The following is a 57,671-nucleotide window of genomic DNA, read 5'->3' as shown; positions in this document are numbered from 1 at the left end:
AAATAAATTCGTGATCCATTCTTTGGGTAGAGCATCTAAACGGATGTCCCAATTAACTAAAATACCGTCATCTACATGAGCAACTTGTGCATCAAGTGCAACTTGTGGCCCTTGTGAAATGACCCAATTCATTGAGCCAAAAACACGGCGGACACGTTCGGAAAGTAAATTATCATTTTCTAAATCAAGTGCCGCTGTAAATACCACGGGAGCAATCTGTGCACTACCATGATAACGGGATAGGTCACGTAGAACGTTAACACCCGAATAATGTGAATGCTCTAATAACTCAAGCATTTGATTTGCTATTTGTTTGCAGAATGCAGCTAAGGTTGTTATTCCTTTCATATCGACATCAAGGATGACTAAATTAGCAAAATCACCAATAGTGCCTTTGACATTTTTTAAAACCGGCTCGCGCCAAAAAGTAGGAATATTTAATCGGAAGCTGTGATCTTTGGTTGTATGACCAAGCGTATAGGCAAATAGACCTAATATCAGATTGGTCACAGTAATGCGTTGTTCTCTAGCAAGTTGTTGTAATGCTTTTCGTTCTTCCGGCGATAACCACGTACTTAAACGATCACTTTTTGCTGTTTTGAATTCTTGATGAATGAAAGGTAGAGACGGAGCAGGGCTAATATGAGGCAGACGTTGTTTCCACCATAAGCGGTCTCGTTGGTTTAATTTTTTTAGGTCAGGATCTGTCCGTATTTTTTGATACCAGTCAAAAAAATTAGGCGGACGGGAGAATGATATTTCTGGGTCTTCATAAAACAAAGAAAGATCTTCCATTAAATTCAAGAAGCTGGACGGATCTATAGCAATCATATCCGTATCTACATGAAAACGAAAAATATTATTTTTAAGAACACTTATAGAAAATCTTGCAGTCTGGCCCTGACTTAGATCAAGTTTTTGATGGGTCCATTGCTCCCGTTTTTGCATGAGCATTTGCTCAATTTGATGATCGCTAAGCTTTGAAAAATCATCGACTTCTAATATCTGTTGAGCCTTCTCAGCCATGATGTTTGCGATGCCATCGGCACTCAAACTTAATCTCAAAATAGGGTGTTCTTTATAAAGTCGTTGAAGTGCTAAATGTAATTTTTGTAGATCAATAAATTGACCGTCAAATTCTGCATAGAGGTGGGCAGCAACCCCACCTAAAGTTGCGTTGCCAGAGCGACCAAACCAGCAGGCCACTTGCATCGAAGTTAATTCACACATTGAACGATAACTCGGTTGACAAATTAATCTTGTTTCAGCATCATACAAACAAATGAAAATGATTACCAGTTGCATTTGTTAATCATTTCCAATTTTGCTGTGAATATATAGCTTGTCCGTCTTAAGAGTTTTCTTTTGTCGGTATTCAAATTAAATATTTATGCCGATATGTAAGAAAATTTACAAAGAATCAATAGCTTGATAACCATTAAATTAAATTGAATATTTAGAATGTCATGAAAAAACAGTTGATTGAGTTTGTTCGCTGGACTCCAGAGAGAGAGCAACACTATCGAAATAAAGGTTATTGGATTGACCAACCTTTGACGCGCATTTTAACGGTAGGGGTTCAATCGTATCCGCATTCGCCGGCAATTATTTGTGGTGAACGTCAGTTGAGTTATATCGAGCTGGACCGGCTATCAACAAATTTAGCTTCTCGACTAGCTGAAAAAGGCTTGGGTAAGGGTGATACTGCTTTAGTACAACTTCCCAATGTTGCGGAGTTTTATATTGTCTTTTTTGCCTTGCTTAAGGCTGGTGTGGTTGTGCTCAATGCGCTATATAGCCATCGCCAATATGAACTAAATGCCTTTATTAAACAGATTCAACCTAAGCTTTTAATTGGTTCGCGTCAGCATGAAGTCTTTAGCAATAATCAATTTATTGACTCACTTCATGAAGTAGATTTAAGTCCTGAAATTATTTTGATGCTCAATCATCAAGCTACCGATTTCGGACTATTAGACTGGATTGAAACACCAGCAAAGACCTTAGTCGATTTTTCATCTACACCTGCTGATGAAGTTGCTTTCTTTCAGTTGTCAGGTGGAAGTACGGGAACACCAAAACTTATTCCACGCACGCATAATGACTATGACTATAGTGTGCGAGCCAGTGCCGAGATTTGCGGTTTAAACTCGAATACTCGGTTATTGTGTGCTCTGCCAGCTCCGCATAACTTTATGTTGAGTTCACCCGGTGCATTAGGCGTTTTACATGCAGGTGGATGTGTTGTGATGGCACCAAATCCTGAACCGCTCAATTGTTTTTCTATTATTCAAAGACATCAAGTCAATATGGCATCTTTAGTGCCGAGTGCTGTCATTATGTGGCTAGAAAAAGCCGCGCAATATAAAGATCAAATTCAGTCTTTAAAGTTGCTTCAAGTAGGTGGAGCAAGTTTCCCTGAATCTTTAGCCCGTCAAGTTCCTGAAGTTCTCAATTGTAAATTACAACAAGTATTTGGAATGGCTGAAGGCTTGGTCAATTACACCAGACTAGATGACTCCGATGAGCAAATATTTACGACACAAGGGCGTCCTATCAGTCCTGATGATGAAATCAAAATTGTAGATGAGCAGTATAGAGAAGTTCCGGCAGGTGAAATAGGAATGCTTGCGACTCGGGGGCCTTATACCTTTTGTGGTTATTACCAAAGCCCTGAACATAATTCACAGGTCTTTGACAAGGACAACTATTACTATTCGGGCGATCTCGTGCAGCGTACTTCGGATGGTAATTTACGTGTAGTAGGAAGAATTAAAGACCAGATTAACCGTGGTGGTGAAAAGATTGCTTCGGAAGAAATCGAAAAACTTATTCTTTTACATCCGGAAGTTATGCACGCAGCTTTGGTCGCAATTATCGATGAACAATTTGGTGAAAAGAGTTGTGCCTTTATTGTTTCTCGGAATCCTGAACTTAAAGCTGTTGTGCTCAGACGCCATCTCATGGAGTTGGGTATTGCACAATACAAACTTCCAGACCAGATCAAATTAATCGAAAGTTTGCCACTGACCGCAGTCGGTAAGGTGGACAAAAAGCAACTTCGCAGCATTTTAAATACATCTACAACATCTTAATAAATATTGAGCAGCATATGGCTATTGCAAAAATTTCCACTTATCTCATGCCCAAACGAGAGAGTTATCCAAAGAACAAAACAGACTGGCAGTTAGATCCTTCTCGAGCAGTTTTGTTAATTCATGATATGCAACGCTACTTTTTAAATTTTTACGATGCTGAAAGTGAATTAATTAAAACGGTTGTTAATCATTTAGTTCAACTAAGAAATTGGGCACATCAGAACAATGTTCCGGTTGTCTATACCGCACAGCCTTATGAACAACCAGCGACAGATCGCGCATTACTGAATGCGATGTGGGGACCAGGTTTGCCAGCCTCAACAATTGATCAGCAAAAAATTATTGATCAGCTTTCTCCTACTGAACATGACATTGTCTTAACGAAATGGCGTTATAGCGCGTTTAAACGTTCGGATTTGCTTGAAAGAATGCAAAACTGGAATCGTGATCAGCTCATTATTGGCGGTGTCTATGCCCATATCGGTTGTATGGTTACGGCAATAGAAGCCTTTATGAGTGACATACAACCCTTTCTTGTTGGAGATGCAGTTGCCGATTTTTCAGAAGAAGAACATCACTTAGCTTTGAAATATGTGTCTTCACGTTGCGGTCAAGTTGTGAATACCGAATCTGTAGTGGGGCAGGTGGCAACAGGCATTACACGACCTTGGCTAGAGCAAAAGGTCCAGCAGCTTATTGATGAAGAAGAATTAGACCCCGAAGAAAATCTGATTCTTTATGGATTGGACTCATTACGAATTATGCAGTTTTCTTCGGAACTTAAAGCACAGGGAATCAATATTAGTTTTGAAGAATTAGGACGCACACCCACCTTATCAAATTGGTGGTCATTGGTTGATGCACGGCAAAGGATTGCAGGGTAAAGGGTTGCCATCATAAGGCATACGACAAATCCTGGTCGCTAAATTTATACATAAAATTTATATCTTTGATAGCGACTCCTTAGACGACTTGTAATCGTCATATTAACGGAGCAAAAAATGATTTTATCGCCTGCTGATCAAGAGAGAATTGAGACATTCTGGAATTACTGTTTAAAACATCAATATTTCAATATTGGATATCCTGAATCTGCAGATTTTGATTATTCCGCTTTATTCCGTTTTTTCAAATTCTCTATTAATAATTGTGGTGATTGGAAAGACTATAGTAATTACGCATTGAATTCTTTTGATTTTGAAAAAGATGTGATGGCGTATTTTGCTGAAATTTTTCAAATTCCCTTTGAAGAAAGCTGGGGATACGTAACCAATGGTGGCACAGAAGGTAATATGTTCGGCTGCTATCTGGCGCGTGAGCTATTTCCAGATTCCACATTATATTACTCAAAAGATACGCATTATTCGGTTGGAAAAATCGCCAAATTATTGCAGATGAAATCTTGCGTGGTTGAATCATTGGATAATGGTGAAATCGACTATGATGATTTAATCCATAAAATAAAAACCAATAAAGAAAGTCACCCCATTATTTTTGCAAATATTGGCACGACCATGACTGGCGCAATTGATGATATTGAAATGATTCAAGAGCGCTTAACGCAAATCGGAATTATGCGCCGAGATTATTATATTCATGCCGATGCTGCCTTAAGTGGCATGATTTTACCTTTTGTTGATCATCCTCAAGCGTTTTCCTTTGCTCATGGTATCGACTCGATTTGTGTGTCTGGTCATAAAATGATTGGTTCACCAATTCCGTGTGGCATTGTTGTGGCCAAGCGACAAAATGTAGAGCGTATATCGGTAGATGTTGACTATATCTCTACACGTGATCAAACCATTAGTGGTTCACGCAATGGTCATACCGTCTTGCTGATGTGGGTGGCAATACGTAGCCAAACCAATTTACAAAGACGACAGAGAATTCAACATTGTCTAAAAATGGCCCAGTACGCGGTTGATCGTTTTCAGGCAGTGGGAATTCCTGCTTGGCGGAATCCGAATTCAATCACTGTGGTATTTCCATGTCCTTCTGAGCACATCTGGAAAAAGCATTATCTGGCAACTTCCGGAAATATGGCTCATTTAATTACTACGGCACATCACCGAGATACACGTCAGATTGATAGCTTAATTGACGATGTTATTTTTGATTTACAAGGTGCCTCTAAACGTACAGTTGGTTTTTAGTCATATCAACCAAGATGATTTAGACAAATCCATATTAATTTTTACAGTCTAGAAAATGATCTAAAAATATTTTGATAGGGTGGTTAGGAAGTTTTTGATGCAATTAAAGTTTTTAAAAAAATACTTTTTATATGATTTTCTTATTCATGCTTTTTTAAAGCCGAAAATGGCAATTCTTGCTGGTCAATTGAAGCGAGATTTTATTTTAAGTACCGCTTTTTCTATGAATATAAAGAGAGATAAGCATGTCTGATTTAAAGTTATCTCATCTGATGACAGACTCTTCCTTGGCACCTGCACTCAAGCCAGCATTTCCTAAATTATTTGCAGGAACGCTTGCTGCCGTATTTTCAGGTTTAGCTATTTTAACTGCCCTGTGGGGCATGATTCAGTTGATTGGTTATTTATCTTCTTATTGGGTGATCTTTTCAGCGTTTTTTTGGATAGTTGGGGCGGCATTGGCAGCACTGGCCTCATGGTTAGTGCATGACGCAGAGGCTGGATTTTCGGCACGATTACGTCGTCAAATTGCTCATCATTTAATTCGGTTACCGACCACAACCTTATCAAAACAGGGTGACCAAAACTTAAAACGACTCGTTTCAGACGATATCGCGACTTTACATCACATGGTGGCGCATTTACCGTCGGAAATTGCGATTTTTGCTGTAATCCCTTTAGTTTCTATTGTTTTATTAGTTGTGTTGGTTGGCCCGATGGCACTTTGGGTATTATTACCTGGGGCAATTGCTTCACTCTATTATTTAATTATTGTTCCCCATGTATCAAAACGGGATGGCGCTGCGCGTATGCAGGTCATGTTAGATATTATTGGTTCTGCTGATGATTATGCGCGCGGCATTCGTGATAATCGAATATATGGGCAACAATCAGGTGCTTTAACAGCCTATACTCAATCAGCACAAAATTTCACTCAAAATATGGTGTCTTGGGTGAGTAAAGTCGCAACACTCGCTGCTGTTGCCACTGCATTACTACAAGCTGTTGCAACCTTTGCCATAGCCTATCTCGTAGCTTATCAATACGACAGCATGACCTTGGCTGCAACACTTTTCTTTAGTTTGGCCATCGTGACACCTTCGCTACGTTTAGGGCATGGTCTTGATTATGTCGCTGCTGGGCGAGCTGCAGCTACTCGTTTATCTGCATTCTTAAAAGAACCGGTACTCTCATCGGGTAATCTACAACAGATTGAGCAAGATGTAACACTTGAAATAGTTAATGCAAGCTTTGCAATCGAAAATCAAAAAGTATTGGATCGATTAAGTTATGCATTTCCAAAAAATTCAATTACTGCAATTACAGGGCCAAGTGGAGTTGGCAAAACAACCTTACTGCGAGCACTTGCTGGGTTCGCTGTATTGCAAGAAGGTGTCGTTCAATTAGCAAAAACAGATATTTTGCAATTACATGAAAAACTAAGACATGAAAAGGTTTTGTTTATTCCACAAGGTGGAGATGTATTACCGACCACAGTAAGAGAAAACTTGTCCTTATCTGCCGTTAATGCAAATGATGAACAACTTGAGCAGGCATTACTCAAGGCACAACTAAAAGTAGATTTAAATGCAGATGCAACTTTACTTTCAGGCGGTGAAAAACAGCGCATAGGAATAGCGCGTGCTTTTTTATCCTCAGCTCCTATTATTTTATTAGATGAGCCAACGAGCGCACTAGACCAGACCAATGCGACAAAAATAATATTGGAATTAAGCCGCTTAGCTAAAAACCAGAATAAAACCATCGTCATGGTCACTCATGATCTTGCCTTAGCTGCGCATGCCGACAACAGGTTAGTGCTTAAAGGCCCAACTGACTCAGGGAAATCTTTATGAATACTCCTGCTAAATTAAATAAAGATCAGATTTTTTCGATGCTTCCTCGTGCGGCCAAACAAAAATTAATTATTGTTGGTATCGGATGGATCATTGTTGCAGCAATTGAAGCAATTGCATATACCGTATTGGCATTTGCTATTGTCAATCAATGGTCTCCAAGTTGGGTTCTCATCAGTGCAATTGCAGCAATATTAGTGACAGTTGTGGTCACTCGTGCTGGCTTCCTTACTGGTGTGCGTTTAGCAGGGGACCTATTTGCTGAGTTAGGCAAATCTTTAGCTCGTGCCAAGCTCTCTTGGTTTACCAATGAACAGCGTGCTCAGATTAAAACGATTGCTGGACAGGGAATTCCTGGGTTTATGAGTATCCCTGCTCATCAATTGCAAACCTTTTTACATGCGCCTTTTATGCCTTTGTTTCTAACAATAGGAATAGGCCTGCTTGCTGGAGCAGGCGTAGCATTTGTCGCTTTAGGCTTACTTTTACTCTCTTTATTTGCTCAATTCTTAGCACAACGTGCACTCATGCATATTGATAAAAAGCGTAATACTGCCGATTTAGCCGCTTCACAAGCAACGCTGGAATTGGTTGATCATGTTGAGTTATTACGCACGGCAGCTGGTCCTGAACGTGCGGTCCAAAGGCTAGAACATCGTTGGGAAGAGCAAGAAGAGACATTAGTACGGATTAATCGTGCTGCTGCATTTGCAAGTTTTATTGCAACCTTGGCAAGTGTTTTACCCATTGCAGGGATGGCAACATATCTGGTGATCGCTGGAGTCAATCATGCTGCTTTGGTATTGGCATTACTCGTCTTAATTGGACGTGCAGCAGCGCCGTTAGGTGAACTTGCTACCGCAGGGTTGCATATCAATGATTTGTTTGCTGCACTGCGCAATTTTAATCAGATCACCCATCCACCTGAGTTGCCTGAGCCATTACACCCTCAAATTCCTACTGGCCATCATATTTCGGTACAAGACGTTAGCTATGCGCCAGCAATTGAAAATATATCTCTCGACATCGCATGGGGGAGCAGAGTATGGGTTACCGGACCAAGCGGTAGTGGTAAGAGTACTTTACTTGAATTGCTTACACGGTTTGATGATCCACAAAGAGGAAAAATTACTCTGGGTGGCATAGCTCTTGATCAAATGAAATATGAAGTTTTGGTCTCGAATATCGCTTATGTCACGCAAGAACCTATTTTGTTCACAGGAACACTCGCTGAAAATATCCGTTTAGGTAAACCTGATGCAACTGATGATGAAATAGAAAAGGCTGCAAGAGATTCCGCATTAGGAGCAATGATTGACCGTAGTTCAGAAGGAATTAATCAATCGGTTGGTAAACAAGGCAGCGCATTGTCCGGTGGTGAACGTCAGCGAGTCGCAATTGCGCGAGCATTACTCAAAAATGCGCCAATTTTAATACTTGATGAAGCAACCTCTGCCTTGGATGAAGAGACTGAGCAAGAAATCGTTACAACGATACGTACTCTTTCTTCTACGGTTATTTTTGTGACACATCGTGATTCCGCCATTTGGCAACCGACTCAAACTATCAATTTAGCTTCAACTTCTGTTTAAAAAATAACGCAGAAACCTGATTTAGGCATTTTTTATGAAAGAAAAATGCTTAATATTTGGAGAATTCTTAAGTGAATAAACATCAATATAATATGTTCTGTTTACCGCCTGCGGGGAGTAGCGCGAGTATTTATCATCCATGGAAAAAGCAGATCTCTGACAATATTCGTATTATTCCTATTGAATATTCGGGTCATGGTATAAAAATAAATGAACCATTGATTGATGATCCTGATCTATTGGCTATGCAAATTGCCACTGAAATACAAGTTTACTCAGACACACCGTTCATTTTATTTGGACATAGTGTGGGAGGTGGCTTGATTTGGAAAGTACTCAATTATTTGAATGAAAAAACAATGATTGATCAGTTGAGATTAATCGTTATAAGTAGCCGACCTGAGCATCACTATATTCAACATATGCGGTACAAGCATGAGCTAACTGATAAAAAAATTATTGATGAATTGAAGCGATACAATAATTTTCCTGATGAAATTTTAAATAATCAGGATGCACTCACATTCTTTCTCAAAATCATTCGTAATGATTTCTATCTTAGTGATCAATTACTTAGCGAGAAGATTCATAAGACTGAGGTCCCGATTGTTGCATTTTATGGCAAACAAGACCCTGATATTCCTAACAAAAGAATGATGGATGCATGGCAACAACACACAGAAAAGTGGTTAGGTAGTATTGAGTTTGAAGGGGACCATTTCTACTTTCTCAATCCCGAGACCCGAATAAAGATGCTTGAAAACATTGCTGCCATCGTTGAAACATTGACTGTGAATATTGAATAAAGTGCAGACTATGAATAGGGAGAAGCAGGTAAATAGAGGGGCTAATTCATGTCTGGATGAAATAAATATTCAATATGAAAAGCTAACAGCTTTCGGGCTAGATATATATAAAGTCCAGCTCAGTGAAATCAAAGAAATATCTCAGCTTGATCATATCTATCAGGAGCTGAATATATTTCTTCCACCGAATATAAAAAGCTCACGCTTCATTCGTAAATTAGAGTTCTTGACGGGGCGCTTAGCAGCCAAATATGCATTACAAAGCCTCAATTTACAAGATTCTATTGTTCATCAAGGTAAACATGGGGAACCCCTATGGCCCGAAGGAGTGATAGGTGGGATTAGCCATGTTGGATCAAAAAAATCATGTCATGCCATCGCATATGCTAGAAATAACACGGTTAAAGAAAAAATATTTGGAATCGATATAGAGTCTCAAAAACATTATATTTTTTTTCAAAAGAAAGATGAATTTTATAATGTTTTCCTCAATAAAAACGAGCAAGCAGAAATCGAAAAGCTACAAAAAGATCAAGCATATTTATATTTGATAATATTCTCCGCTAAAGAAAGTATCATTAAAGCATTTTGTTTGAAATATAAGCAAATTGTTGATTTTAAAAATATAAGCTTTAAACAGCTAGATGGCGAGTTTCTTTATTTTTACCTTAGGCAAGAAACTTTAATCGAGATAAATCTAGAGATTAAAGTTCAATTTTTTTATACAAATAACGAGATAATTACAATTTCTTGCATTGAAAACTAAATTTATTATTGATAATAATAATCATTTGCATTAATGTGTGTTTCAGTATTTTTATACTCCTATATTTAAAAAGAAGTACTACAGAATTTGCTTGAAAAAAATCAATGTGAGAGGTGATATACAGATGATGCAGACTCAAATATCAGTAGAGCAAAATTTAGATCATATCGGTCAAAAGAAATTTTCATGTTTCTCAACGAAAAATTATTATCTTGAAGTCAACGAATTCGTTAAAACGATAAATACACCCGCAGCAAATACCGCACTATTTAATGACGAGATTGCAAAATGTTTTGAAGAAATTAAAAAGCAAGGCCATCAAAATCCAGTTTTAATTGGTGCTATACCTTTTGATATTACAAAGAAAAGTAGCTTAAATTTTTATGGCGATCATAAAAAAATAACACAAGCATCTTCTACGATTAACTCATTAAAAAATCGTAATAACATTGAGATAATTAATAAATCATTACTCATTCAACGCCAAAAATTTGAAGGTACAGTACAGTTAGCATTAGATGCTTTTGAGAAAAAGAAGGTAGAAAAAGTTGTTCTTTCTCAGGCTGTTGAATATGAGTTTAACCGTCATCAAGAGCCTGAAAATTTATTGGCTGCTTTATTAAAACAAAATCCAAATGCTTATAATTTTGTGATTCCAGTAGAACATAATAATTATATTCTAGGTGCAAGCCCAGAACTGCTTTTATCAAAACAAGGTCGTACTGTAACCAGTAATCCTTTGGCCGGTTCTAGACCAAAATCACAAATTTCTGAAAAAAATTTCGTCAGCCAACAAGAATTAAATCATTCTGAGAAAGACCAACATGAACATCGAATTGTGGTTGAGAATATTATTAGAAATTTAGCTACTCATTGTGTAGAGCTTAAGGTTTCTGAATTTCCAGATATTTTAGAAACATCAACAATGTTGCATTTATCATCAGAATTCCAAGGGGTGCTTAAAAAACAGGCACCGAATGCATTAAACCTTGCATTAGAATTACATCCAACACCAGCGGTTTGTGGCTCACCAACCAATGTTGCTAAGCAGTTTATTTTAGATCATGAAGGTTATGACCGACATTATTATACGGGGTTAGTAGGTTGGATGGATGCCGAGGGTAATGGTGAGTGGGTAGTAACGATTCGCTGTGGTCTACTCAGTGAAAATAAAATGCGCTTATATGCTGGTGCGGGGATTGTGGAAGGATCAGATGCTGAAGCTGAATGGTTAGAAACAGAAGCTAAGATGCAAACCATGCTGAATATTCTAAATACAAAAATTGCTGTGTAATTATTAAACCTTGGCAGATTTTATTTTTATAGTCAAAACAATAACTAAATATTCTACTGAGATATATTAAAAATTTAATAAAAAAGCCTGCATAAAGCAGGCTCTTTTATTTAAGAGGATTATTCTAAGAATTTAACAGTTACGCCAGAACGTACTTTATTACCTAAATCGTTAGCGTCCCAGTTCGTTAAACGGATACAACCGTGAGAAGCTGTTTTAGAAATTAAAGACGGGTTTGGTGTTCCGTGAATACCAAAAGATTTTTTACTTAAACCAATCCAGATATTACCTACAGGCGCATTTGGGCCAGGTGGTAAAGAAAGGGGTTTCAAGTTTTTACCTTGAATAAAGTTTGATGGTGAGTAGCTATACCAAGGATTACGAGCCACACCAACTACCTTGTAAGTACCGGTCGGAGAAGGCGTATCAGTACTGCCAATTGTTGCAGGAAATGACGCAATCATTTGGTTACGGCTGTTGAAGAGGTACAGTTGTTTTGCACCTTTATGCGCAATAATCAAATGAATGTCTTCTGGTAAATCATTGCGTACGTTTGGAACAATGATTTTTTCACCCGCTTTTTTGAATGTTGCTGTTGGATTGATTGTTTTTAAGAAAGCTTCATCGATATGAAACTTTTCGCCCAACATTTCGCTAACACGAGTGTAATACAAACCTTTCATTTTAGCCTGTAAAGCATAATCAGAAGGAATTGATTGTGCATATGGGCCTTTTAAATCAGCATCAGTAATGGTGTATTCAATAAATGAAGGTTTTGTTTGCTTAGCAACTAATGCATCCCAAGTTTCTTTAGTCAGTTCACCAGTAGGTGATAAACCATTCATTTGCTGGAATGAAGAGATTGCTTTTAACGTGTTTTTGCCACTCATACCGTCAATTGCACCTGGCGACGCATGTGCATTATTTAGCATGACGTGAGCACGAGCATAGACTGGAAACTGGCCCTTACCAATATTTTCATACCATTCAGCCGAATTTAAGCTATCTAATGTCCAAGAAACTGTTGGAGCTGAAGTCTTAGCAGTTGTTGAGGTTGTTTTAGCTACGGCTACTGGTGCTGAAGCGGCAATACCTGAATCGGCATTTTGGTCTTCAGTTTTTTGCAAATCTTGTAATGTTGTTGACGCTCGATTTAAGTCACTTTGTTCTTGAGCAGTAATTTGTGTCGAAGCTTGAGCTTTTACAGTTGAAGCTGCATCTACTGCTAAAGGATCAATCGGATCTTCTACAGGAGCTGATACCTTTTTAGGATTCAGGGGTTGCTCAGTTGTTGAAGCAGCAAAAGCAACATTAGCAATAATACAACTTAAACTCATAGCGAGTAATGAGCGAACAAACATGTAATTCAACCTTAAGAATTTTCATATAAGCAATAGGGGCATGATCTAATCTAAAATTGCATAAAATTACCAATAACTCATCTCTATGAGCCCAAGATTGGTAATTTAGTGGTTAAAAGAATATCAATAGACCCGATGTAACATGTTGCAAGTATTGCAGAAAACCTTGCTGCTTGCAGTAGACTTTTGTGTAAATATGCATTTTTTAGTAGATTGACGAGTTTTTTGTGTGAAATTGAAATTATAAAAATCTCTATGTTTTTGATATGATGCTGCCACATAAAGAATATAGAGATTGGTAATGACGACTTTGAAAAATGATCGTTTCCTACGAGCTTTGTTACGCGAACCTGTAGATACCACCCCGGTATGGATGATGCGTCAAGCAGGACGTTATTTGCCTGAATATCGTGAAACACGTTCAAAAGCAGGCGACTTTCTATCTCTATGTAAAAATACAGAATTTGCTTGTGAAGTAACTTTACAGCCTTTACGCCGTTACGATTTAGACGCAGCAATTTTATTTTCAGATATTTTAACAATTCCTGATGCATTAGGCTTAGGGCTTTATTTTGAAACGGGTGAAGGCCCTAAGTTTCAAAAAACTGTTCGTACTGAACAAGATGTCGCGAATTTACCCAAGCTAAATGCAAAGTCAGACCTTGATTATGTGATGAATGCAGTAAGCACAATTCGCTCTGCTTTAGGTGGCCAAGTTCCACTGATTGGTTTTTCTGGTAGTCCTTGGACATTAGCAACGTATATGGTTGAAGGTGGTTCAAGTAAAGAGTTCCGTTTTACCAAGCAGATGATGTACGCGCAACCAGAAGTTTTGCATGCTTTACTTGATCATTTAGCAGATTCAGTTATTGATTATTTAAATGCTCAAATTGATGCAGGTGCTCAGGCTATCCAGATATTTGATAGCTGGGGTGGGGCATTAGCACATCGTGAATATGTCGAATTCTCTTTAAACTACATGAATAAAATCATTGCTGGTTTGCAACGTGAGAAATATGGTCGCCGTATTCCTGTTATTGTTTTCACTAAAGGTGGCGGTCAATGGTTAGAGCCAATGATTACGACTGGTGCAGATGCATTAGGTTTAGATTGGACTACTCCACTTAATACAGCCCGTAATATTGTGTCGGGACGTGTAGCGCTACAAGGTAATCTTGACCCTGCTGTTTTATATGGCTCGGCTGCTTCAATTGAAAAAGCTGTAAAAGCAATGTTAGACGATGCTTATGCAAACGGTGAAAAAACAGGTTACGTTGCTAACTTAGGCCACGGTATTACCCAGTGGGTAGACCCTGCGCAACCAAAAATCTTTGTAGATACAGTACATGAGTATAGTGCTAAATATCTAGGATAGTTTTTTGTGCGTCATCTCACTTTACCAATTCATTTTATCGGCAAGGCTGTTTCGGCAGCCTTGTTTGGTATTCTACTTTTAATTGCTTTTGCTTTAACAGCGCCGATGGGAAGCCATGAATATATGGGTTTTTATCGTTATGATTATTTACTCATCTATGCAGTGCTGATTCAGATCTGTCTTTTATATTTAAAACTTGAATCATGGGCAGAAGCCAAAGTTATTGCTTTATTTCATATCATGGCGATGGTCATGGAAATATTTTTAACGCATCCTGCGATCGCATCATGGCAATATCCTCAGCCTGCGGTATTTAAAATTTTAACTGTGCCTTTATTTGCAGGCTTTATGTATTCGGCTGTAGGTAGTTTTTTTGCGCGATCACTCCGATTATTTAAGGTTTCTTTTGAAAAACTTCCAAGTTTTGGAACGATGCTTTTACTCGCATTTTTCTCATATATAAACTTTATGAGTAAATTTTTTGTACCTGATATTCGCTATATTTTATTTGCGATCAGTATTTTTATTTTTTGGAAGACCAAGCTTTATTTTCAGCTCAACGAGCATAAATTTAAAATCCCGATGTTGCCTGTATTATTTACCCTCGCTTTTCTAATCTGGATTGCTGAAAATATTAGTACTTTTTATAAAATCTGGCTCTATCCAAGTCAGGTAGATGCTTGGCACATGGTAGGTTGGGGTAAACTGGGGTCATGGTATTTATTATTACTTTTAAGTTTGGTTCTCGTGCTTAAAATATTAGGTCATCGAGATAATCAAGGTAACTGGAATCTAAGGTAAATTTTTTCGTTAGCACTTTTCATCATATTATTTATTTTTTAATTGCTAAATCACAGCCTTCTCGCTATCTTTAATATCGTGTAATAAGAATTACACATAACAATACATAAGAAACAATCAATAATGATTTTGGAGATATACATCTATGTTAAAAAAATTAGCTTTAGCTGCTTTGTTAGCAGCTGGTTCAAGTGTTGCTATGGCTGATAACGATGTAGGTTGTGGTGTGGGTACGCAAGTATGGGCTGGCCAAAAAGGAGTGGTGCCTAAAATTCTTGCTGCAACAACAAATGGTATTTTTACTAACCAATTACTAGGGATTACTTTTGGTACTTTAGGCTGCCGTCAAGGCGGAACAGTAACTGCGCAAGTGGTTACATTCACAAATGAAAATGCTGAAGCTTTAGCACGTGATATGGCAGTAGGCCAAGGTGAAAGCCTGAACGTACTTGCTGAGTTAATGCAAATCAAACCTCAAGACAAAGATCGTTTCTTTAAAGTTTCAAAAGCAAACTTTGGTGAAATCTATTCTGCAAATAATCAAAATACGCTTCAAGTTTTAGCATCATTACAAACAGTAATGGCTAAAGATGACGTTTTAAAAGCTTACGTATAAGTTTGAAACTGAAAACCCTGTCGTATGGCAGGGTTTTTCTTATATTTAATGATAAAAATTGATGAGCTTAATGAAGTCAGTTGTTTTAGTTTTTGCCTCTTTGGCAGTGAATATTGCTTATTCAGCAGATATAAATCCATCTATTCAAAAATATTGGTCAATTGCAGAACAACAAAATCTAGATCAAGACATTACATGGCAAAGGCTGATGTATGCCAATAAAAATCAGAAAAGTGAGGTTACTTATTCTGGCTATTTCTTATCAGAAAATGGAAAAAATAACTTAAAAGAAGAACTGAAAGCTGACATTTCAGCATTATTTATGCCTGCTCAAGATAATCAGTCGATTCGTTGTAAGTTTCCGGCACGTAGTCAATGGCTCATGCAAAAAGTCGGCATTCAAGAAAATGAATTGCCTCAAGTAAATTGTTCAGAATTTGAAAATTGGATTGGGCAGATTAAGCCTCATAAAGCGACCTTAATTTATGCGACCGATTTTATGGGCAATCCTAGCTCAATGTTTGGTCATACGTTATTGCGTTTGGACCCAAAAGATCAACAGCAGTTAAACCTTGTCTCTTACGCCGTAAACTATGCAGCAACTGTGGCAGGCAACGACAACTGGTCATATGCATGGAAAGGTTTAACGGGGCAGTATCCAGGCGAATATTCATTGATGCCTTATTATCGTAAGGTAAAAGAGTATGGTGATTTTGAAAGCCGCGATTTGTGGGAATATGAGTTAAATCTATCACCTGAAGAAACTCGGTTTTTAGTAAGCCATATTTGGGAAATGCAACATGTGAGCTTTCCTTATTATTTTGTGAGTGATAACTGTGCCTATCGATTGTTAGGGTTAGTGGATTTAGTAAAACCTGAGTCTAACTTGCAAGAGAAATTCACCTATGCATCTATTCCAATGGAAACCATTAAATCGATGCAGCAGCAGGGACTCACGAAAGCTCCTGTATATCGACCTGCTTTAGAAACCCAATTATTGTCCCAAGCTCATCAGCATGGTCCCTCACTGGCGAAGGTGGCTCATCAAATTGCGATGCTGCCTATACAGCAGTCTTCTCAGATTTTAAAATCATTTACTGAGCAGGATCAGGCTAAAATCCTCGAGATGGCTTACGATGATTTATATCTACAGTTTATTGGTCGTAAAGTTGAAGAAAGCATTGCTCAGCCGCAGTTACGTCAGCTTTTAGCACTCAGAAGTCAGATTGATTTAGATAAGCAACGTCAAGAACCAAAAAGACCAACAAAGGAGCCGACTCAAGGTCATAACGCGCGTAATCTTTCAGTGAAAGCTGGTGAGGTTCAAGGCGATAAGTTTATCGAACTTGGTCATCGGCAAGCCTATCATGACTTAATAGATCCTCAAGGAGGCTACCGTGCAGGGACCCAATTACTATTTTTAAATGGTAATGCACAGTGGCGAGATGACCATTTAAAACTAGAACGTCTTGATCTGTTAGAAGTGAACTCTTATAACCCGATTCAACCATTTAAAACACCGCTGAGTTGGGGTTTTAACTTAAGTTGGCGTCAGGAAGCCATTAATGATGGAAACTTTAGTGAAGACAAACAACACGGCGTAGCAAGCTTTAATGCTCAGGTCGGTTACAGTCTTGCAGACTATGGGCGAAAGCATATTTGCTATGGACAAGTACAAACCTATGTACAAACAGGTTCAAATCTAGATAAAGGGTGGCGCGTAGGAATGGGGCCAACTTTAGGTTGTATGAATCAATGGTTTGAGCGCTTCAACTCTGTGGTGCAAATTGAATTGCCTTATTGGCAAGATCAAAACCAATGGAATTTGAGAGTAAATACTCAGTGGCAATATGTGATTAATCGCAATAATGCTGTTCGATTGAATTGGGACTATGAACAACAAAACCAACAAGACTGGATGAAATCAAGTCTAGGATATGTTTGGTTCTTTTAAAGAATAAATGTATAAAAAAAGAGAAATGAGTTTATTCATTTCTCTTTTTTGTTTTTAGATAAGACGATTATTTCTTTATTGCATTTAATACTGCATACGCTGCCTTAATGCGTTCTTCATTTGGAATACGTTTATTGGTTAACATGACTAAACCAATATTTTCTTTTGGAATAAACACCACATAAGATCCAAAGCCATTTGTTGAGCCAGTTTTGTGGAACATCTTAACTGAAGGTTCTTTGGAAATGGCAGTCACTTTATTAGGCTTCATCACGATTTGCTCTGAATTACTGTCTAATAAAGTTTGTAAAGGCGCTGGATAAGAAAATTCTTCCCAACCCAATGCTTGATACATCGTACCGACTTGATAGAAACCTTGATGTGTTTCATTAATTGCATGTTGAATATCTTTCGGATATTTCTGTGGGTTGAGGTTGGCATTAATAAAAGTCAGCATATCTGGTAGTGTCGATTTAACGCCGTACGCAGGGGCATCTAGCGGGCCAGGGTTAACTCGGATCGGCTGATTTTCTTGATTATAGCCATATGCATAATTTTGCATTTGAGTTTTAGGTACGTTTACATAGCTATTTTTTAAATGGAGAGGTGGAAAAATTGTTTTTTCTAAGACTTGGTCAAAAGGTTTATTCATAGACAAAGCCACAACTTTTCCAAATAAGCCAATACTTGGATTTGAATATTGTCTGTATTCACCGATTGCGTTTTTAGTTTTCCAATCTTTGAAAAAAGTTAAAACTTGTTGGTCTGTTTGAACTTCATCTGGAAATTGCAAAGCAAGGTTGCCACTTGTATACGTCGCAAGTTGAAGAAGATTAACTTGGTCAATCGGTGTGTTTTTTAGTTCTTTCCAATATTTTCCGGGTGTGTCATTAAAAGAGATTTTTCCTTTTGCTTTTGCATATCCACCAGCTGTAGCGGTAAATAATTTACTGACCGAACCTAGTTCAAAAATGGTACTGCTATTTACGGCTTTTTTATCCTGAACAGATTGTAGGCCATAATATATTTCATATTTTTTATTATTTTGAATGACCCCCACGGCCATACCAGGCACATCATATTTATCTAATAAAGGCTTAAAATTTTGATCTATCAGTTTTTTAACTTCTTGTTCTTTGGGGGTGTTTCCCGCATAAATTGAGGTACTAAAAATAAAAAGAGGCGGTAAAAGTAGGCAAGAAATTTTTTTAAATCGCATGATGAACTCATAAATTATTTAAAAAGAAAGATGCGTACTTTTATAACAAAAATCACTTAATTTAATTGTTATGTTTTATAGATTAAGTGCTTTAACTAGATATAAAAAAGCCCAACGTCGTCGGGCTCTTATTTTTGCATTAAAACCAGATTAATAACTTTCTGGTACTGCGCTTAAAAATTCACGGCGTGCTTCTTTATCAGTTTTAAAATCGCCGACAAATGAAACTGTACGAGTTGTAGATTCTTGTTTACCTACACCACGCATCATCATACACATATGTGCTGAATCGATAACTACAGCAACACCACGAGCGCCAGTCACTTCAGCAACGGCTTCTGCGATTTGTTGAGTCAGATTTTCCTGAATTTGCAAACGGCGAGCAAACATCTCAGTAATACGTGCAAATTTAGATAGACCAAGAACTTTGCCTTCCGGTAAATAGGCTACATGAACACGGCCGTAGAATGGGAGGAGATGATGTTCGCAAAGCGAATAGAATTCAATATTCTTCACCAATACCATTTCATGGTTATCTGATGGGAAAACAGCATTATTGGTGACTTCTTCTAAAGTTTTACTATAGCCAGAAGTTAAATATGAAAAAGCTTTAGCCGCACGCACAGGCGTATCTTTAAGGCCGGGACGATCAAGATCTTCACCGACGGCAGTCAGGATATTTGCGTACGATTGCTGCATTGACATAAGACGTATAAGTTTACTCTATTAGACAAGCTCGGCATTGTATCAGAAACATGACCTGATGTTCATAACTCCTCGCACTATATTTATTCTGGTTTTATGCGTGCTTAATAAAAGATGAATAAATTTCATGTTTTTTATCGTTAATAGTCAAGAGTTTGAACGTCAAATGTGTATTTAATGTTGGTAGGTTCTAAATGATCGCCTAGTGGCATCATATTTGCACAGATGCAGTGTTATAGAGCATAAGGATAAAACATGTCAGAACGTCCAATCACCTTCTTTTTCCGTGGTAGCCAGCAGCAAGTTGAAAATGTAACACCCACAATGACAGTTTTACAATTTCTGCGAGAATATACCCAAACTGGTAAGACTAGGCAGACCGGCACAAAAGAGGGCTGTGCTGAGGGCGATTGTGGTGCATGTACAGTCGTGATTGGTGAGTTGGTCAATGACAGTTTGCAATTACGAAGTGTGAATGCGTGTATTCAGTTTTTACCGACTTTAGATGGTAAGGCTTTATTTACAGTAGAAGATCTTCATACATTATTGCCTAAAAAGGATGGGGCACTTCATCCGGTTCAACAGGCGATGGTCGATATGCATGGTTCACAATGCGGGTTTTGTACTCCCGGTTTTATCATGTCGTTATGGACAATGTATGAAAATGAACAACACTGTCCAAGCAAAGATCAAGTCAGTAATTATCTTTCTGGAAATTTGTGCCGCTGTACAGGCTATCGCCCTATTTTTGATGCGGCACAAAAAGCATATGACTATCCACGTATTTTATTAAAACGTCAAAAAGTAATTGAAGTATTAAAAGAGATCAAAGCATTACCTGCATTGCATTTGAATGATCATGGACAGCAATTTTTTGCACCAAAGACTTTGCAGGATTTTGCCGCTTTACGGTCACAGTTGCCGCAGGCACGTATTGTTGCTGGTAGCACAGATGTTGGTTTGTGGGTCACAAAGCAAGGCCGTAATTTAGGAGATATGCTTTATATCGGTCAGGTTGAAGAACTCAAAAAAATTGTAGTCACAGATCATGCTTTAACGATTGGGTCAAATGTAAGCTTGAGTGATGCACTCATCAAAATTTCAGATTTTTATCCTGACTTTCAAGAATTACAGCGCCGTTTTGCTTCCATGCCTATTAAAAATGCAGGAACGCTAGGTGGAAATATTGCCAATGGTTCGCCTATTGGTGACTCAATGCCAGCATTAATTACGCTAGGTACACGATTGATTTTGCGAGCAGGTGAACAGACTCGTGAAATTGCTTTGGAAAACTTTTATATAGATTATCAAAAAACAGCATTACAACTTGGTGAGTTTGTTGAGGCGATTATTGTTCCGCTTCGTGAAGGGCAGACGAGTTTTAAATTTGCCAGCTATAAAATTGCTAAACGTTTTGAGCAAGATATTTCTGCGGTATGTGCGGCCATTTCATGCGAGTTAGATCATTATGATGTCGCTCACAATGTAAGAGTTGCTTTTGGTGGCATGGCAGCTATTCCCAAACGTGCAAAATATGCAGAAGCCATATTGGAAGGCCAGCAAATTACAGCAGAATTGATCGTTCAGGCAAAAGAGGCCTTGTCGAAAGACTATCAGCCTTTAGATGATGGACGCGCTAGCTCGGCATATCGTTTACAAGTCGCAAAAAACTGTTTACAGCGGTTTTATGTAGAAAAAATCCTGTTTCAAACGATCACACGTGTGACTGACTTGATTGCTGTGGTGGAGATCTAACATGAATCAAACGATTGACTTCAGTGTTTCTAAAAAATCGGCTAAAGCAGGCGACTCGATTCCACATGAAAGTGCGCATTTACATGTGACTGGACAGGCAACTTATATTGATGATTTACCCGAGCTTGAAAATACGATGCATCTGGCAGTGGGATTTTCAAGTTGTGCCAAAGGCAAAATCAGTAAGTTTGATTTGGATGCCGTACGTCAGGCTGAGGGTGTTTATGCAGTTTTTTCGGCAAAAGATATCGAGGTTGAAAATAATTGGGGGCCGATTGTTAAAGATGACCCGATTTTTGCCGAAGAGCAGGTTGAGTTTTATGGACAAGCCTTGTTTGTGGTTGTTGCCGAGAGTTATCAGCAAGCTCGTCAGGCAGTCCGTTTAGCAAAAATTGAGTATGTACCTGAAACTCCGATTTTAACCATTCAAGATGCGATTGAAAAAGAATCGTGGGTTTTACCGCCTGTAGAATTTAGCCATGGTGAAGTTGAGCAGGCATTTCAAAACGCAGCACATCTACTATCAGGTTCTATTGAACTGGGCGGGCAAGAGCATTTCTATCTTGAAGGGCAAATTTCCTATGCGATTCCACAAGAAAATCAGAGCTTAAAAGTTTATTGCTCGACACAACATCCAACAGAAATGCAGTTACTGATTTGTCATGCATTAGGCATGAATATGCATCAGGTCAGTGTGGAAAGTCGTCGTATGGGTGGTGGTTTTGGTGGTAAAGAGTCACAGTCGGCACAGTGGGCATGCATTGCATCTTTGGCAGCACAAAAAACGGGCCGTCCGTGTAAATTACGCTTAGATCGAGATGACGACATGAGTGCTACAGGCAAACGTCACGGTTTTGCTTATGAGTGGTCTGTGGCTTTTGATGACAGTGGTGTTTTGCAAGGCTTGAAGGTTCAATTGGCTTCAAATTGCGGTTTTTCGGCTGATCTTTCTGGGCCAGTGAATGAACGTGCGATTTGTCATATTGGCAACGCTTATTATTTAAATGCGGTTGAGCTACGTAACTTACGTTGTAAAACTAATACTGTCTCCAATACGGCATACCGTGGTTTTGGTGGACCGCAAGGCATGTTTGTCATTGAAAATATTATTGATGACATTGCTCGTTATTTAGGTTGTGATCCTGTTGAAATTCGACAGCGTAATTTCTTTGCTGAGCAGCCTGGCGCCGGACGTGATCGCATGCATTATGGGGCAGAAGTTCGTGATAATGTTGCTCCTCGACTGGTGGCCGAATTATTGCAAAGTAGCGATTACGCGAAACGTAAACAGAGCATTCATGCCTTTAATCAGAGCAATAACATCATTAAGCGTGGTATTGCGTTAACCCCATTAATGTTTGGTATTTCGTTTAACGCCGTGCATTACAATCAGGCAGGTGCACTAGTCTATGTGTACATGGATGGCACTGTTGCGATTACGCACGGTGGTACAGAAATGGGACAGGGGTTATATACCAAAGTACGGCAGGTTGCTGCACATGAGTTGGGTTTACCCATCGATAGTGTTCGTTTAATTGCAACAGACACTTCTCGGGTGCCAAATACTTCGGCAACTGCAGCATCGAGTGGAGCAGATCTAAACGGTAAAGCTGTTCAAAATGCTTGTATTAAGATTCGTGAGCGTCTGGCAAAACTTGCAGCAGACATAAGTGATAGTGACGCAGAGCAAGTCCAGTTTGAAGATAGTATGGTTTCAACAGCGAATGGCCATTCATGGACATTTCCTGACTTGGTTCAACGAGCATATATGGCACGTGTGCAATTATGGGACAGTGGTTTTTATAAAACGCCAGAAATTCACTATGATCAGGTCAACCACTTAGGGCGCCCATTTTTCTATTATGCTTATGGGGCAGCGGTCAGTGAGGTCGCAATAGACACTTTAACTGGAGAAATGAAAGTATTACGTGCTGACATTTTGCATGATGTTGGACGGTCAATTAACCCTGCAATTGATATTGGACAAATTGAAGGTGGTTTTGTCCAAGGGATGGGGTGGCTCACGACAGAAGAGTTGTATTGGCAGCCTCAAGGACTGCACGCAGGACGCTTATTTACCCATGCGCCTTCAACGTACAAAATCCCGACCAGTTTTGATATTCCGCATATTTTTAATGTCAAACTGTTTGATAACCAAAATCAGGCAGATACCATCTATCGCTCCAAAGCTGTAGGTGAACCCCCATTTATGTTGGCATTATCTGTTTTCTCTGCAATTCGTCAGGCTGTACAGGCGGCTATTCCAGAAAATGCACCGCTCGTACTCAATGCTCCGGCAACTGCCGAAGAAATTTTACGTGCAATTGCGATTGGGTGGGGACAAGCTTTGGCTAACCGTCCACAAGCTAAAATGTAGAAGATTATGCAACATTTACAATGGTGGACTGATTTTGTAGCGTGGCAAGTCGATGCTCTACCTATGGTATTGGTCACAGTGGTCCGCGCTGATGGTTCAACACCACGGGAAGTTGGTGCAACAATGTTATTGCGGTTTAATTTGCAACAGCAATGGCAGCAGTCAGATACGATTGGTGGTGGGCATTTAGAGTTTCAGGCCATTGATATTGCTAAAACAATGTTAAGCGAACTGCAAACTTGTGTGAGGCGTATTGAACGCTTTAACCTCAGTGCTCGGTTGGGGCAATGTTGTGGCGGGGTGATGTGGCTATTGTTTGAAAAAATATCACCCGCTGTAACCCCGTCAGATTTATCCATGAGTTTGCAAGCATGGCGAGCTGGAAGGCATATATGGCGTACCGTCTCAAATCAGTATGCATCCACTTGGCAGATTATGGATATGGAACAACAACCAAGTTTCGAGTTTCATTCTGCCAACAGTGAGCAATGGCAATTTAGCCAGCAGATTCAACCATATGCCATGCAAGTGCTGATTTGTGGTGCGGGGCATGTGGGTGAAGCAATCGTCCGTTGTTTATTGCCTATTGGTGTTCGGGTGAAATGGATTGATCCACGTGATGATATTTTCCCATCTGATTTACTGCAACAGGTGCAATGTTTAACGACAGATACACTTGAAGCCGAGATCGAGCATTTTGACCGTTCAGGTGCAATTTTAATATTAACTCACGATCATCAATTAGATTTGCAACTGTGTTTTGCAGCCTTGAAACCTACGACAAAACCATTTACTTATGTTGGGATGATTGGCTCAAAAAGTAAAAGGGCTATTTTTGAGAAACGTATGCAAGTACGCGGTTATACTCCGGAAACATTACAACGCTTAGTTTGCCCTATTGGTATAGAAGGGATTTCATCGAAACAACCTGCAACGATTGCCATTGCAGTAGTTGCTCAATTATTGCAGGTGTTTGATGTAAAAAAATGATCCCAAAGGATCATTTTTTTTGTTCGAACTTCGGATTTTTTTCTGCTCGTTTAAGCAGTACGAGAACAGCACCTGTGCCGCCTTGATTTTCTGGAGCACTTACAAAAGCCAAAACATCGCGGTGTTGACGTAACCATCCGTTGACATAGGTTTTTAAGACCGCTTCTGGGCCTTTGCCATGCACAATTTTGATAACATTTTGATTTTCATCTTTTGCCATCTGGATAATTTGTAAAACTGCGTCACGTGCTTGCTCAATGGTACAGCCGTGTAAATCTACAGCTTCAAACCAACGCATCTTGCCTGCTTGTAAGTCTTCAAAAACTTTATGTTGCAGAGTCGCAATGCGATAGCTTAACGTTGCTTGGCTTGCGACCGGATTTAAAGCAGCTTGAGTATCTGATAACTCGGCGTGTTCGGTATCACGGCCACCTTCTGCGGCTGCACGCTTCGCTAGAGTTTGTGCGTCGACTTTTCTGGCACGAGGTGTTTTTACATCGGCAACATTACTATTGTTGATGCGTTTAACACCAGCAACAGCCTGTTGAAATAGATGTGTATCTTCCAATTCTTCAGACTCAGCCTGAGCTTTTTTAGACTCAGGCTGATTTGCGATTTTGCTTGAATGAGGATTGGAGATTTGCTTTTTAAATTGCTTCAATAACTTTTGTTGCTCTTTAGAAAGCGATGAATCTTTATTACTCATATATCTTCATTAAACCGTTTGAGGTTGTCCAAAAAGTGCAGTAAAAGCTTGATCTGGACGGGGTTGTTTCATAAAACTTTCGCCCACCAAGAAACTGTGAATATCATGCTCTTGCATCATACGCACATCATCTGGTGTCGCAATACCGCTTTCAGTAATTAATAAACGTGAGGCCGGAAGTAATTTTTTCAAACGGATAGATGTATTTAAATCCACATCAAACGTTTTTAAATTACGGTTATTCACACCTAATAAACATTGCTCAGAAAGCTTTAAAGCGCGTTCCATTTCTTCTTCGTCATGAACTTCAACCAATACATCAAGTTGATGTTCAAACGCAGTTTTTGACATTTCTTCGAGTTGCTGGTCAGACAAACAAGCAACAATTAATAAAATACAGTCCGCATGCAAAGCACGTGCTTCAACTACATTATATGGATCGATCAGAAAGTCTTTACGTAAAGCAGGTAGGGCACAATGATTACGAGCAATAGCAATATTTTCATCTGCACCCTGAAAGAAATCAACATCGGTCAGTACCGATAGACATGCTGCTCCAGCTTGTTCATATTGCTGGGCAATTTCGGCAGGATTAAAGTCTGCGCGAATGATTCCTTTTGATGGAGAGGCTTTTTTTATTTCAGCAATCACACCAGGGCGTTTATGTTTTAAAGTGTTGGCAAAGCCACGCACTGGAGTCGCAGCTTTTGCTAGTTCTTCAACATCTTGCAAATTACGTTGTTTTAAACGCGCAGCAAGTTCCTCATGTTTACGGTCAACAATTTTACCTAAAATGGTATTTTGAATATTAATCATGAGAAATCCTTAATCTGCCTGAGATTGCTTTAATGTTTTGGTAAATTCAGCCAAAACACTCATTTTTTCTAAAGCTTGTCCGCCATAGATAATATCTTGAGCGAATGTAACAGCTTGAGCATAGGTTTGAGTAATGCCTGAGACATAAATACCTGCCCCCGCATTAAGCGCAATCATATTTGCTGCTTTTTCACCAATGTCAGATTTATTTTTACCCAATGCATCTTTGATCAGCTTTAAGCTTGCTGCAGCATCTGCTACCACTAAACCATTTAAAGTTTGTGATTCAATCCCGACATCTTCTGGATTAAGCGTCCATTCGGTAATTTCACCATCTTTGAGTTCAGCAATAGCGGTAGGAGCAGCAAGGCTAATTTCATCAAGTCCATCTCTTGAATGAACCACCATGACATGTTCAGCACCAAGCTGCTTCATAACCTCGGCAATTGGACGGCAAAGTTCATCTGAAAATACACCAATCACAAAGCGTTTTACGCCGGCCGGATTCGTAAGCGGGCCGAGTAAATTGAAAATGCTACGAACACCAAGCTCACGACGTGGGCCGACAGCATATTTCATTGCTTTGTGGTGGTTTGGAGCGAATAAAAAGCCTACACCCATCTCACGAATGCAGCGCTCAGTTTGTTGCATATCTAAATCAAGGTTAATACCCGCTTGTTCAAGTAAGTCAGATGAACCTGATTTACTTGAAACGCCTCGGTTACCATGCTTTGCAATAGTTGCGCCTGCTGCTGCAATGACAAAGCTTGATGCTGTAGAGACGTTAAATAAGTTTTGCCCATCGCCACCTGTGCCGACAATATCAACTAAATGTTTGATATCGCTAACATCGATCTTGATAGCAAATTCACGCATGACACGTGCAGCAGCAGTAATTTCGTCAATACTTTCACCTTTCATGCGAAGGCCCATCATCAAAGCACCAATTTGTGCTTCGGTTGCCTCACCTTGCATGATGCTACGCATAATGTCTTCCATTTGCGGCTGAGTCAGGTGAATATTTTTTGTTATATGGTTAAGTGCTTGTTGAATATTCATAGGGATCACTTATGCATAAATATCTAAAAAGTTTTTAAAGATTTGATGGCCATGTTGACTCAAGATCGATTCAGGATGGAACTGCACACCTTCAACAGGCAATGTCTTATGTTTAACACCCATGATTTCTTCCATGGAGCCATCTGCTTCATTGGTCCAACACGTTACTTCAAGGCAATCAGGCAGTGTTTGCTGATCAATCACCAATGAATGATAACGAGTTGCTGAGAAAGGGCTAGGAAGATTACTGAAAATACCTTTATTGCTATGGTACATATCAGATAAACGTCCATGCATCACCGTTTTGGCTCTTACAATTTTTCCGCCAAAAGCTTGCCCAATACTTTGATGCCCTAAACACACGCCAAGCAAAGGAATTTTTCCGGCAAAGTGATTAATTGCAGGAATTGAAATACCTGCTTCACTTGGAGAGCAAGGACCCGGACCAATCACGAGATATTTTGGTTGCCATCGTTCAATATCCTCTAATGTGACTTGATCATTGCGAACTACTTTTACTTCCTGATTCAACTCGCCAAAATACTGGACGATGTTGTAGGTAAAAGAGTCGTAATTGTCGATCATTAGAAGCATGATGAACTTAACCTCATGATAATTAATATATATTTAATAAGTGACTAAAATAGTTACCCATATTGATACCCGTTTTCAGAAAGGGCTTTCTAGATATATAAAATAAGAAGCCGCTTTCTAATGGGCTAATATAGCAAAAAAAGAAGTAACCAGTTTAACTATTTCATTCGTTAGAAATTTGCAGAAAAAAAGGCTTTGGGAAGGTGGAGCTTTTTAAAATTATAGATAAGTATTAATAAGACAGAATATGCTTTTCATTAGAAATAAAAATTATTCTGCCTTATTCACACAAGAAGATTAAATTTTACGTGTGTTATAGATAAGCCAATCTAAAACATCGCCAGATAAATGTTCGGCCAGTCTTTCTTGAACAGTTTGATGATAACCATTTAACCAGTCTTTCTCTTCATTTGTTAGCATGTCAACGACGATACAATCTAAATGAATCGGGCAAAGGGTCAGCGTTTCAAACTCTAAGAAATCGCCGTAGGTTTTCTCAAACCCTGAGTGAAGTCTGTTTGCAACCAGATTCTCAATACGAATACCGTATTGTCCCTCATGGTATAAGCCCGGCTCGTTGGAAATAATCATACCTTCACGCAACTTACTATAGGCATGAATAGGCGCGTAATAAGAAAGAACTTGTGGACCTTCATGAACGTTAAGTGCAAAGCCTACACCGTGGCCTGTTCCATGTCGATAATCTAAACCATGTTGCCATAAAGTATTGCGACAAATTGAATCGAGTAAAGGAGCGGCTAAACCTTCTGGATAAATCGTTTTTGCCAAGGCAATGTGACATTTTAAAACCAATGTGTAGTCACGTTTTTGTTGCCCTGTTGGCGTGCCTACAGGAACAACACGAGTAATATCGGTTGTTCCATCTACATATTGCCCACCTGAGTCAATTAGCAATAGACCATCACCTTCGATAAATGAATAGTGCTCTTCAGTTGCACGGTAGTGGGGTAGAGCACCATTAGCATTAAAGCCAGCAATCGTTGAAAAACTCGGCCCTATAAATCCATCTTGCTGAGCACGGAAAGCCGTAATTTTCTCATCAATAGTGAGTTCTGAAATGCTTTCACCATGATGAAGGGCTTTCTCTAACCAGTGGAAAAAGTGGCAAAGCGCAACTCCATCTTTAACCATTGTGTGACGGATATGAGCAATTTCGCTTTCATGCTTACGCGATTTAAAAAGTGTACTCGGATTGATGTCATATACAACCTGAATATCTTTTGCGATGGCTTGTTCATGAAAAATCGAGACTTTGGCTGGATCTAAAAGTACTGAGGCATCAGAAATATTCGATAAAAACTTAGCGGTATCTTCGTAGTTACAAATTTCAATACCATCGGCTGCTAAAGCTTGTTGAATGCTTACATCAACTTTTTCAGCATCAATAAAAAGAATAGCTTGCTCTGCATTAATATATAAATGAGAAAGAAAAACAGGGTTATATTCTACATCTTGCCCACGTGCATTTAGGACCCATGCAATATCATCTAAAGATGAAATAAAATGACCCGCAATATTCTTGTTAGCTAAGCTTTCGCGAATTGCCTGAATTTTTTCTTTACGTGAGAGGGCATTTAACCCTTCAGGCATTAAATGGATTTTTTCTGAGGGAAGTTCTGGACGGTCTAACCAAATCTCTCCAACTAAATCTTGCTGGGTTTCAAGTTTATAATGATTAAGTCGTGAAGTATGTTCGAGCGACTTAAATTGTTGAATGGATAATGTTTGGCCATTTACTGAAATGACCGAACCAGTTGGTAGATTTTTCTCAATCCACGCGAGATGTGTAGAAGTTTCATCACCGGTCAGTTTTTGTAATTCAAAGCCAGTTCCAGCGAGTTGTTGTTCTGCTTGTACCCAATAGCGACCATCTGCCCAGAGGCCAGCAAAGTTTTGAGTCACGACTAGCGTACCAACAGAACCACTAAAACCGCTTAGCCACTGCCTTACTTTCCAATAGTCGGGTAAATATTCTGACATATGGGGATCAGCACTCATCACAACAAACGCATCAATCTGCTGAGTACGCATGAGTTTGCGAAGTTTTTCTAGTTTTTCTGAAACAGTTAAAACGCTCATATAGTTTCCAAGTCAGGTTGAACTTTGCTAGTACTTTTGTTCATTAATCTATTGATAGGTTTCTTTAATAAAAATAACACGATTGCACCAACAATTAATGCCAAAACGCATCGCATAAAGAGAGTCGGTAAATGATCAATACCATCTGACGATACGTGTCCGCCAATGAGACCAGCGATGAGATTACCTAAAGCTGAGCCAGTAAACCACAGTCCCATAATTTGGCCTCGAATCACATCAGGTGCAAGTTTAGTCATGGTTGATAACCCAATCGGGCTTAAACAAAGTTCTCCCATGGTAAGCAAAAACAAAGTACCAATTAACCAAAATGGTGAAACTAAGCCGCCAGCAATTGCGAAACGACTAGCAAAGGACATAACGAGAAAGCCGCCAGCTGCAAGTAACAATGCAATGATAAATTTACTGATATAGCTTGGATCTTTATTTGATTTACCCAATCTTGCCCAAAGCCATGCTGCAATTGGAGCGAATATAATAATAAAAAGGGCATTGATTGATTGGAACCATACAGTTGGGATTTCAAATCCGAAAACCATACGATCTGTATAGTCTTGCGCAAATAAATTAAAAGAAGTTGGTTTCTGTTCAAAAGCAGACCAGAACAATGCTGATGTTGCTAATAAAACAAAACAAATAATAATTTTAAATTTGTCATGTTGCTCTAAATTCAAGAAAAGTAATAAATAAGCAAAGTAAGCAATAATGCCGATACCAATCCCAATTGTTAAATAAGTTGCTACCGCGACCGGATTAATATGAATGACACCAAATAAGGTAAGCGTAATAATGACTGCAACTGCGAATAAAAAGCTAAATACAATTTTAGGCGCATTTTTATTTTCTACGACAGGCTTATTGCAGTTGTCAGTTTGTTGGCGCAACTGATTGAAAGACTGTAGCTGTGGAATCGCTAATGTACGAAAAATAAGTAAAGCAATCAACATTCCAAGGCCGCCAATCCCAAAACCTAGATGCCAGCCATGATCGTGAGCCAATATACCTGTAATAAGTGGGGCAATAAACGACCCCATATTAATCCCCATGTAAAAAATGGAAAAACCAGCATCGCGCCTACTATCTTGAGCTTTATATAATGTTCCGACAATCACTGAAATACAGGTTTTAAATAATCCTGAGCCAATAACAATAAGGACTAAACCGAAATAAAAAAAGAATTGATCAAAGAGTGCGGTTAGAGCAATAGATAAATGGCCTAATGCAATAATGATAGAGCCATACCAGACCGATCGTGCCTGACCTAACCAGTTATCGGCAATCCAGCCACCAAAAACGGTCATTAAATACATAGATCCAGCAAATAACCCAACAATCGCGGCTGCAGTTGGACGGTCAAGACCTAAACCACCGTCATTAACCATTGCAATCATATAAAGAACGAGTAAAGGTCGAATACCATAATAAGAAAATCTTTCCCAAAGCTCTGTAAAAAATAAAGTTTTTAATGGTTTTGGATGGCCGAAAAAAGCTTTATCCGATCGTTCAAAGTCATATTTCATTATTCAAATCCTTGAATGCTTTTAAGTTTTTTATAAACATAACTTTTGGTTTGTTTATTTATAACAAAAATTTATGCATATAGTTTTTAGTTTTTTTTAATAATAAAAGCAAGTTTGGCCTGTATAAAATAAGTGAATGAAAATGAACATGAATAGTAAAATTTAATTTTTGCCGAGTAATGTGGGATCTACTGTATGTGGTCTTATTAACTGGTCAGATAGCGACTAAATAGTGTATTTATTTAGAAAAATTCATAAAAATGAAAAATAATTATTAGATTTTAACTAAAGCAGAAGGCTTTTAACTAACTGATGGTTTAAGTCATAAATTTAAGTTGCTGAAATAAACCAAAGAAACTCATTGAGGAAAATTGATGTCAACGGAGTGATTATTTTCAGATAATCCGATAAGAATCTCAGCATTATATATAAGAAAGTATTATGATCATGGACGATTGTTAGATATTGATGCAGCGGGTTATATCAGTGCAACGATTTTGCACTAAATTAGGGCAATAATGAGCTATTTAAATATGCCATAATTTGAAAATGTGTGAATATGGTGCATTTACTCAAGCAAACAGTATAATGGGTTCAAGACAAGGGGCCTAAATCATGAATACTTATAAGTAATTCAATGTTTTAGGTAAGTCTCATGAAGTTGGTATGAGAATTGCTTAATAAATACCAGCAACTAACACGCACTCAACAAGTGCAACAAAATTTCATTGGAGCAAAATGAGCATGGCGAACAAGGTCCTTCAACTCATACAAGAAAGTGGCGCAAAATGGGTCGATTTTCGCTTTACTGATACTAAGGGTAAAGAGCAGCACGTAACTTACCCAGCTGATTCTATTGATGAAGATACTTTTGAAGACGGTAAAATGTTTGATGGTTCTTCAATCGCTGGTTGGAAAGGCATTGAAGCATCTGACATGATTTTACGTCCAGATGCGGAAACTGGTTTTATCGACCCGTTCTTTGCTGAACCAACTGTAGTTGTGACTTGTGACGTTATTGAACCTTCAACTGGTCAAGGTTATGAACGTGATCCACGTTCGATTGCTCGCCGTGCAGAAGAATACTTAAAATCTACAGGTATTGGTGATACTGCATTCTTTGGTCCAGAGCCAGAATTCTTTGTATTTGATGAAGTGAAATGGGACATCGATATGTCTGGCGCTCGTCATACATTAATCGCTGAAGAAGCTGCTTGGTCTACTGGTAAAGATTACGAGTCTGGTAACTCAGGTCACCGTCCACGTGTTAAAGGTGGTTACTTCCCAGTTCCTCCAGTTGACTCTGCACAAGATATGCGTGCAGAAATGTGTGCAAAAATCGAAGACATCATGGGCCCAGGTCGTGTAGAAGTACATCACCATGAAGTTGCTTCTTGCCAGTTAGAAATTGGTGTGAGCTTCAATACGCTTGTCCGTAAAGCTGACGAAGTTCAACAGTTTAAATATGCTGTTTGGAACGTTGCACACCAATATGCAAAAACAGCTACGTTTATGCCTAAACCAATGGTAGGCGATAACGGTTCTGGTATGCACGTTCATATGTCTATCTCTAAAGATGGCAAGAACTTGTTTGCTGGTGATGAATATGCAGGCCTTTCAGAAATGGCATTGTATTTCATCGGTGGTATCATCAAGCACGCTCGTGCATTGAATGCAATCACAAACCCATCTACAAACTCATATAAGCGTTTGGTTCCTCACTTCGAAGCACCAATTATGCTTGCTTACTCAGCACGTAACCGTTCTGCTTCTATCCGTATTCCATACGTTTCTAGCCCTAAAGGTAAGCGTATCGAAGCTCGTTTCCCAGACCCAATGATGAACCCGTACTTAGGTTTCGCTGCATTGTTAATGGCTGGTATCGACGGTATCCAAAACAAGATCCATCCGGGCGAAGCTGCTGATAAGAACTTGTATGATCTTCCTCCAGAAGAAGAAGCAAAAATCCCAACAGTTGCTCATAGCTTAGATATGGCTCTTGAAGCACTTCAAGCAGATCACGAATTCTTGTTAAAAGGCGGCGTGTTCACTAAAGAAATGCTTGATGCATACATCGAACTTAAAACTGAAGATGTACGTCGTCTTAACACGACTACTCACCCAGTTGAATTCGATATGTATTACAGCCTGTAATATATATTTCATAAAAAAGCCTGCTTATGCAGGCTTTTTTATTGCTTGGAATGTTGATTGAATTCTCTACGTTTTTTATCAAAAATTTGGAGTAAACTAGGTGCGAGTTTTCATGTGAGCAGATTATGCGTAAACGACAACCAGTACTTAAACAGGAAAAGGCTTTAAATCCTGAGTTGAAAACATGGTTGTATGCTTCTGGTTCTCTGACTCAACAATTAACTGAGCTTGGTGGTGGCCAGTTCAGTGTGAAGCCCTTTAAAGAACACTTTCAGCGTTTAACTTTTGCAGATAGTCAATGGATGAACATGCCTCATGCTCATACTTCATGGGTGAGAGAAACCTATTTATATGGCTGTGAAGCAGAGCCGTGGGTGAAAGCAAAAAGTATTTTTCCAATTCAAAGTTTACAAAAAAAAGCGCGTATATTTCAGCACATTGGTTCTAAACCGATTGGCTTTTTTCTATTTCAAAGAACGACTCCGCTTTGTGACCGACGTGTCATTCGTTTGCCAGAAGGCTGGACGCGACAAAGTTGCTATACTTGGCATGGATGTAAATTTATCGTCCAAGAAACATTCTTACCGGCTTTTGAAGCTTTTTTAAATCAGCAGCACGACAAGGAATTACTATGACGACTGCAACAGGCACAACATGGCGTCAGCGTTTAGAGGCTTATTATTATCTATGTCGATTTGATAAGCCAATTGGTACTGAACTGGTGTTTTGGCCAACCATGTGGGCACTTTGGGTTGCATCAAAAGGAATACCTGATTTAGGTATTTTATTTGTCATGATTTTAGGCGTGATTTTTATGCGCGCTGCTGGATGTGCGATTAATGACTTTGCTGATCGTAAAGTAGATGGTTATGTAGAGCGTACTAAAACCCGTCCGCTCGCAACTGGAATTATTCGTGCAAGAGAAGCTGTATATGTATTCTTGGGCCTTGTTTTAGCAAGTGCGTGTCTGTTGTTCTTTTTACCGATCGAAACCTTCTACTGGTCATTTGGGGCATTATTTCTAGCGTTTATTTATCCATTTATGAAACGCTATACCAACTTACCTCAAGTATTTTTAGGCGCAGCATTTTCATGGTCTATTCCTATGGCCTTTACCGCTGTAGGTAAAACTCCAGATTTAACTTGTTGGTTGCTCTATTTTGGTAATTTGGCTTGGACTGTGGCTTATGACACTCAATATGCAATTACAGATCGTGAATATGATTTAAAGATTGGTGTGAAATCTACAGCTATTCTTTTTGGTCGATATGACATCCAGATTATTGCGTTTTTACAAGCATCTAGCCTTGTTTTGATTAGTACTGCACTATATTTAGAAAATATCTTATTCCCATGGGCGATTATTGCTTTAGCTGTAGTCGCATTTGATTTTGTATATCAAACAATTAAAACCAAAGACCGCGACCCTCAAGTATGTTTCTGGGCATTTCGTCACAATCGTTGGGTGGGATTAATCATTTTTCTAGGAATATTTTTAAATTTCATATAGTAAAAATGACCGTGAGGTTGAAAAGTGTTCTATGCAGAGCACTTTTTTTATGTCTTAATATTTGTGCATAAAAATATGCGGAATAAATAACACATAAAAAGGATATTCTATGAAACGGTCAAAAATTGCTTTAGCTATAACATTGTCAATTTCAGCACTATTTCTTACAGCGTGTAATGACGATGATGATGACTATATTGGTGTTAATCCCGATAAAACTTATGTTTCTGAAAAAGCCTATTCTAAGGATACCTTAAGTGGTGCTTCATCTATAAAAGTAATGACTTATAACATGATGAATGTACAAGGGAAAACAGCTGAAGCAACTGCTTTAGTCATGTTCCCGAAAGTTGCTCAACCAAAGGATGGTTATCGCGTAGTGGTATGGGAGCACGGCACTGTAGGAGTAGGGGATAGTTGTGCACCAAGCAATAATACGATTAATCCACGCTTCAAAATTTTAGCTGATACTTTATTAGCTGCTGGATATGTGATTGTAGCCCCAGATTATGAAGGTCTTGGTACAAAAGGAATCCATCCATATCTTAATTTAGCGAGTGAAGCAAAATCAGCATTAGCAGCTGTTAGAGCAGTAAAAGATCGTTATGGCTCACAATTAAATGGCGATTGGATGTCTGTAGGTCAGTCACAAGGAGGTCAGGCATCTATAGGTACTGCTGAATATGCAAATACAGATATAACATATAAAGGTGCAGTTGCAGGCGCGCCTGCGTCGAGTTTGGGAACAATTATTCTTGATGTAGCACCAAATGCATTAGCATTAATTGAGCAGCAAGAAATTGCAGGTAATGTAGCTTTAGATAAACGAGTTTCTATTGACTCCTATGCTACTCTGCTAGCTTACGCCGCTTTAACTGGTGTTGGTATTAAAGCCTATGAACCACGTTTTGAATATAGAGATATATTTCAAACAAGAGCGAAGTCTTTAGCTGAGTTTGCAGAAGGAACTACAGGAGAAAATGGTCTTTGTTTAGATAGTGCTGATCCGAGCCTTAGTCTAATTAATAAATTTAAAGAAGATATTATTAAATTTATGACTGATAACCCAGGTAAAAAAGTTATGGATTATCCGGGACTTGATGTTACTAATTTCAGGTCAAATGAGACGGTTCAGAAATTTTTACTCGCAAGTCAACCTGGTACAAAGCGTTTAGATAAACCGATATATATTGCTCAAGGTAAAAATGATACCAATGTGCCTTATCCAATTACTCAAATGATGGTAGCTGGATTGGTAACTTTAGGTTCACCTAACATTAAACTAGATTTAGTAGAAAATGCTACGCATACTCAAGCAATTGTTTGTAAAAATGCTGATATCTATCAATTTATTCAAACTAATATGCCCGCTAAGACAAATGCAGTTGTAGATCCATCCATAATTGATGCTAGTGGAAAACCAGAATGTACTGGAGTCGCACAATAATTTTTTGGATTTAAAATATTCAAATTAAAAGGGTCCTAAAGTGGGCCCTTTTTTTGTTATATTGTTACGCATTCTGAAATCGATACTATTTGAGTTTGAAGAACTTATGAGCCAGCAACCTATTGAAAAAAAATCTGTTCCTTGGTTATTAATGGGATTAGGTTTACTTATTCCTTTTCTAATTATTGGAATACTTTTCTTGGCTGCAAAAAGTGATGCTAAGAATAAAAAACAATATGAACAGCAGCGTTTAGAGATGGCAAAAAGAATAGCAGAGAAAGAAGCTGCAAATTCTGAAACGAAATAGCTTGTTAATGAATATCCTTTTGTAATTGGCGTACAGTAGGAATATTTGTGTAACGCTTTACAAGGTAGCCTGCTTCAGTAAGCATTTGATCACGAATACGGTCTTCTTCTACTTTTTCAAGATGGGTAGGGTCATCTAGCTCAATAATGGCCATGACTTCCATCTTGTCGTTGAGCACAACAAAGTCAGTAACTTTACGATTGAACTGACTACGAATTTTATAGTCATTACTGGTAATTAAAGCGCTAAAAGCCACTTGTGCTAACACATGATAATTTGGAAAACTTTGTTTTAAACGTATAAACATTTGAGTTTCAAAGTTTGTAATGACAGGGCGAGCAAAGAATTTTTGTTTTGGAAATAAATATGGACGTAAACAGACAACAAGAAAAATACAGGTGCTTACGCAACCTAAAACAATAAAAAATAAGTGACTCGATTCGAACATGTGAAGGCATCATACAAATAAAAACCCACTCATGATGAGTGGGTTTTTAAGAATTTTGGCTCTCCCACCTGGGCTCGAACCAGGGACCTGCGGATTAACAGTCCGTCGCTCTACCGACTGAGCTATGGGAGAATCTGGAAAAGGATTTTAGGCAGGAAAGGGGGCTGGGTCAAGCCTTAATAGCAGAATTAAAGAGAATATCTAACCGATTGGTTTAAAAATACTCGAAACGTTGATTTTATTAAGAATAATAAAAAGTATTAGAAAATCAGAAAATAAAAAGCCCGCAATAAATGCGGGCTTTTAGAATCTTGGCTCTCCCACCTGGGCTCGAACCAGGGACCTGCGGATTAACAGTCCGTCGCTCTACCGACTGAGCTATGGGAGATTAGTAGATGGCTCTCCAACCTGGGCTCGAACCAGGGACCTGCGGATTAACAGTCCGTCGCTCTACCGACTGAGCTATTGGAGAATCTGATGCGCATTTTATGGATGAAATCTAAAAGCGTCAATAAGAATATTAAAGAAAATGAATCGTTTGCTTGATTAATATGCTTTTGCTGTATTAAAAATAAAAAAACCACCCAAAACAGGGTGGTTTTTCATACAGAAATAAAATTATTTCTCTACACCAGCTGGTTGACCTGCAAGTTTTGCATTTGCATAGTCCCAGTTGACAAGGCTTTCTAAGAAAGTTGCGATGTATTTAGGACGTAAGTTACGGAAATCGATGTAGTAAGCATGTTCCCATACGTCAATTGTTAATACAGCAATTTGACCATGTGCAAGTGGAGTGTCTGCATTAGAAGTTTTAGTAATAGATAATTTACCATTTACTTCATCAGCAACTAACCAAGCCCAACCTGAACCGAATTGAGTTGTTGCAGCAGCAGTAAATTCTTCTGCAAACTTTTCGTAGCTACCAAAAGCTTCGTCAATTTTAGCAGCGATTGCGCCAGTAGGCTTACCACCACCGTTTGGCTTCATGCTGTTCCAGTAGAAAGTGTGGTTCCAAACTTGAGCAGCATTGTTGAAAATACCAGCTTTAGATGCATCACCAGCAGTTGCTTTAATGATTTCTTCTAAAGTTTTACCTTCAAGGTCAGTCCCTTTGATTAAGTTGTTTAAGTTAACAACATAGGTATTGTGGTGTTTATCGTGATGGTATTCTAAAGTTTCTTTACTAATATGTGGCGCTAAATCATCATAGCCATATGGAAGTGCAGGTAAAGTAATGGTTGTCATGTTCCTATTCCTTGCATTTGCTGGGTTATACAATTAAGTGGCTCTATTGTAAATGATTCTGGTCACAATAGGGCATCGTTTTAAAGAACTATACACAATAAAGATCTAATTAATACGCATAACACAGATTGAAAAAAAGACTTAATTAAATCGGATTATTCAATTCAAAATATTCAGCTTCAATTGAAAACTGTTTTGAGATCGCTTGTGCCAAACGCTGAACTCCATAACGCTCAGTAGCATGGTGACCACAGGCGAAATAGTGAACTCCTAATTCTTTTGCTTCATAAAAAGTTCGTTCACTGACTTCACCCGAAATGTAAGCATCACAATTTTGCAAAGCAGCTTTAGCAATAAAATCTTGAGCTCCACCTGTACAGAAGCCTACTTTTTGAATACTTTGTTTTTCTGCGGGCAAATGAATTACCTTAAAATCAAAACTGTTTTGTAGTTTTGTTTTAAATTCATCCACAGAAACTGCTTGCTCTAAATAACCAATATTACCAATTGGATGTTTCTCTGTTAAATCGAGTGGTTCTAAATTCTGCAAGTTTAGTTTTTCTGCAATGGCTACATTGTTACCCAAAGTTGGGTGGGCATCTAAAGGTAGGTGGTAAGCGACTAATGAAATATTATTTTGAATGAGTTTTTTAATGCGATTGCCTCGCATTCCCGTAATTGGATACGGTTCGCCTTTCCAAAAATAACCATGATGTACGAGTAATAAATCTGCATTTTGAGCAATTGCTGCATCAATTGCATCTTCGGAAGCAGTAACCGCACAAAGGATACGTCTTACTTCAGTTGAACCTTCAATTTGCAGGCCATTTGGTGCGTAATCTTTAAATTCTGCCGCTTTTAAGGTTTGGTCGCACCACTGAATAATTTCATGCAAATTCGCCATGATATTTCCTGAATTGAGTAGTAAATAATTGCTAAAGCTATAGAAACATATTTTGTTGTGTAACTAAAGCTAGACAAATCTTTTTTGACTTTTTTATGTATATCGACATATTTAATTTAAAATGCTTAACTGAAAACTCTTTTTGTTCAATATATTAATTTAATTAAAAACTTCTTTGCGTAGAGGATATGAACGTGCGCCGCACCTTTACATGGTTACCTTGGGTGTTACTTATTATTGTAATTGCCAGTTTTATTGCATGGCAAAAATACCATCAGCCGAAACCAACTGTTGCAGTTGATGGGGTGCAAATGCCTGCTGAGAAAGTTGAACCACTCGTTGATACTTCGCGAGCGGGCGGGGTGGTATCTTATAGCGCTGCGGTAAAAGTTGCAGCGCCGGCAGTTGTTAATATTTTTACGACCCAGAAAGTTAAACAAAATCATCCTTTATTAAGTGATCCGGTATTCCGCGAATTTTTTGGAAATCAGCTTCCTGAACAACAACAGCAAAATGAAAATAGCTTAGGCTCTGGGGTTATTGTACGAACTGATGGTTATATTCTGACGAATAATCATGTGATTGCTCAAGCAGATCAAATTGTAGTGGCATTACATGATGGCCGTCGTGCAGAAGCAACCATTGTTGGAACAGACCCTGATACTGATTTAGCTGTAATTAAAATCGATTTAGATAAATTACCTGTCCTACCATTTAAGCTAAGTGGTAATGAAGTAGGTGATGTGGTCTTAGCAATTGGTAATCCATTTGGTGTAGGGCAAACGGTAACTCAAGGTATTATTTCTGCCACTGAGCGCTCTGATTTAGGTATCAATACCTATGAAGACTTTATTCAAACAGATGCTGCAATTAACCCCGGTAACTCAGGTGGAGCATTAATTGATGTCGCTGGGAATTTAATTGGGGTAAATACGGCTATTTTTTCTCAGTCAGGTGGTTCTTTAGGAATTGGTTTTGCAATCCCAGCTAAAGTTTGCCAACAGGTATTAAACTCGATTTTGAAAGATGGTCGTGTAGTACGTGGATGGTTAGGGATTAGTTTGGTACCGCCTACACAAGCAGATGTATTAGCACCTAAACAGCAAATTGGTGTTGTGGTTGCAGATGTCTTGAAAAATGGTCCAGCTGCATCAGCAGGTATTAAGATTGGCGATAAAATTATTCAGGTGAATAATGAGCAAATCACTTCAGCGTCTCATTTGATTAATTATGTCGCATTACAAGCACCTAACAGCGAAATTAATGTAATTGTTGAGCGAGATGGGAAGCAACAAAACTTTGTGGTGACAGTAGGGGAAAGAAAAAACCAAAATACTCAATCACAATTTATACCGCTGCCTAAACAGTAAAGATAGAAAAAGCCTCGTAATGAGGCTTTTTTCTGGGTATCAATTAAGTATGAGATAGTGCTTGATGCTGATGTTTGAATTCAGTTAAAGCATCAATACGATACTGAATTAGCATTTCACCAATCTCAGCACCTTTAATGTTTTCAGGTAAATCCTGAGCTTTAATAGAACGAACGATTTGCATCGCATCTAACATGTACTGAGCTTGAGGATACGGACGGTCTTCTAAACCTAGTCTTCCTTTAGCATCACATTCACATGCTTGCACAAATGCTTCCACTCTCTCAGGACGACGTAATACATCTAGACGCTGTAATAGACGCCATACAGTTCCTGGCTTTAACGACATAATCTGATGGCATTTTAGATGTTCTTTACATACTGATAATGCCAACTGTCGAGTTTGAGTTGGAACTTTTAAACGTTCACATAATTCGGTAACAGGTTTGACTCCACGTTCTTCATGCATGATGTGGCGAGGAAGTTCGTTAGCTGGAGTTAATGCTTTACCCAAATCATGTACTAAAACAGCAAATCGAACATCGAGCGAATAGTTTGATTTACAAGCTTGCTGCAACGACATTAAGGTATGTATGCCGCAGTCCACTTCCGGGTGATATTCAGGGCGCTGTGGTACACCAAATAATGCATCAATTTCAGGGAAAAGATGTTTCAACGCCCCACAGTCACGCAATGTTTGAAAATAAACATCTGCATGATCTTCTAAAAGTGCACGAGAAGTTTCTTTCCATACACGTTCTGGTGTTAATGCATCAAGCTCACCTGATTCTGCCATAGTTTGCATAAGCTGCATGGTCTCTGGTGCAATTTGAAAACCATATGAAGAATAGCGAGCCGCAAAGCGTGCAACACGTAAAACACGTAAAGGATCTTCAGCAAAAGCTTCTGAAACATGACGCAAAGTTTTATTTTCTAAATCTGTTTGACCGCCATATGGATCGTATAGTTTGCCATCTTGATCCATTGCTATGGCATTGATAGTCAAATCACGGCGAATTAAATCTTCTTCTAAGCTTACTGTGGTATCGGTAAAAAATTGAAAGCCGTGGTAGCCTTTACCAGATTTTCTTTCAGTACGTGCAAGTGCATATTCTTCTTTCGTTTCAGGATGAAGAAACACAGGAAAATCTTTGCCTACAGGTTGAAAACCTTGGGCGAGCATGTGTTCCGGCGTTGCACCGACAACAACATAATCTTTTTCTTGATAGGGATGCCCAAGTAAAAAATCACGGACGGCACCGCCTACTAAATACACTTGCATGAAAAAACCTCTATTCTTCAAGCAATCATGCTACAGAATAGAGGTTTTCTCAAGTCATTAGAGATGCTTTTCGTAAAAAGCAGTTTCTAAATTACTTTTCTTGTTGTTGGATTTCAGCAACAGTTAAAGCAGTCATATTGATAAGACGACGAGTCGTTGCTGTCGGTGTCAAAATATGAACAGGTTTTGCTGCACCAAGTAAAATTGGGCCAATAGTAACGTTGTTACCAGAAGTCGCTTTCAACAAGTTAAATGAAATGTTTGCTGCATCTAGGTTTGGCATAATGAGCAAGTTTGCAGAACCTTTGAAACGTGAGCCAGGGAATGCAAATTGACGAATGTTTTCGTCTAATGCTGCATCACCGTGCATTTCACCTTCAACTTCAAGCTCAGGAGCTTGCTCAGATAAAATACGATAAACTTCACGCATTTTTTGAGCACTTGAGTCAGTCTGGTCACTACCAAAACTTGAATGAGAAAGTAGGGCTACACGTGGAGTAATACCAAAACGACGTACTTCTTCAGCTGCTAAAATAGTCATTTCAGCAAGTTGTTCAGCAGTCGGGTTTGTATTTACGTATGTATCAGCAATAAACAAGTTACGATCTTCAAGCATTAATGCATTTAAGGTGAAGAAGTTCTTCATACCTTCTTTTAGACCGATGACATTGCGTACAAAGTCAAGGTGAATGTTATAGCTACTGTAAGTACCACATAACATACCGTCTGCTTTACCGAATTTAACCAGTAAAGATGCAATTAAAGTTGAACGGCGACGAGCTTCACGTTGAGCATATTCAACAGTAATGCCTTTGCGTTGCATTGTTTGATAGTAGTCTTTCCAAAACTCTTCATACATTGGGTTTTGTTCTTGATCTACAATCTCAATGTTTACGCCATGTTGTAAACGTAAGCCTAATTTTTTGATATTAGCTTCAATAACAGCAGTACGACCTACTAAAATTGGTTTAGCTAAATCTTCATCAACTGCGATTTGCACTGCACGTAATACGCGCTCATCTTCACCTTCAGCATATGCGATGCGTTTAGGATCAGTTTTTGCTTGAGCAAAAATCGGTTTCATCAAGAATGCAGAGTTATAAACAAACTCAGATAATTTTTGACGGTATGCAGAGAAATCTTCGATCGGACGAGTTGCAACACCTGAATCCATTGCAGCTTTAGCAACAGCAGGGGCAATTTCTAAAATTAAACGTTGATCAAGTGGACGTGGAATTAAATAGTCACGGCCAAATGAAGCAGATTTTTCACCGTAAGTAGCTGCATCAGCTTCTACGTGTGCCATACGTGCAATTGCATGTACACATGCAATTTTCATGTCTTCATTAATCGTTGTTGCACCAACGTCAAGTGCACCACGGAAAATGTAAGGGAAACATAATGCGTTGTTTACTTGGTTTGGATAGTCAGAACGACCAGTTGCCATGATTACATCAGGACGTACTTCATGTGCATGTTCAGGCAAAATTTCTGGATCTGGGTTTGCCAAAGCAAAAATAATAGGGTTCTCAGCCATCTGTTTCACCATTTCTTTGGTGAGAATACCAGCAGCAGAAAGACCCAAGAACATATCAGCACCAGCCATTACTTCATGTAACTGAGTTGCTTTGATGTCTTGAACATAACGTTTTTTTGATTCATCCAAGCCTTCACGTGAAGTAGTGAGTAGACCGCGAGAATCGGCAACAATGATATTTTCTTTATTTACGCCTAAAGCACAAAGTAAATCTAAACAAGAAAGGGCAGCAGCACCTGCGCCTGAAGCTACAATTTTGATTTCATCAATTTTCTTATTTACAAGTTGCAATGCATTGAGCAAAGCTGAACCTACAATGATACTTGTACCGTGTTGATCGTCATGGAATACAGGAATTTTCATGCGTTCGCGAAGTTTCTTTTCGATATAGAAACATTCTGGCGCTTTAATATCTTCGAGGTTGATACCACCGAAAGTTGGCTCAAGAGAGGCAACAATATCTACAATTTTATCTGGATCGTTTTCTGCAATTTCGATGTCAAATACGTCAACACCAGCAAACTTTTTGAAGAGAACGCCTTTACCTTCCATTACAGGTTTAGAAGCTAATGGGCCAATATTACCTAAACCAAGAACAGCTGTACCGTTACTGACTACGGCAACCAAGTTTCCGCGAGCTGTATATTTAGCAGCAGCTGATGGATCACGCTCAATCTCTAAACATGGCGCAGCAACTCCTGGTGAGTAGGCTAGAGCCAAATCTCGTTGGTTGACAAGTTGCTTACTTGGGGTGACGCTGATTTTCCCTGGGTTTGGATATTCATGGTAATTTAAAGCGGCCTGTTTTAAAGATTGATCGTCCATCTGAGTCTCTATTTGATACAAAAAAGCAAACTAGTCAAATTGCTCATTTAGGGAGAGGAAATTCAATTTTTTACTATGCTTTAATTTTTATCAATTAAGAGAATAGTAGACGAATTGCCAATAGCCCCGTAGTGAGCTAAATGCTAAAGAATATAACACTACTTCTTTATTTCTCACAGTCAAAAACGCTCATTTTTGGAAAAAGCAGCATAGGTAAAATAGATGATTAGAACAATTAAGAAATATGTGGTTTTGTTTGCAGATAAGGAATAATTTGCTCAGCAGGGATCGGACGACTAAAGAAATAACCTTGTAAAAAATCACATTGCTGTTTTTGTAGATAGGTGACTTGTTCTTCTGTTTCTACACCTTCGGCAACCAGTTTAAGCCCCATACTTTTACCCATCGCGATCATTGCATTTACAATTGCTTCTTGTTTGTGGTCACCAATTTTAGAAATAAAAGCACGATCAATTTTTAATACGTCAATTGGGTATTCTGTTAGATAGGCTAAAGATGAATAACCCGTACCAAAGTCATCTAAGGCAATTGAGATATCTCGTTGTTTTATCGCATGTAATAGCATTTTTACATTGGCAGTATTGTCTAAAAGGGCTGACTCTGTAATTTCAAGTTCCAGGTCTGAACCTTGTATATTATATTTTTGCAAAACTTCATCTAGATCATTGAGTAATAAGCCTCGATGTATCTGTTGAGCGACAATATTTACAGAGATTTGAATATTGAGATAACCTGCATCTTTCCATTCTTGTAGTTGCTTTCCAACTTTATCCAAAACAACTTTACCAATATCTGAAATCAGGCTACTACGCTCAGCAAAAGGTATAAACATATTTGGCATGACTAATCCTTTTTCAGGATGTTGCCAACGAATTAATGCTTCAAAACCGATAATAGATTGATCATGTAGATTAATTTTGGGTTGGTAATAAATGACAAATTCATCATTTTGTATGGCTTTACGTAATTCTTGCTCTAAATCGGCACTTTTATATGAGTTATTTGTTTTATTGCAATAATAGCAAATTGTATTACCACCTAAGCGTTTTGCTTCGGACAATGCTTGTTCCGCATGGTGGTTGAGGTGATCAATTTGTCTACCATGTTCAGGAAAACATGCAACACCAATAGATGCAGTAATAAAATATTCGTGATTATCAATATAAAAAGGTGCATTGAGCGCTTGTAAAATATTTTGACAATATTGCTCAATATTTGGATGAATTGGGGAAATTTCATAAATAATTGCGAAATCATCACTATTTAAATAGGCAACTAAAATTGCATTGATATTGATTAAGCGCAATCTTTGAGCGAACTGCTTAAGTAATTCATCACCACTATCATTATTTAAAAATTCATTGAAAGCTCGGAAGCGGTCAATGTTCACTCGTATTAATGCTAAGTTTTTAATGTTATATGACGGATTTACTAGATATTGATGTAATTGATTGTAATAGTAAAGGCGGTTAGGCAGGTGGGTGAGGCTGTCGTAATTTTTTAAATAAGATAGATGTTGTTCTTGACGTTTTTGCTCAGTCAGGTCGCGTGCAAACCCGATATAATTGGTAATTTGATTGAACTCATCTTTGACTACATTGATATGCAACCATAAATATACGCTTTTACCAGAACTAAATTTTTCGTCAAACTGACCCATATATTCTCCTGTCTCTAGGAGTTGCTGTGTTATTGATGTATGAAACTGCTGTTGTAATTCTTTTTGATTGATTGTTATGCTAAATAATTCTTTATTAACAAGTTCTGATTTAGAAAATCCTGTGAGTTTTTCATAGTAGGGATTTACATCAATATAGTTTAGGCGCTCATCTAAAATAAATATTCCTTCCGCAGCTTGCTCAAGCACAATTGCAGATAGTCTTAGATGTTCTTGATCTTTCTTCTCTTGATGTATATCGCGAGTCATTCCAACCATACGAAGCGCTTTTTGTGTTTTAGGATCTCTAGTGATGACACGGCCTACATCATGAATCCATCGCCAAGAACCATCTCTACGTAAAATTCGAAAGGTGATATTAAAATGATCTGTAATGCCTTCCAAATGTTGTTTTAAACGTTCGTCAAAAAGTTTTTTATCACTTGGATGTATACGATCTAATATCGTATTGAGATGAATAACGGCAGTCTGAGTTTGTTTTTGTTGATCGAAAAATGTAATTTCTAATTTTTGACTTTGAATATCCCAATCCCAAGGTCGAATACCTGCAGTTTCATGCGCAAAAGCTAAATTGTAGTGATGGCTTTCGAGTTGTTCATTCATTTTTGTGAGATCGTAAGTGCGTTCACGTACTTTTTGCTCAAGCAGATGATTATTAAATTGAAGCTGGGCTTCGATATCTTTAGATTTATTTACTTCTTGTTGGAGCTGTATACATAATTCTTCAGCCCATTGCGTATGTTGATCGGAAATTTGAACAAGCTGTTTGTTTTTTAATAATAATTGAGAAATCTTTTGATAATTACGTTGCGTAGCATATGCACAAAGTACAGTGGCCACAAAGGTAAGATTATAGGCAAAGTAAAAGGGTAGCTGAGTAATTGGGTTATGTGTGAATTGAGCTAGTAATAAGGGCAAGGTACTTGGAATAAATAAGAGATAAAAATATCGTGGTTGCTGGGTTAAAAAAGTAAGGCCAATGATATGAGCCGAAGTAATAAATAAAGCAATTAAAATATGAGCATCTGGTAGAGCGACTAACTCAGGGGGAAGATAAAAATGAATAATTGTGACGTTTATTCCAATTAAGATGCCTGAGATCAAACAAATACTTTGTAAAATGTGATTAGCTTTTTTTGTAAAATCAATTGCACGGTAGTGAGTTAAAATATTTGGAATAAATAATAAGCCGATAAGAGATGCTACAGTGAGGCCAATAGACCAGCTAAAAATTGTTATTACAGATGAAAAATAATAAGAAAAAATACCATATGAAATGAGACATAGCAGTATTAAGCTAATCAAATACCAGCGTATATATTGAGTTGAAAGTTTCAGCTGTTCAATTTTTGTTTGATGCTGTAGATATTCTTCCTGAAGCCCAGACATAAGATTTTTCTATCCTATTTTTTTACATATATACAGAAAGAATCTGATTTATCAGTGAAAAAGAATTTGAAATTTTATTCATACAATAAAAGTAAGTTAACTTTAAATAACGATTTAATCAATGTTCACTGAACTCAGGTGGATAAAAATCGATAATTTAAAATAGACAAGGCAACAACAGGTGCGGTTTCTGTACGTAAAACACGGTCACCAATGCACCAGTTCATAAAACCAGCTTGATTGGCTTGGGTAATTTCATTTTCACTTAGCCCACCTTCTGGGCCAATAAGTAAAGCAAGATCAGGTTGTATTCCTGCTAATACATCTTTTTGTTCTTTTTCTGGTGCTAAAACAAATTTAGATTGGGGAAGCTCAGAAGAACTTAACCATTCATGAAGAGAAATTGGTGCTAATACTTCGGGAACTAAGTTCAGGCCACATTGTTCACATGCTGCAATTGCTACAGCTTGCCAGTGATCTAATTTTTTTTGATCTCGATCGTATTTTAAGCGCATTTCACAACGTTCACTTGTTAGCAATTGAATCTGACTTACACCCAATTCAGTGGCTTTCTGAATGGCATAATCCATTCGATCGCCTTTACTCATGACTTGACCTAAAACAGCTTTAAAAGGGGCAGCACGGTTTGCAGGGTTAAAATTCTCAATTGTGACAAACGCATTTTTCTTATTAATTTCGGTTAATGACGCGAGATATTCACCACCTTGTCCATTAAATAGAGTCGCTTGTTCTTGTAATTGTGCACGTAAAACGCGAACCCAATGATGGAATACTGATTCTGTCAGTTGAATTGTTGAGCCAACTGTAAGTTCAGTTTCGATAAAAAAACGGTTCATTGGGTACGCCTTACAAAATTAATTTAAACCAAGATCAACAACAAGTTGACGAGTAGGTTCGATTTGATTCATTGAATAGAAGTGTAAGCTTGGCGCACCACCTGCAATCAGGCGTTCGCATAGCTTAACAACAACTTCATGACCGAAAGCTTTGATACTTTCACTGTCATCACCATAGGCTTGTAATTGCTTACGGATCCAGCGAGGAATTTCAGCACCCGTACCGTCTGCAAAGCGAATTAGGTTGCTTGCGTTGGTAATTGGCATGATTCCTGGAGCCACCGGAATGTTAATTCCAGCTTTTTCCAAGCGCTCTATAAAATAAAAGTATGAGTCTGGATTAAAGAAGAATTGAGTAATTCCTGCATTGGCACCAGCTTGTACTTTTTCAATAAAACGTTGAATATCTGAATCAAGGCTTTCAGCTTGAGGATGCATTTCTGGATAAGCTGCAACTTCAATATGAAAATGATCACCTGAGTGCTCACGAATAAAACGTACTAAATCTTGAGCATAAGGAAGCTCACCAAGCCCAACCTGACCAGATGGTAAGTCACCACGTAAAGCAACAATACGGTCAATGCCTTGAGCTTTATATAAATCCAGTAACTCAGCAATACGAGCTTTATCATCACCAATACAAGAAAGATGAGGCGCAACAGGAGTGCCTTTACCATTGAAATCTTCAATAGCAGCAAGCGTGCGTTCGCGAGTAGAACCACCAGCACCATAAGTAATCGAGAAAAACTCTGGATTTAATAGCTGTAATTCTTGGTGAACAATACGAAGTTTTTCGGCACCAACATCAGTTTTCGGCGGAAAAAACTCAAAAGAAATAGGTGTACGTTTAGTCATGTCAAATCCTTGTAAACAGCGAAACATTTTAGAAAAAAGGGCAGTCGGTTCACCGTCTGCCCTTAAGTTCTTAGTATTTGTAAGCGTCAGATTTGAATGGTCCCTCAACAGCAACACCTAAATAATCGGCTTGCTCTTGAGTTAACTGAGTAAGTACACCACCGAAACCTGCAACCATTGCAGCAGCAACTTCTTCGTCAAGTTTCTTAGGAAGAACTTCTACACGAATTTTTGCAGCTTTCTCATTTGCAGGAAGATCAGCAAATTTCTCTTGGAATAAGTGAATTTGTCCTAGAACTTGGTTAGCAAAAGAACCATCCATTACACGTGATGGGTGACCAGTTGCATTACCTAGGTTTACAAGGCGACCTTCAGAAAGAAGGATAAGGTAGTTGTTTTCGTCTTCTGAACGATAAACTTGGTGAACTTGTGGCTTAACTTCAACCCACTTGTAACCACGTAAATACGCAGTGTCAATTTCTGTATCGAAGTGACCGATGTTACATACAACTGCACCAGCTTTTAAGCTGTCTAGCATTGCGGCATCACACACGTGGTAGTTACCAGTTGTTGTTACAACAAGGTCAGTGTTGCCAAGAAGATCGTGGTTAATATCTTCTTTTTTGCCTGTTTGTACGCCGTTTTTATATGGAGATACAACTTCATAGCCGTCCATACATGCTTGCATTGCACAAATTGGGTCAACTTCTGTTACACGAACGATCATACCTTCTTGACGTAAAGATTGAGCAGAACCTTTACCTACATCACCATAACCAACTACAAGTGCACGGCGACCAGACAAAAGCATGTCAGTTGCACGTTTGATCGCGTCATTTAATGAGTGACGGCAACCATATTTGTTGTCGTTTTTAGATTTAGTAACTGAGTCATTTACGTTAATTGCAGGAACTTTCAAAGAACCGTCTTTCCACATTTCGATAAGACGTTGAACACCTGTTGTAGTTTCTTCAGTAATACCGTGAATACGTTCTAAAAGAGCAGGGTATTTTTCATGAACAAGAGCAGTTAAATCACCGCCATCGTCCAAAATCATGTTGGCATCCCAAGGTTGACCATTTACATTGATCTGTTGTTCAAGGCACCATACATATTCTTCTTCAGTTTCACCTTTCCAAGCAAAAACTGGAATACCGCGAGCAGCAATTGCAGCAGCAGCATGGTCTTGAGTAGAGAAAATGTTACATGATGTCCAGCGTACTTCAGCACCTAATTCAACAAGCGTTTCAATAAGAACAGCTGTTTGAATGGTCATGTGAATACAACCAAGAATTTTTGCGCCAGCAAGTGGTTTAGAAGCTGCATAGCGTTTACGTAAGCCGATCAAAGCTGGCATTTCTGCTTCAGCAAGTTTGATTTCTTTACGGCCGTAGTCAGCAAGAGAGATGTCAGCAACTTTGTAATCTGTAAATGAAGCATTAACCGCGTTCATCAGGATCTCCTAGGAAAAAATAGTATTGATCATTCTGTTCGCGGATGCCGTTGTTGGTTAAAACGAGTGTTTAACCGATCGTCGAGCCTGGCAAATTGATCTTTAGTGCCGATCATTTGTCGCAGCATCCCTCGACTAGCGAAACATTGTACTTGGAAAAGCTTTTAGTGCCAATCCAGTTTTGTTTATTATCTGCGTAATTATCACTTTAGATTCTAATTATGGCATTAAATATTCCCGAGTCGTTGGCACGCCTAGAGTCAAACTGTGGCGTTTTTGCAGTTTGGATGTTACTTCAACATCATGGAGTACAAATTGATGTTGCTGAGTTGATTAATGTTTGCCGACACGATGAAGAAGGCACCTATACGATTGCCTTAGCTGTTGCTTTAAAGAAACTAGGATTTGAAGTGTCATTTCATTCAGATGAGGATCCTAGCATTAGCCCCAGCGAACGTATGAGCTATAAAGAAGCAAAGGTATTAAAAATTCCAACTGGACCAGCGCTGAGCTATCAAGATATTCAAGCTGCAATTCAAAACGGAAAAATGGTGATTGTGTACTACGATACTTTGGATGGCGTTGGTAATCAGTCGCTCATTTATTCTATAGATCAAAATGAAATCTGCTTTTTTGATAGTTTCGAACCAATGTTAGCTGCAGTTTTTGAAAAGCAGCGTAAAGCAGAAGGAATCTGTCGTCAGGCTATTATAATTGGTGATCGTAATTTAAGTATTTATTCGACTAAATTAAATTAGGTCAAAGTGAGCCAGTACAGTGCTGGCTCATATTGAAGTTATTTTTGTTGATATTCTTGAATTACTTCTAAAGCAGCACGAAAAGCTTCTTGAGTAGCAGGTGCGCCGCAATATGGTAGGCTGTGCAATAAAGTTTCTTGAATCTCTTCAACTGTACAACCATTGTTTAGTGCACCACGAACATGGCCTTTGAGTTCAGTTGGCGATTTAAGTGCGGTTAGCATAGCTAAAGTTATTAATGAGCGATATTTACGTGGAAGTACACCTTCACGTTGCCAAGTCGATCCCCATGCATGTTCGTTAATCCAGTCTTGTAAAGGCTGAGTAAAGGGTACGGTGTTTTCTTGGGCACGTTTTACAAAAGCTTCTCCCATCACTTCTGTGCGAACTTTTAATCCATTTTCGTAATCTTGCTTAGACATTAATTTCTCCTAAAAATAAAAGCGTCGAGTGACGCTTTTATGGTTATTTATTAATTAATGCGAATCAAAAATGATTGCAATAGTGAATTAGTGGAGGCACCAGTCACACTATTTGATGAGGGTTTGACAAAGGAAGATCTTTATTTAAATCTTCATCAAATACATCTGTAAGCATGCTGTCGAATCGAATTGCGTTGTATTGCAATAGTTGTTGAGCTTCGCTTTCAGAAATAAAACCTTCTTTTATCGCTTGTTGAATATTCTCTTCGAAAGTCAGTCCTGTAAATTTGCCTTTAGATTCAGCTTTTTTAAACTTATCCCAAAGTGGTTCAAGTGTTCGTAGAATTTGGAATGTATGTTCTAAACGTCCAGTCACATCATCGGCTTTGGTTGAATAAAATACGTGATGCTTAAGCTGCTCTCTAAAAGGATGCTCTTGCATCATAAGTTCAGCGACTTGTTGTTTTAACTCATCATCTGGTTTTGAAATGACACGACCAAAAGGGAAACAGATCCATTTTACAAATGCTGCCGGAAGTTTAGCTGGGAAGTTTTCAAATAATCCCCAAAATGCTTCCTGAATATTCAAGAAAGCTTTTTGTAGCGCTAATTTTGCATGAAGTTGTTCGGCTTCAGTTTTTTGGCCAGCTTCATAAAATTTTAAAATCGCAGTAGAAATAAAGAGGTGCGCGTGAATATCTGCCAAGCGTCCTGATAACATTTCTTTGCGTTTTAGGTCTCCTGCAAGTAAACCAAGTGACATATCTGAAACAAGTGCGAAGTTGGCACTAAAACGATTAATCGTTTTATAGTAACTTGCGGTGAATTGATCTGCTGACTGAGGCGCATCGCTTGAGCCACCTGTCCAACCGTAAGCAAATGATCTTGCACCACGGTTAAAGGTATAGGCTAAATGTTTGAATAATAAATCATCAAATTTTTTGACTGAGTTATTTTTGTCTTCAGATTGAAGGAGTTGCAACTCTTCAAATAGATAAGGGTGACAACGCATTGAGCCTTGGCCAAAAATCATCAATGAACGGGTCAAAATATTTGCGCCTTCTACCGTGATAGCAATCGGAATCGCTTGATATGTAAGGGCAAGGAAATTACGTGGCCCGAGTTGAATTGCTCGTCCTCCAGCAATATCCATTCCGTGATTAACGACTTTACGCATTGTTTCAGTTGCATAATATTTTGCCATGGCGGTCATCACGGCAGGTGTTCCACCTTGGTTTAGGCCACATGTGACTAAATAACGGAATGCTTCAAGCATGTAGGCATCGCTGGCAATTTCACTGGTTGCTTCTTGTACGCCTTCAAATTTACCGACAGAAATATTAAATTGCTGGCGAATTTTCGCAAAAGCACCAACGGTTAAATAGCTCATTTCACCTGCGGCTGTGGCTAATGCTGGAAGGGAAATACCTCGGCCCACACCTAAACATTCCATGAGCATGCGCCAGCCTTTTCCGGCATTTTCTTGACCACCAATAATCCAGTCAATAGGAATAAAAACATCTTTTCCTTCTACTGTTCCATTCATAAATGGAGAGCCGGGATAATGACGTGCTCCTATTTTTACACCCGCATGGCTTGCAGGGATGAGTGCACAGGTAATACCGTATTCGGTTTTATTTTTATCGCCGAGTAGACCTTCAGGGTCATAAAGTTTAAATGCTAGACCAACAACAGTTGCAATTGGTGCAAGCGTAATCCAGCGTTTAGAGAAATTCATGCGAAGTCCAAGGACTTGAGCACCTTCATATTCGCCGTAGCAAACAACACCTGAATCTGGAATGGCGCCTGCATCTGAACCTGCTTCTGGGCTAGTTAAACCAAAACATGGAATTTCCTCACCTTTAGCAAGGCCCGGTAAATATTGCTGCTTTTGTGCATCTGTACCGTAGTGCATGAGTAGCTCACCTGGTCCTAACGAGTTTGGAACCATACAACTCACAGCTGTGGTGAGTGAGCGTGAAGCAATTTTGGTCATAATACGGCTTTGGGCAAATGAGCTAAATTCTTTGCCACCAAAGGACTTTGGAATAATGAGGCCTAAAAAACCTTTATCTTTAATAAATTGCCAAACTTCAGGTGGCAGATCTTTTAAGTGATGATGAATCTCCCATTCATCTAGCATGCTACAAAGGAGCTCAACTTCATTGTCTATAAAACTTTGTTCTTCTGCTGACAAGGTTGGGTAGGGGTACTTTTCAAACTGAGACCAATCAGGTGCCCCCATAAACAACTCTTTTTCCCACCAACTGGTACCTGCCTCTAAAGCCTCTTGTTCAGTCGTACTGATGCTCGGCATTGAGTTTGCTAAAGTTTTATATGCAGGTTGAGTAATTAGGTTAAAGCGTAATGGTGCAAATAAAATAATGATACTAAGGGCAATAAGTGGAATACCTAAAATGAGAGCCCATGGCGTTAATATGAGTGCAGTAAATATAGCTACCACAATCGTAATAACACTGCCAATGACGCGATTTAGGTTAAAAAAGAAAATTGCCCATATTGTAAAAAGCTGAATGACAATGCTTAAAACAAAGAGTAGGAAAACCATACTTGCTCCTTGCTAGATAAGTCCTCAAGTTAGAAGTTACAAAAAGCGAGGAGAGATTTAAGGCTTAACTAGCTAATTTTAATGCTGTTTAAATTTAATTTTTTATGTCGCAATTGATGTATATGCTAGAGCAGGGATATATCGTACTTTTAGGTATAAGATATTTTTAAGTGAAAGTGTAATGGGTTGTTTTATCGATTTGTCAAGAAATGTTATTGATTTTCTTATACAAATAAAAAGCCCTCTGAAGTAGAGGGCTTTTATAGATATTTAATTTTTAAGCTTCGACAACTTGAACAGCGATTTTTTTAGCTGGATCTACTTTGCGACGAACTTCTGGTACGGGTTCACCGTGGTATTGACGATCAGCAAAGTAACTTGAACGCACCATTGGTGCAGACCAAATATTTCTAAAGCCAAGCTTACGGCCATGCTCGGCATAACGTTCGAACTCTTCTGGTGTTACAAAGCGGTCAATTGGCGCGTGTTGTTTAGAAGGTTGTAAGTATTGACCAATAGTCACATAGTCAACATCGTGAGCACGCAAGTCATCAAGCAATGCAATAACTTCTTCTTCAGTTTCACCGATACCCACCATCAAACCACATTTTGTTGGGATATCAGGGCAATATTCTTTAAACATTTTTAATAAGTTTAAAGAATGTTGATAGTCTGAACCTGGGCGCATCGCTTTATATAGACGTGGCACAGTCTCGATGTTGTGGTTAAATACGTCTGGTGGACATTCAGTCATAATGCGTAAAGCAATATCCATACGTCCGCGGAAATCTGGTACTAAAATCTCAAGCAATGTATTTGGGCTTAGTGCACGAGCTTCTTTGATACAGTCCACAAAGTGTTGTGCACCACCGTCAAGTAAGTCATCACGGTCAACCGAAGTAATTACTGCATATTTGAGCTTAAGATTAGCAATTGTCTCTGCCATGTGACGAGGCTCATCTGCATCGAGTGCATTTGGACGGCCATGTGCTACATCACAGAAAGGGCAACGACGTGTACAAATATCACCCATGATCATGAATGTTGCTGTACCACCGCCAAAGCATTCTGGAAGGTTTGGACAAGCAGCTTCTTCACAAACGGTATGGAGTTTTTGAGCACGTAAAGTGGTTTTAATACGCTGAACTTCTTCTGGTGCCGTCATCTTGACACGAATCCAGTCAGGTTTACGCGGCACTTCAACCGTAGGTACAACTTTTACAGGAATTCTTGCGACTTTTTCTGCGCCACGAAGTTTTACACCCTGTTCAGGTTTACGGTGTTCTGACATATTTAACTTTTCCACTCGTTTATAGAGACATTGACATTGTATTATAGCGAACTTCTGCAGTTAATAGCGGAAAATAACTATTCATATAATAAATGTGGTTATTCAGAAATATAGGGTTGAGAAATACATAAATTCACCGCATATTAGCCATAATTTATTATAAAATATGGTCATTCAAGTGAGGAAGGAGCTTTCAATGCCACGTAAAAAAGAGGTCGTTAGTGGGAATTTCGTTAAATACGATGCGGTAGTTCTCGGTTCTGGACCTGCAGGTGAAGGCGCGGCAATGAAGCTTGCAAAAGCGGGTAAGCGTGTTGCAATTGTAGATGTGCGTGATCAACTGGGTGGTAACTGTGCACACGTTGGTACCATTCCAAGTAAAGCATTACGTCAAACAGTTTCTAGTATTATCCGCTATCAGCGCGATCCAATGTTTCAAAAAGTAGGTGAATGGAAACAGTTCACCATGAAACAGGTTTTGCGTAATGCACACAAAGTGATTCAACAACAGGTTGATACGCATACACGCTTTTATGACCGCAACAAAATCGGCGTATTTCATGGCCGTGCATATATTCAAGATAAAAATACAGTTTTAGTTTTTAGCCATGAAGGCATTAAAGAAACAATCATCTGTAAGCAAATCGTAATTGCGACAGGTAGTCGTCCTTATCATCCACAAGGTTTAGACTTTGATCATCCTCGTGTATTTGATTCAGACAAAATTCTTGATCTTGATTATTCAATTCAAAAAATCATTATTTACGGCGCAGGTGTTATTGGCTGTGAATATGCCTCAATCTTTATCGGTTTAGACCATAAAGTTGACTTGATTAATACTCAGCAAAAACTATTAAGTTATCTAGATGATGAAATTGCTGATGCATTGTCTTATCACTTACGTGAACAAGGTGTATTGATTCGTCACAATGAGCAAATGGATCACCTAGAAACGTTTGACGACCATGTTGTACTACACTTACAAAGTGGTAAAAAGATTAAAGCCGATGCGATTCTTTGGTGTAACGGTCGTTCAGGAAACACTGAAGGTTTAGGTCTTGAGAATGTTGGGTTGGTACCAAATAACCGTGGTCAACTTTCAGTAAATGATCAATATCAAACTGAAGTTGAAAATATCTATGCTGCTGGTGACGTGATTGGTTGGCCATCACTTGCTTCTGCTGCTTATGACCAAGGGCGCTGTGCTGGCGCAAACATGAGTGGTGAAGATGCGAAGCCAGTACGTGATATCCCAACAGGTATTTATACTATTCCGGAAATCTCATCAATTGGTAAAAATGAACAAGAATTGACGGAAGAGAAAATTCCGTATGAAGTAGGTCAAGCTTCTTTCCGTCATTTAGCTCGTGCACAAATTACTGGTGATACAGTGGGGGAGTTAAAAATTCTTTTCCACCGTGACACTATGGAAATTTTAGGTATTCACTGTTTTGGTAATAACGCTGCCGAAATTATCCACATTGGGCAAGCAGTTATGCACAGCCCAAATAATACTCTGAAATATTTTGTTGAAACAACATTTAACTATCCAACAATGGCAGAAGCATATCGTGTAGCTGCGCTTAATGGTATGAATCGTTTGTTTTGATTTTAAATAAGTTTTTCATAAAAAAGCCCGCAAACTTGCGGGCTTTTTTATTTTCATTAGACCATAGGTTTTTTATATTTTTATGACAATTTGCTGTATGCGTCTGGTTGTCTATATCTCTAGTGAGCACAAAATGCTTGATTAAAATATACAAACAAATCAGGAGTTTGTTTCCATAAAATGATTGAACAGGCCAGCAGAGTAATCAC

The 57,671-nt window shown here is 38.6% G+C and carries 46 protein-coding genes and 3 tRNA genes (1 of these 49 cut by a window edge); 24 read left to right on the top strand and 25 right to left on the bottom strand.

The window, feature by feature from the left end; translation table 11 throughout:
- Positions 1–1,305, bottom strand: the start of a protein-coding gene (gene basD / locus HJG58_RS09640) for an acinetobactin non-ribosomal peptide synthetase subunit BasD (RefSeq protein WP_216076551.1). Its footprint begins 1,638 nt before the window's first position; 1,305 of the gene's 2,943 nt are visible here — the first part of the coding sequence; the start codon lies at positions 1,303–1,305; the stop codon falls past the left edge of the window.
- 161 nt (positions 1,306–1,466) lie between these two features.
- On the opposite strand from basD, the gene basE reads away from it, so the two are divergent.
- The 9 genes from basE to basJ all read left to right on the top strand — a co-directional run bounded on the left by basE (position 1,467) and on the right by basJ (position 11,565).
- Complete coding sequence (basE, locus tag HJG58_RS09635; protein ID WP_170248705.1) at positions 1,467–3,095, top strand: (2,3-dihydroxybenzoyl)adenylate synthase BasE; 1,629 nt, start codon at positions 1,467–1,469, stop codon at positions 3,093–3,095.
- A gap of 17 nt (positions 3,096–3,112) precedes the next feature.
- Positions 3,113–3,982, top strand: coding sequence for an acinetobactin biosynthesis bifunctional isochorismatase/aryl carrier protein BasF (basF, locus tag HJG58_RS09630; protein WP_170248704.1), 870 nt, complete (start codon positions 3,113–3,115; stop codon positions 3,980–3,982).
- A 117-nt stretch (positions 3,983–4,099) separates the two neighbouring features.
- On the top strand, positions 4,100–5,251 hold the full coding sequence (gene basG, locus HJG58_RS09625; RefSeq protein WP_170248703.1) for an acinetobactin biosynthesis histidine decarboxylase BasG: 1,152 nt from the start codon (positions 4,100–4,102) through the stop codon (positions 5,249–5,251).
- Between the two features lie 97 nt (positions 5,252–5,348).
- Entirely contained in the window at positions 5,349–5,504 is a 156-nt protein-coding gene (locus tag HJG58_RS09620) for a hypothetical protein (RefSeq protein WP_002058914.1), read from the top strand.
- Positions 5,497–7,107, top strand: coding sequence for an acinetobactin export ABC transporter permease/ATP-binding subunit BarA (gene barA / locus HJG58_RS09615; protein ID WP_216076550.1), 1,611 nt, complete (start codon positions 5,497–5,499; stop codon positions 7,105–7,107). Before HJG58_RS09620 ends, barA begins: the two co-directional genes overlap by 8 nt.
- Positions 7,104–8,699, top strand: a complete 1,596-nt coding sequence (gene barB, locus HJG58_RS09610) for an acinetobactin export ABC transporter permease/ATP-binding subunit BarB (RefSeq protein ID WP_170248702.1) — start codon at positions 7,104–7,106, stop codon at positions 8,697–8,699. The genes barA and barB overlap by 4 nt, the downstream gene beginning before the upstream one ends.
- A 71-nt stretch (positions 8,700–8,770) precedes the next feature.
- Entirely contained in the window at positions 8,771–9,505 is a 735-nt protein-coding gene (gene basH, locus HJG58_RS09605; RefSeq protein ID WP_170248701.1) for an acinetobactin biosynthesis thioesterase BasH, read from the top strand.
- Positions 9,506–9,515: 10 nt separating this feature from the next.
- A complete protein-coding gene (locus HJG58_RS09600) occupies positions 9,516–10,271 on the top strand; it encodes a 4'-phosphopantetheinyl transferase family protein (RefSeq protein WP_170248700.1) in 756 nt (251 codons plus the stop codon).
- A 124-nt stretch (positions 10,272–10,395) separates the two neighbouring features.
- A complete protein-coding gene (gene basJ, locus HJG58_RS09595) occupies positions 10,396–11,565 on the top strand; it encodes an acinetobactin biosynthesis isochorismate synthase BasJ (RefSeq protein ID WP_170248699.1) in 1,170 nt (389 codons plus the stop codon).
- 119 nt (positions 11,566–11,684) lie between these two features.
- Here basJ and HJG58_RS09590 read toward each other — a convergent pair whose 3' ends face one another.
- A complete protein-coding gene (locus HJG58_RS09590; protein ID WP_170248698.1) occupies positions 11,685–12,926 on the bottom strand; it encodes a L,D-transpeptidase family protein in 1,242 nt (413 codons plus the stop codon).
- A 301-nt stretch (positions 12,927–13,227) separates the two neighbouring features.
- Between HJG58_RS09590 and hemE the strand changes: the two genes are divergently transcribed.
- The 4 genes from hemE to HJG58_RS09570 all read left to right on the top strand — a co-directional run bounded on the left by hemE (position 13,228) and on the right by HJG58_RS09570 (position 17,672).
- Entirely contained in the window at positions 13,228–14,301 is a 1,074-nt protein-coding gene (gene hemE, locus HJG58_RS09585) for a uroporphyrinogen decarboxylase (RefSeq protein ID WP_170248697.1), read from the top strand.
- A 6-nt stretch (positions 14,302–14,307) separates the two neighbouring features.
- The gene (locus HJG58_RS09580) at positions 14,308–15,102 is read left to right on the top strand and encodes a DUF817 domain-containing protein (protein ID WP_170248696.1); all 795 of its coding nucleotides are present in this window, start codon (positions 14,308–14,310) and stop codon (positions 15,100–15,102) included.
- A 145-nt stretch (positions 15,103–15,247) separates the two neighbouring features.
- Positions 15,248–15,718: a DUF3015 family protein gene (locus HJG58_RS09575; RefSeq protein WP_002118800.1), complete on the top strand. Its 471-nt coding sequence runs from the start codon at positions 15,248–15,250 to the stop codon at positions 15,716–15,718.
- A gap of 70 nt (positions 15,719–15,788) precedes the next feature.
- Entirely contained in the window at positions 15,789–17,672 is a 1,884-nt protein-coding gene (locus HJG58_RS09570) for an Lnb N-terminal periplasmic domain-containing protein (RefSeq protein WP_442891941.1), read from the top strand.
- Between the two features lie 67 nt (positions 17,673–17,739).
- Here HJG58_RS09570 and HJG58_RS09565 read toward each other — a convergent pair whose 3' ends face one another.
- Together HJG58_RS09565 and folE are read right to left on the bottom strand one after the other, a co-directional pair.
- Positions 17,740–18,891, bottom strand: coding sequence for an extended-spectrum class C beta-lactamase ADC-265 (locus HJG58_RS09565; RefSeq protein WP_086265799.1), 1,152 nt, complete (start codon positions 18,889–18,891; stop codon positions 17,740–17,742).
- Between the two features lie 150 nt (positions 18,892–19,041).
- Positions 19,042–19,590: a GTP cyclohydrolase I FolE gene (gene folE, locus HJG58_RS09560; RefSeq protein ID WP_002118643.1), complete on the bottom strand. Its 549-nt coding sequence runs from the start codon at positions 19,588–19,590 to the stop codon at positions 19,042–19,044.
- Between the two features lie 261 nt (positions 19,591–19,851).
- Here folE and xdhA point away from each other — a divergent pair, with 261 nt between their 5' ends.
- Genes xdhA through xdhC form a run of 3 tightly spaced genes read left to right on the top strand, consistent with a single transcriptional unit; the run spans position 19,852 to position 24,718 of the window.
- Entirely contained in the window at positions 19,852–21,351 is a 1,500-nt protein-coding gene (gene xdhA, locus HJG58_RS09555) for a xanthine dehydrogenase small subunit (RefSeq protein WP_170248694.1), read from the top strand.
- A 1-nt stretch (position 21,352) separates the two neighbouring features.
- Entirely contained in the window at positions 21,353–23,728 is a 2,376-nt protein-coding gene (xdhB, locus tag HJG58_RS09550) for a xanthine dehydrogenase molybdopterin binding subunit (RefSeq protein WP_170248693.1), read from the top strand.
- Between the two features lie 6 nt (positions 23,729–23,734).
- A complete protein-coding gene (gene xdhC, locus HJG58_RS09545) occupies positions 23,735–24,718 on the top strand; it encodes a xanthine dehydrogenase accessory protein XdhC (RefSeq protein ID WP_170248692.1) in 984 nt (327 codons plus the stop codon).
- Positions 24,719–24,728: 10 nt separating this feature from the next.
- Here xdhC and HJG58_RS09540 read toward each other — a convergent pair whose 3' ends face one another.
- The 6 genes from HJG58_RS09540 to HJG58_RS09515 form a co-directional block, all read right to left on the bottom strand.
- Positions 24,729–25,424, bottom strand: coding sequence for a Smr/MutS family protein (locus HJG58_RS09540; RefSeq protein WP_170248691.1), 696 nt, complete (start codon positions 25,422–25,424; stop codon positions 24,729–24,731).
- A gap of 9 nt (positions 25,425–25,433) precedes the next feature.
- Positions 25,434–26,240 (bottom strand): indole-3-glycerol phosphate synthase TrpC, encoded by an 807-nt coding sequence (gene trpC / locus HJG58_RS09535; protein ID WP_170248690.1) that lies wholly within the window; start codon positions 26,238–26,240, stop codon positions 25,434–25,436.
- Positions 26,241–26,249: 9 nt separating this feature from the next.
- A complete protein-coding gene (trpD, locus tag HJG58_RS09530) occupies positions 26,250–27,299 on the bottom strand; it encodes an anthranilate phosphoribosyltransferase (protein ID WP_086265805.1) in 1,050 nt (349 codons plus the stop codon).
- A gap of 9 nt (positions 27,300–27,308) precedes the next feature.
- Positions 27,309–27,893 (bottom strand): anthranilate synthase component II, encoded by a 585-nt coding sequence (locus HJG58_RS09525; protein WP_000925676.1) that lies wholly within the window; start codon positions 27,891–27,893, stop codon positions 27,309–27,311.
- Between the two features lie 297 nt (positions 27,894–28,190).
- The gene (locus tag HJG58_RS09520; protein WP_170248689.1) at positions 28,191–29,993 is read right to left on the bottom strand and encodes an aminopeptidase P family protein; all 1,803 of its coding nucleotides are present in this window, start codon (positions 29,991–29,993) and stop codon (positions 28,191–28,193) included.
- Positions 29,990–31,531, bottom strand: a complete 1,542-nt coding sequence (locus HJG58_RS09515) for a peptide MFS transporter (protein ID WP_170248688.1) — start codon at positions 31,529–31,531, stop codon at positions 29,990–29,992. The genes HJG58_RS09520 and HJG58_RS09515 overlap by 4 nt, the downstream gene beginning before the upstream one ends.
- 738 nt (positions 31,532–32,269) lie before the next feature.
- On the opposite strand from HJG58_RS09515, the gene glnA reads away from it, so the two are divergent.
- From glnA to HJG58_RS09490, 5 genes are all read left to right on the top strand, one after another.
- The gene (gene glnA / locus HJG58_RS09510) at positions 32,270–33,685 is read left to right on the top strand and encodes a type I glutamate--ammonia ligase (protein ID WP_170248687.1); all 1,416 of its coding nucleotides are present in this window, start codon (positions 32,270–32,272) and stop codon (positions 33,683–33,685) included.
- A gap of 125 nt (positions 33,686–33,810) precedes the next feature.
- Positions 33,811–34,320: a chorismate--pyruvate lyase family protein gene (locus tag HJG58_RS09505; protein ID WP_170248686.1), complete on the top strand. Its 510-nt coding sequence runs from the start codon at positions 33,811–33,813 to the stop codon at positions 34,318–34,320.
- The gene (gene ubiA / locus HJG58_RS09500; RefSeq protein WP_170248685.1) at positions 34,317–35,195 is read left to right on the top strand and encodes a 4-hydroxybenzoate octaprenyltransferase; all 879 of its coding nucleotides are present in this window, start codon (positions 34,317–34,319) and stop codon (positions 35,193–35,195) included. The genes HJG58_RS09505 and ubiA overlap by 4 nt, the downstream gene beginning before the upstream one ends.
- Positions 35,196–35,304: 109 nt before the next feature.
- A complete protein-coding gene (locus HJG58_RS09495; protein ID WP_170248684.1) occupies positions 35,305–36,642 on the top strand; it encodes an alpha/beta hydrolase family protein in 1,338 nt (445 codons plus the stop codon).
- Between the two features lie 106 nt (positions 36,643–36,748).
- A complete protein-coding gene (locus HJG58_RS09490) occupies positions 36,749–36,949 on the top strand; it encodes a hypothetical protein (protein ID WP_032035709.1) in 201 nt (66 codons plus the stop codon).
- Between the two features lie 4 nt (positions 36,950–36,953).
- Here HJG58_RS09490 and HJG58_RS09485 read toward each other — a convergent pair whose 3' ends face one another.
- The 6 genes from HJG58_RS09485 to HJG58_RS09460 all read right to left on the bottom strand — a co-directional run bounded on the left by HJG58_RS09485 (position 36,954) and on the right by HJG58_RS09460 (position 39,546).
- On the bottom strand, positions 36,954–37,397 hold the full coding sequence (locus tag HJG58_RS09485; protein WP_170248683.1) for a DUF2726 domain-containing protein: 444 nt from the start codon (positions 37,395–37,397) through the stop codon (positions 36,954–36,956).
- Between the two features lie 56 nt (positions 37,398–37,453).
- Positions 37,454–37,529 (bottom strand) — tRNA-Asn (locus HJG58_RS09480).
- Between the two features lie 180 nt (positions 37,530–37,709).
- Positions 37,710–37,785 (bottom strand) — tRNA-Asn (locus HJG58_RS09475).
- 8 nt (positions 37,786–37,793) lie between these two features.
- Positions 37,794–37,869 (bottom strand) — tRNA-Asn (locus HJG58_RS09470).
- A gap of 146 nt (positions 37,870–38,015) precedes the next feature.
- The gene (locus HJG58_RS09465) at positions 38,016–38,642 is read right to left on the bottom strand and encodes a superoxide dismutase (RefSeq protein ID WP_000208083.1); all 627 of its coding nucleotides are present in this window, start codon (positions 38,640–38,642) and stop codon (positions 38,016–38,018) included.
- Between the two features lie 145 nt (positions 38,643–38,787).
- Positions 38,788–39,546 (bottom strand): Nif3-like dinuclear metal center hexameric protein, encoded by a 759-nt coding sequence (locus HJG58_RS09460; protein ID WP_170248682.1) that lies wholly within the window; start codon positions 39,544–39,546, stop codon positions 38,788–38,790.
- Between the two features lie 194 nt (positions 39,547–39,740).
- On the opposite strand from HJG58_RS09460, the gene HJG58_RS09455 reads away from it, so the two are divergent.
- On the top strand, positions 39,741–40,916 hold the full coding sequence (locus HJG58_RS09455) for a S1C family serine protease (RefSeq protein ID WP_170248681.1): 1,176 nt from the start codon (positions 39,741–39,743) through the stop codon (positions 40,914–40,916).
- Between the two features lie 43 nt (positions 40,917–40,959).
- On the opposite strand, the gene HJG58_RS09450 is transcribed toward HJG58_RS09455, so the two are convergent.
- The 6 genes from HJG58_RS09450 to ahcY form a co-directional block, all read right to left on the bottom strand.
- The gene (locus HJG58_RS09450) at positions 40,960–42,198 is read right to left on the bottom strand and encodes a multifunctional CCA addition/repair protein (RefSeq protein ID WP_130172332.1); all 1,239 of its coding nucleotides are present in this window, start codon (positions 42,196–42,198) and stop codon (positions 40,960–40,962) included.
- Between the two features lie 91 nt (positions 42,199–42,289).
- Complete coding sequence (locus tag HJG58_RS09445) at positions 42,290–44,560, bottom strand: NADP-dependent malic enzyme (RefSeq protein WP_170248680.1); 2,271 nt, start codon at positions 44,558–44,560, stop codon at positions 42,290–42,292.
- 235 nt (positions 44,561–44,795) lie between these two features.
- Positions 44,796–47,648 carry a putative bifunctional diguanylate cyclase/phosphodiesterase gene (locus HJG58_RS09440; RefSeq protein ID WP_170248679.1) on the bottom strand — a complete coding sequence of 951 codons (2,853 nt, stop codon included), beginning with the start codon at positions 47,646–47,648 and terminating at the stop codon, positions 44,796–44,798.
- 134 nt (positions 47,649–47,782) lie between these two features.
- Positions 47,783–48,505 carry a 16S rRNA (uracil(1498)-N(3))-methyltransferase gene (locus HJG58_RS09435; protein WP_086265815.1) on the bottom strand — a complete coding sequence of 241 codons (723 nt, stop codon included), beginning with the start codon at positions 48,503–48,505 and terminating at the stop codon, positions 47,783–47,785.
- A gap of 18 nt (positions 48,506–48,523) precedes the next feature.
- On the bottom strand, positions 48,524–49,360 hold the full coding sequence (gene metF, locus HJG58_RS09430; RefSeq protein WP_170248678.1) for a methylenetetrahydrofolate reductase [NAD(P)H]: 837 nt from the start codon (positions 49,358–49,360) through the stop codon (positions 48,524–48,526).
- Between the two features lie 70 nt (positions 49,361–49,430).
- Positions 49,431–50,813 carry an adenosylhomocysteinase gene (gene ahcY, locus HJG58_RS09425; RefSeq protein ID WP_016145934.1) on the bottom strand — a complete coding sequence of 461 codons (1,383 nt, stop codon included), beginning with the start codon at positions 50,811–50,813 and terminating at the stop codon, positions 49,431–49,433.
- 221 nt (positions 50,814–51,034) lie between these two features.
- Here ahcY and HJG58_RS09420 point away from each other — a divergent pair, with 221 nt between their 5' ends.
- Positions 51,035–51,571, top strand: a complete 537-nt coding sequence (locus HJG58_RS09420) for a cysteine peptidase family C39 domain-containing protein (RefSeq protein WP_170248677.1) — start codon at positions 51,035–51,037, stop codon at positions 51,569–51,571.
- 38 nt (positions 51,572–51,609) lie between these two features.
- Here the strand turns inward: HJG58_RS09420 and HJG58_RS09415 are convergent, their stop codons facing one another.
- From HJG58_RS09415 to lipA, 3 genes are all read right to left on the bottom strand, one after another.
- Positions 51,610–51,993, bottom strand: coding sequence for a carboxymuconolactone decarboxylase family protein (locus HJG58_RS09415; protein WP_000043120.1), 384 nt, complete (start codon positions 51,991–51,993; stop codon positions 51,610–51,612).
- A gap of 103 nt (positions 51,994–52,096) precedes the next feature.
- Positions 52,097–54,562, bottom strand: a complete 2,466-nt coding sequence (locus tag HJG58_RS09410; RefSeq protein ID WP_170248676.1) for an acyl-CoA dehydrogenase — start codon at positions 54,560–54,562, stop codon at positions 52,097–52,099.
- A 277-nt stretch (positions 54,563–54,839) separates the two neighbouring features.
- A complete protein-coding gene (gene lipA / locus HJG58_RS09405; protein WP_002118167.1) occupies positions 54,840–55,853 on the bottom strand; it encodes a lipoyl synthase in 1,014 nt (337 codons plus the stop codon).
- Between the two features lie 196 nt (positions 55,854–56,049).
- Here lipA and sthA point away from each other — a divergent pair, with 196 nt between their 5' ends.
- Positions 56,050–57,462, top strand: a complete 1,413-nt coding sequence (gene sthA / locus HJG58_RS09400; protein ID WP_002118117.1) for a Si-specific NAD(P)(+) transhydrogenase — start codon at positions 56,050–56,052, stop codon at positions 57,460–57,462.
- Positions 57,463–57,671: the final 209 nt, after the last annotated feature.

Source organism: Acinetobacter geminorum (assembly GCF_013009345.1).
Classification (GTDB): domain Bacteria; phylum Pseudomonadota; class Gammaproteobacteria; order Pseudomonadales; family Moraxellaceae; genus Acinetobacter; species Acinetobacter geminorum.
This window is presented reverse-complemented; position numbering and strand designations above follow the sequence as displayed.

Coding starts and splice junctions, on each gene's coding strand:
- hemE (WP_170248697.1), top strand. CDS start 13,228: ATGACGACTTTGAAAAATGATCGTTTCCTACGAGCTTTGTTACGCGAA.
- HJG58_RS09590 (WP_170248698.1), bottom strand. CDS start 12,926: ATGTTTGTTCGCTCATTACTCGCTATGAGTTTAAGTTGTATTATTGCT.
- xdhB (WP_170248693.1), top strand. CDS start 21,353: ATGAATCAAACGATTGACTTCAGTGTTTCTAAAAAATCGGCTAAAGCA.
- HJG58_RS09420 (WP_170248677.1), top strand. CDS start 51,035: ATGGCATTAAATATTCCCGAGTCGTTGGCACGCCTAGAGTCAAACTGT.
- HJG58_RS09495 (WP_170248684.1), top strand. CDS start 35,305: ATGAAACGGTCAAAAATTGCTTTAGCTATAACATTGTCAATTTCAGCA.
- trpD (WP_086265805.1), bottom strand. CDS start 27,299: ATGAATATTCAACAAGCACTTAACCATATAACAAAAAATATTCACCTG.
- HJG58_RS09505 (WP_170248686.1), top strand. CDS start 33,811: ATGCGTAAACGACAACCAGTACTTAAACAGGAAAAGGCTTTAAATCCT.
- HJG58_RS09445 (WP_170248680.1), bottom strand. CDS start 44,560: ATGGACGATCAATCTTTAAAACAGGCCGCTTTAAATTACCATGAATAT.
- HJG58_RS09620 (WP_002058914.1), top strand. CDS start 5,349: ATGCAATTAAAGTTTTTAAAAAAATACTTTTTATATGATTTTCTTATT.
- HJG58_RS09600 (WP_170248700.1), top strand. CDS start 9,516: ATGAATAGGGAGAAGCAGGTAAATAGAGGGGCTAATTCATGTCTGGAT.
- HJG58_RS09450 (WP_130172332.1), bottom strand. CDS start 42,198: ATGCAAGTGTATTTAGTAGGCGGTGCCGTCCGTGATTTTTTACTTGGG.
- xdhA (WP_170248694.1), top strand. CDS start 19,852: ATGTCAGAACGTCCAATCACCTTCTTTTTCCGTGGTAGCCAGCAGCAA.
- glnA (WP_170248687.1), top strand. CDS start 32,270: ATGAGCATGGCGAACAAGGTCCTTCAACTCATACAAGAAAGTGGCGCA.
- HJG58_RS09460 (WP_170248682.1), bottom strand. CDS start 39,546: ATGGCGAATTTGCATGAAATTATTCAGTGGTGCGACCAAACCTTAAAA.
- ubiA (WP_170248685.1), top strand. CDS start 34,317: ATGACGACTGCAACAGGCACAACATGGCGTCAGCGTTTAGAGGCTTAT.
- HJG58_RS09565 (WP_086265799.1), bottom strand. CDS start 18,891: ATGCGATTTAAAAAAATTTCTTGCCTACTTTTACCGCCTCTTTTTATT.
- barA (WP_216076550.1), top strand. CDS start 5,497: ATGTCTGATTTAAAGTTATCTCATCTGATGACAGACTCTTCCTTGGCA.
- HJG58_RS09435 (WP_086265815.1), bottom strand. CDS start 48,505: ATGAACCGTTTTTTTATCGAAACTGAACTTACAGTTGGCTCAACAATT.
- basG (WP_170248703.1), top strand. CDS start 4,100: ATGATTTTATCGCCTGCTGATCAAGAGAGAATTGAGACATTCTGGAAT.
- HJG58_RS09525 (WP_000925676.1), bottom strand. CDS start 27,893: ATGCTTCTAATGATCGACAATTACGACTCTTTTACCTACAACATCGTC.
- HJG58_RS09440 (WP_170248679.1), bottom strand. CDS start 47,648: ATGTCTGGGCTTCAGGAAGAATATCTACAGCATCAAACAAAAATTGAA.
- HJG58_RS09415 (WP_000043120.1), bottom strand. CDS start 51,993: ATGTCTAAGCAAGATTACGAAAATGGATTAAAAGTTCGCACAGAAGTG.
- folE (WP_002118643.1), bottom strand. CDS start 19,590: ATGCAGCAATCGTACGCAAATATCCTGACTGCCGTCGGTGAAGATCTT.
- xdhC (WP_170248692.1), top strand. CDS start 23,735: ATGCAACATTTACAATGGTGGACTGATTTTGTAGCGTGGCAAGTCGAT.
- HJG58_RS09515 (WP_170248688.1), bottom strand. CDS start 31,531: ATGAAATATGACTTTGAACGATCGGATAAAGCTTTTTTCGGCCATCCA.
- HJG58_RS09410 (WP_170248676.1), bottom strand. CDS start 54,562: ATGGTTTTCCTACTCTTTGTTTTAAGCATTGTCATTCAGCTTTTTACA.
- HJG58_RS09485 (WP_170248683.1), bottom strand. CDS start 37,397: ATGTTCGAATCGAGTCACTTATTTTTTATTGTTTTAGGTTGCGTAAGC.
- trpC (WP_170248690.1), bottom strand. CDS start 26,240: ATGATTAATATTCAAAATACCATTTTAGGTAAAATTGTTGACCGTAAA.
- lipA (WP_002118167.1), bottom strand. CDS start 55,853: ATGTCAGAACACCGTAAACCTGAACAGGGTGTAAAACTTCGTGGCGCA.
- basJ (WP_170248699.1), top strand. CDS start 10,396: ATGATGCAGACTCAAATATCAGTAGAGCAAAATTTAGATCATATCGGT.
- metF (WP_170248678.1), bottom strand. CDS start 49,360: ATGACTAAACGTACACCTATTTCTTTTGAGTTTTTTCCGCCGAAAACT.
- barB (WP_170248702.1), top strand. CDS start 7,104: ATGAATACTCCTGCTAAATTAAATAAAGATCAGATTTTTTCGATGCTT.
- ahcY (WP_016145934.1), bottom strand. CDS start 50,813: ATGAACGCGGTTAATGCTTCATTTACAGATTACAAAGTTGCTGACATC.
- HJG58_RS09570 (WP_442891941.1), top strand. CDS start 15,789: ATGAAGTCAGTTGTTTTAGTTTTTGCCTCTTTGGCAGTGAATATTGCT.
- basF (WP_170248704.1), top strand. CDS start 3,113: ATGGCTATTGCAAAAATTTCCACTTATCTCATGCCCAAACGAGAGAGT.
- HJG58_RS09540 (WP_170248691.1), bottom strand. CDS start 25,424: ATGAGTAATAAAGATTCATCGCTTTCTAAAGAGCAACAAAAGTTATTG.
- basE (WP_170248705.1), top strand. CDS start 1,467: ATGAAAAAACAGTTGATTGAGTTTGTTCGCTGGACTCCAGAGAGAGAG.
- HJG58_RS09490 (WP_032035709.1), top strand. CDS start 36,749: ATGAGCCAGCAACCTATTGAAAAAAAATCTGTTCCTTGGTTATTAATG.
- HJG58_RS09465 (WP_000208083.1), bottom strand. CDS start 38,642: ATGACAACCATTACTTTACCTGCACTTCCATATGGCTATGATGATTTA.
- HJG58_RS09520 (WP_170248689.1), bottom strand. CDS start 29,993: ATGAGCGTTTTAACTGTTTCAGAAAAACTAGAAAAACTTCGCAAACTC.
- sthA (WP_002118117.1), top strand. CDS start 56,050: ATGCCACGTAAAAAAGAGGTCGTTAGTGGGAATTTCGTTAAATACGAT.
- HJG58_RS09575 (WP_002118800.1), top strand. CDS start 15,248: ATGTTAAAAAAATTAGCTTTAGCTGCTTTGTTAGCAGCTGGTTCAAGT.